The organism is Streptomyces termitum, assembly GCF_014650175.1.
GTDB lineage: Bacteria > Actinomycetota > Actinomycetes > Streptomycetales > Streptomycetaceae > Streptomyces > Streptomyces termitum.
Genome location: NZ_BMUL01000024.1, coordinates 1 through 57503 on the forward strand (window position 1 = coordinate 1; position 57503 = coordinate 57503).

A 57503-nucleotide genomic window follows, 5' to 3' on the forward strand; every position below is an offset into this window, starting at 1 on the left:
CGATTCCCCCATGTGGTGTACGAAGTCGTTCGAACGCGAGCGAGCCTATGAGGGTGATCGCGCTGTCGCTGTGCATCCCGCGCGGGTCCGGCGGGCCGCGCAGGACGCCGGCTTCCTGGTGAACTCGGCGGGACCCGCCGTCGTCCGGCTGGCCCCCGCCCTGACACTGGAGGAGGAAGAGGCCGCGGCCCTCGTGTCGGCCCTCCCCGAAATCCTCGACGCCTCCGCGGACGACGGCACCTGACGGCGACGCGCGCGGACGGGCCGTGACACCGCGGCCCGTCGGCACGGCCGGTGCCGCCGGCATGCCTGCGGAGCGGAGGAGCCGGGCCCGGCAGGGCCACAGGGCCGAGAGGTCGGGTCCGGTCGGTGGCCAGGCCGACGAGGTGCTACGCGCAGGGGCCGCCCGGGTAGTCGTCGGTCTCCGGGGCTCCGGCCGTCCGCATGCGGCGCAGGACTTCCGGGAGGAACCGGTCGTCGACGTCGACCGGGAAGTTGGAGCTCCGGTCGAAGACCATCGGCTCGTCGGCGCCCGTGTGCCAGATGACCCAGCGCGGCGGCACGGCCGGGGGCTCCCACAGTTCGGCGAAGCGCTCCGGGACGTTTCCGTCGCCGCTCACGGCCTGGCCTCCCCGGTGGCCTCGCGGCCGTCGACGAAGGTCGACACGACCTCGATCCCACCGATCCGGGAGGGGGCGACGCGCCGCGGGTCGTCTCCCAGTACGACGAGGTCGGCACGCTTCCCCGGGGCGAGGACGCCCGCGCTGTCGTCCCAGCGGCAGGCGTACGCGCCGGCGACGGTGTAGGCGCGCAGCGCCTCGTCCACGGTGACGGCCTCGTCGGGTCCGATGGGCCGGCCGGAGACGGAGGTGCGCTCGACCATGAACTGGACGGCGCGCAGCGGGGAGCCGTCCGTGACGGGCCGGTCGGAGCTGCCGACGAGGGTCACGCCGTGGTCGAGGAAGCCGCGGCCCCGGTACATCCAGGGGGCCCGCCGCTCCCCCATGACGTCGGCGTAGTCGTCGCCGAAGCAGCGCAGGAAGTTGGGCTGGACCACCGCGCTGACGCCGAGCCGGGCGAAGCGCGGGAGCTGGTCGGGGCGGATCAGCCCGGCGTGCTCGACGCGGTGCCGGGCGTCGGGGCGGGGGCGCGCCTTCTGTGCCTGCTCCAGGGCGTCGAGGGCGAGGTCGGCCGCGCGATCGCCGATCGCGTGCACGGCGAGCTGCCAGCCGGCGAGGTGGCCGTCCACGATGAGGTCGGTGAGCCGGTCGGGGTCGTCCTGGAGCTGTCCGGTGTGTTCCATCCCCTCGTACGGCTCCGTGAGGGCGGCCGTCCGGGCCATCATCCCGCCGTCGGTGTAGATCTTGAGCGCGCCGACGGAGAGCCAGTCGTCGCCGAAGCCGGTGCGCAGACCGAGGTCGAGCGCGCGGGGTATGCCGTCGTGCTCGTGGGTGCGGACCGGCTTCAGGGTGTCGCCGCCGGGCATGAGCTGGACCCGCAGGGGCAGCCGGCCCTCGTCGCGCAGGAGCTGGTAGGCGCCGAGTTCGACGGCGCTGTGCCCGAGCAGCCCTCCGCCGATACCGGCCTCGGCGCAGGCCGTGATGCCCTCCGCAAGGCAGGCGCGGCCGGCGTGCTCGATGGCGTCGGCGAGCTCGGCCTGGGAGTACGGCAGCCGCAGCTTCCGTACGGCGCCCATGGCGCCTTCCACGAGGAGGCCGTCCTCGTGGGGGACGTCGGCCGGGAGCAGGTCGAGCACCGCGGTGTTGACGACGCAGGCGTGGCCGGAGTCGTGCATGAGGAAGATCCGGCGCCCGTGGCCGACCCTGTCCAGTTCGGCGGCGGTCAGGTGCCGGCCGAGGACCCGCTGGTCGTAGCCGCCGACGCTGACCCAGGAGCCGGGTCCGCCGCCACGCGTGGCGGCCTCCTCCACGGCCCGGAGGACCTCCTCCACGCGGGTGAGCCCGGCGATGCTGGAGGTGCGCGCCTTGAGTCCGGCCCACGACAGGTGCACGTGGCTGTCGATGAACCCCGGCAGCACGGTGGCCCCCTGGAGGTCGACGACCTCCCGGGCGGGCAGCGAGGTCACGGCCTCGTCCACGCCGACGACGCGGCCCCGCCAGATGCCCAGGTCGCGGGCGACCGGGTGGTCCGGGTCCATGGTGAGGATGTTCGCGTTCGTCAGCCTCGTACAGAGCATCATGGGCTGTCCGTCCTAACGGGGTTCGGCCATCACGGATTCGGGCGACCGGCCGTGCCCTTCGCCGTCCTCGGGCGCGAACCGCCGGGGTGCGGCGGGGATCATGAGGGGGGTGCCGGTCTCGGGGTCGTCGATGATGCGGCAGGCCAGGCCGAAGACGTCCTCGACGAGTTCCGCGGTCATGACGTCGGCGGGGGCGCCTTCGGCGGCGACGGTGCCGCCGGGGCGCATGACGACGAGGTGGGTGGCGTAGCGGCAGGCCTGGTTGAGGTCGTGCAGCACGGCGACGACGGTGTGGCCCTTGCGGGCGTGGAGGTCGGCGCAGAGGTCGAGGACGTCCACCTGGTGGGCGATGTCGAGGAAGGTGGTGGGCTCGTCGAGGAGGAGCAGCGAGGTCTGCTGGGCAAGGACCATGGAGAGCCAGACGCGCTGGCGCTGGCCGCCGGAGAGGTCGTCGACGGGCCGGTCGGCGAGTTCGAGGACGCCGGTCTGCCGCATGGCGTCGACGACGGCCGTCTCGTCGTCGGCGGACCACTGCTTGAGGAGCCCCTGGTGGGGGTAGCGGCCGCGGGCGACGAGGTCGCCGACGGTGATGCCGCCGGGGGCGGTGGAGGTCTGCGGGAGGAGTCCGATGCGGCGGGCGACTTCGCGGGAGCGGTACGAGGCGATGGCGGCGCCGTCGAGGTGGACCTGCCCGTGGCGGGGCTTCAGCATCCGGGCGAGCGCCTTGAGGAGGGTGGACTTGCCGCAGGCGTTGGGGCCGATGATGACGGTGAAGGAGTGGTCCGGGATGTCGACGCCGAGGTGGGTGGCGACCGTCCGCTGGTCGTAGGAGAGCGTCAGGTCCTCGGCGCGCAGCCGGGGCGTGGGAGGGTGTGGTGCTGTCATGCGCGGCTCTTTCGCGACTCGGTGATCAGTAGCCAGATCAGGTACAGCCCGCCGATGGTGCCGGTGGCCGTACCGACGGGGAGAAGGGCCGGGGCGAACAGGCGCTGGGCGGCGAGGTCGCTGCCGGCGAGGAGCAGCGCGCCCGTGAGCGCGGCGGGCAGCAGGGCGGGGCCGGCGGTGCGGGTCAGGCGCCGGGCGAGCTGGGGCGCGGCCAGGGCGATGAACCAGATCGGGCCGGTCACGGCGGTGGCGAAGGCGGCCAGGGCGACGCTGACGACGAGGAGCGTCGCGCGGGTGCGGGTGACGTTCACGCCGAGGGCGGTGGCGGTGAGGTCGCCCATCTCGACCATGGAGAGCCTGCGGGAGAGGACGAAGGCGGGCGGGAGGAGGACCGCGCAGGCCAGGAGGATGGCCTGGGCGTGGATCCAGCCGCGGTTGCCGAGGCTGCCGATCAGCCACGCCTGGGCCTCCAGGGCCTCCTGGAAGGTCGCCCGGGTGATCAGGTAGGAGTTGACGGCGAGGAGGAGGGTGCTGACGCCGATGCCGGTGACGATCAGGCGGAAGCCGTGCAGTCCGCGGCCGAGCATGAGGAAGTGGACGGCGGCGGCGGTGGCGAGGCCTCCGACGAGGGCGCCGGCCGCGATCTGGGTCATGCTGCCGTGCACCAGGATGATGACGGTGAGCGCGCCGACGGCCGAGCCGTTGGTGAAGCCGATGATGTCCGGGCTGCCCAGCGCGTTGCCGGTCAGGCTCGTCAGGAGCGCGCCGCTGACGGCGAGGGCGGCGCCGACCGTGAGGGCGGTGAGCAGGCGGGGCAGGCGCAGGGTGTTGACGATGAAGTCGGCGCCTCCCGAGTCCTGTCCGGCCAGCGCCCGGACGACCTCGCCGACGGACAGTTCGTAGTCGCCGGTCGTGAGGCTGATGAGCGCGACCGCGACCAGGACGGCGAGGGTCGCGGCCGTCACGACGATGGCCCGGCCCCGTATCCGTACCGACAGTCCGCCGGCGCGCAGGACGGTTCCGGTGATCACGCGCGGCCGGTGGACCCACCGGCCCGTGGTGGTCGCGGGCGCCGGAGGGGCGGGGGGCGTGTCGTGTGCGGTGCTCACAGCATGACCAGCTTTCGGCGTCGGCACAGCGCGAGGAACACGGGCGCGCCCAGGAACGCGGTGACGATGCCGACCTGGACCTCGCCCGGCGCGCCCATCACCCGGCCCAGGACGTCCGCGCCGATGAGCAGGACGGGGGCGAGCAGCATCGAGTAGGCGAGCACCCAGCGCTGGTCCGGGCCGACGACGAAGCGCGCGATGTGCGGGACGACGAGGCCGACGAAGGCGATCGGTCCGGCGGCGGCGGTCGCGGCGCCGCAGAGCAGCATGACGCCGACGGCGCCGAGGATCCGGGTCCGGTGGACGTTCACGCCCAGCGCCCGCCCCATCTGGTCGCCCAGGGCGAGGGCGTTGAGCGAGGGGCCGAGCAGCAGGGCGATCACCAGTCCGGTCGCCACGAACGGCAGGACCACGTACACGATGTCGAGGTACCGGCCGGCGAGCGAGCCCACCGTCCAGAAGCGGAACTGGTCGAAGGCGCGCGGGTTCAGCAGAAGAACCGCCGAGTTGAAGGCGTACAGCACCGCCGTCACCGCGGCACCGGCGACCACCAGGCGGTCGGGGGTCGCGAGCTGGCGTCCGGCCGAGCCCAGCAGGTGGACGACCGCCGAGGCGAGGGCCGCGCCGAGGAAGGCGAACCACACGTACCCGAGGACGGACCCCACCCCCAGGAAGGCGATGGCGACGACGACGCCGGCGGAGGAACCGAGGCTGATGCCGAGCAGTCCCGGCTCCGCGAGCGGGTTGCGGGTCAGTGCCTGCATGAGCGCGCCCGACAGTCCCAGGGCCGCGCCGACGAGCAGTCCGAGCAGGGTCCTGGGGATGCGGTAGTCGTGGATGATGACCGAGGTCTCGGATCCGTCGGGGTTCCAGAGCGCGTTCCACGTGGCGGAGAACGCGATCCCCCGCGTGCCCGTCCACACGCTCAGCAGAGCCACCAGGACCAGCGCGGCCAGGACGACGAGCAGTCCGGTGCCCCGCAGCGCGGCGCCTCGGCGTGGTGCGGGCAGGACGGTGGGGGCGGCCTCCGCGTCGGACATCACCCGGATTTCGACCGGCAACGACTTTTCCCCCTGACGGCGGTGCGCGCGTGCCGCGGGCGTTCGCGCGCTGTAGGGATGAGGTGGCGGTTCGACGCACCTGAGGCTTGCAACTTAGGCGAGGCTAACCGAACGTGGTCGGTGGGTCAACGCGCCTGCGCACAGGGCGAGATGGCCCGTCAGGGCACTCACCCGCAGGGATGTTCGGCCGCACCACGCCTGCTCGACCTTCAGGATAGCCTTACCTAACTTTCCCATGACTCCGGATGGAGGGTCCCATGCCTGTTGGAGGACCGACCGGAGGACTCGTCCTCCGCGAGGCGATCAGAGGCCAGCGCCGAAGGATCGTCCCGGCGTCCGCGCTCGGCATGATCCACCAGGCGTGCGAGGCCCTGGTCCCCGTGGTCATCGGCGCCGCCATCGACTCGGCGTTCGCCACCGGCTCCGCCCAGGCCCTGTTGCGCTGGCTACTGCTCCTGGGCGTCCTCTTCCTCGTGCTGTCCACCTGCTACCGGACGAGCGCCAGGATCGCCGAGGGCGCCGGGGAACACGCCGCCCACCGGCTCCGCCTCGAACTCGGCGCCCGCGTCCTCGACCCGCGCGGCGGCGCCGACGCCGACCGCCTGCCCGGCGCGCTCACCAGCATCGCCACCAACGACGCCCGCCGCGTCGGCTCCGTCGCCACCGTGCTCCCCTACGGCTGCGCGGCGATCGCCGCGCTCGTGGTCAGCGCCGTCGCCCTGCTGAGGATCTCCGTCCCGCTCGGCCTGCTCGTCCTCCTCGGCATCCCGCCCCTGCTCTGGCTCGGCCACCGCATCAGCCGGCCCCTGGAACAGCGCAGCGAGACCGAGCAGGAGAGCGCCGCGCACGCCTCCGGCGTCGCCGCCGACCTGGTCTCCGGCCTCCGCGTCCTCAAGGGCATGGGCGCCGAGTCCGCGGCCGTGGACCGCTACCGCACCACCAGCCAGGAGTCGCTGGCCGCGGCGCTGCGGGCGGCCCGCAGCCGCGCCGGCCACGAAGGCGCGCTCCTCGCCCTGACCGGCGTCTTCATCGCGGTCATCGGCATCGTCGGCGCCTACCTGGCGATGAACGGCAGCATCAGCGTCGGCGACCTGGTCGCCGCGGTCGGACTCGCGCAGTTCCTCCTCGCCCCCTTCCAGCTCCTCGCCTACTCCAACGCCGAGTTCGCCCAGGCCCGGGCCTCCGCCCGCCGCATCGCCGACGTCCTCGCCTCCCCCACCGCCGTCACCGGCGGTGAGCGGGCCCCCGACGGCGCCACCGCCGGGCACGTCCGGCTGCGCAACGTCCACCTGGGCGACCTGCGCGGGGTCGACCTCGACTTCCCGGCCGGCAGCCTCACCGGCGTCGTGACCCGTGATCCGGCCGCCGCCCGGGACCTCCTCCTCGCCCTCGCCCGCGAGACGGACCCCGCCGACGGACACGTCGAACTCGACGGCGTACCGCTGACCGAGCTCGACCCGGATCTGCTGCGCCGCCGCGTGCTCGTCTCCCCCCACGACGCCGACCTGTTCGAGAGCAGCCTCCTGGACAACGTGCGGGCGGGGGCCGCCGGCCGGGAGTCGGTCGACGCCGCCCTGGCCGCCTCCACGGCGGACGAGGTGACCCGGCTGCTGCCGGACGGCGGGGACACGGTGCTCGCCGAGCGCGGCCGGTCCCTGTCCGGCGGGCAGCGTCAGCGCGTCGCGCTCGCCCGGGCCCTCGCCACCGACCGCCCTGTCCTCGTCCTGCACGACCCCACCACGGCCGTGGACACGGTCACCGAGTCCCGGATCGCCGCCCGCCTGCGGGAGAGCCGCTGGGGGCTGACCACCGTCCTGGTCACGACCAGTCCGGCGCTCCTCGCGGTGACGGACCGGGTGGTCGTCCTCGACGGGGGGACCGTGACGGCCGAGGGACCGCACGCCGCACTCGTCACCGCGAACGAGACCTACCGCAGGGCGGTGCTCGCATGACCGCCCTGCACGACGACCGCGCGGATGTCACGGAGATCACGCCCCCGACCGGCGACACGCAGACGGAGACCGACATGAGCGGAACCAGCACGGACCACCCGGGCCGCGCGCTCCTCCCGACGGCCGGCGGCGCGGAGAGCCTGGCGGCGCTGCGGGGGATCCTGAGCGGCCACCGGCTCCTGGCCGTCGCCGCCGCCCTCGTGCTCGTCGCCGGCACCGGGATCGGCCTGCTGACCGCCCCGCTGCTCGGTCACATCGTCGACCTCGTGGTGGAGCGCGAGGGGCCGCGGGCCCTGACGGTCCCGCTGGTCCTGCTCGTCGTGGTGGCCCTGGCGCGGGGCGCCGCGGCCGTGGCCGGCGGCGTGCTGGTGGCCCGGCTCGGCGAGACGGTGCTCGCCACCGTGCGCGAGCGGTTCATCGAACGGGCGCTGCGGCTGCCCCTCGAGCGCGTCGAGGCGGCCGGCTCCGGGGACCTGGTCTCCCGCGTCACCAGCGACGTCTCCATGATCGCCAAATCGGTGCGCCAGGCGCTCCCCGAGTTCACCCGCTCCGCGCTGACGATCGTCCTCACCCTGGCCGGCCTCGCCGTCCTGGACTGGCGGTTCCTGCTGGCCGCGCTCCTCGCGGTACCCGTCCAGATCCTGTCCGTCCGCTGGTACCTGCGCCGGGCCGCCCCCGTGTACGCGAAGCACCGCGTCGCCACCGGAGCGCTCCAGCACCAGCTGCTCGACAGCATCGGCGGGGTGCGTACCGTACGGGCCTTCCGGCTCAACGGCCCGCACGCCGCGCTCCTGGAGGACCGGTCGGGGGCCGCGCGCGACGTGGCGCTGCGCGGGCTGCACATCGTCACCGGGTTCTTCTCCCGGCTGAACCTGGCCGAGTTCATCGGCCTCGCCGCCATGCTCGGCACCGGCTTCCTCCTCGTCCGGAACGGGGCCGTGAGCATCGGCACCGCCACCGCCGCCGCCCTGTACTTCCACAGCCTCTTCAACCCGGTCAACGCCGCCCTCTACCTCATCGACGACGCCCAGTCCGCCGGCGCGAGCTTCGCCCGCCTCATCGGCGTGGCGAACCTGCCCGCCGAGCGGACCCCGGAGGGGGGGAAGGCGCCGGCCGACGGCGCCGTACGCGTGACCGGGCTCGGCCACGCGTACGCCGACGGACGCCCGGTGCTGTCCGGCATCACCCTCGACGTGCGCAGCGGGGAGCGGGTGGCGCTGGTCGGTGCGAGCGGGGCGGGCAAGACCACCCTGGCCAAGGTCATCGCCGGCATCCACACGCCGACCGGCGGATCGATCTCCCTCGGCGGGGTCGACGTGCGCGAGCTGGGCCCGGAGGGCGTCCGGCGCGCGGTGACCCTGATCAGCCAGGAGGTCCACGTCTTCGCCGGCCCGCTCGGCGCCGACCTGCGCCTGGCCCAGCCGGACGCCACCGACGAGGAGCTGCGGCGCGCTCTCGCCACGGTGGGCGCCCTCGACTGGGCGGAGGCCCTGCCCGAGGGCCTCGCCACCGTGGTGGGCGAGGGCGGTCACCGGCTGACAGTCGCGCAGGCCCAGCACGTGGCGCTGGCGCGGCTGGTGCTCGCGGATCCGCCGATCGCCATTCTGGACGAGGCGACCGCCGACGCGGGCAGCGCCGGTGCCCGGGTACTGGAGGAGGCGGCCGAGCGCGCCCTGGAAGGCCGTACCGGCGTGGTCGTCGCCCACCGCCTCCCTCAGGCGGCCGCCGCCGACCGGGTCGTCGTCCTCGACGGGGGCAGGGTCGTCGAGACCGGCACCCACACCGAACTGGTCGCGGCCGGCGGCCGGTACGCGGAGCTGTGGGCCGCGTGGTCGGACAGCCGGCAGGAGGCGGACGTCCCGTCGGCGGCGGGCGCGCGGGCGGCCGGTCACGCCACCGCGGACGTGCCCGCGCCCGGCCCTTCGGACCGCTCCGGGGCCGGTTCCGCGCTCGGCGGGGGCCGGTAGGCGGGCCGTCCGCACCGGCGGCCCCCATGCACGGCCGCGGCCCGCGGAGGTCTTCCCTCCGCGGGCCGCGGCCGTGCGTGTGTGGGACCGGTGCCGGCCGGTCAGTCCTGCCGGGCGGCCAGGCTCGCCGGACGCAGGTCGGTCCAGTGCTCCTCCACGTACCCGAGGCAGGCCTCGCGGGTGTCCGGCCCGGCGACCGTGCGCCAGCCGGCCGGGACGTCGGCGAAGGACGGCCACACCGAGTGCTGGTTCTCGTCGTTGACCAGGACCAGGAAGGTGCCCTGCGGGTCTTCGAACGGGTTGGTCGTCATGCGTGGTCCCTCCTCGGGGACGGTGCGGTGAACAGCTCGGACAGGGGCTGTTCCGGACGGGTCGCCACGGTGCGCAGCAGCCGCTGGAGTTCGTCGGCGAGTCGCCGGGCCCCGTCGGGGCCGAGCAGGCCGGTGGCGTGGGTCAGGGCGCAGTGCACGGGGCCGTCGCCGCGCGGTTCGTGGAAGCCGAGGGTCAGCTCGGCGCGGGACCAGCCGGTCGGTACCACGTCCAGCGTGCCCACGCCGCCCTCCAGCAGGGCCGTGTCGGCCTGCTCGTGGTGGACCACCATGACCTGCGGTCCCCCGACGGGCAGGCCCGTGGTGCGGGCGACCTCGTCGTAGGGGACCTCCTGCCGGTCGAGGGCGCGCAGCGTGGTCTCCCGGACCCGGGTCAGCAGCTCGGCGAAGGTCGGATCGCCCGCGGTGTCGGTGCGCAGCACGACCGTGTTGAGGAAGCTGCCGACGAGGTCGGCGAGCTGGTCGTCGGCACGGCCGGCGACCATCGTGCCGATGGGCAGGTCGGTGCCCGCGCCGTGCGCGGTGAGAAGGGCCGCGAAGGCCGAGTGCAGCACCATGAACATGCTGGTGCCGGTGGCCCGGGCCAGCTCGTCCACGGCCGTGTGCAGCTCCGCGTCGAGCACGAACCCGACCTGCTCCGCGGGCCGGTGCGCCGGGTCCGCGGCGGCCGGCCGGCCGCCTTCGGCCGGGAGGGCCAGCCGGGCCGGGACGTCCCGGAGCGTCTCCCGCCAGTGGGCGAGCTGGCGCCCGCCGCGGCTGTCGGGGTCCGCTGGGTCGCCGAGGACCTCGTGGGCCCAGCGGGTGTAGTCCGCGTACGAGACGGGCAGCGGCTCCCAGGCCGGGGCGAGGCCCCGGGTGCGGGCCGTGTAGGCCGTGGCGAGGTCGCGCAGGAGCGGGACCACGGACCACTCGTCGACCGCGAGGTAGTGCAGGGCGAGCAGCAGGGCCTGGGCGCCGTCGGGACCGGTCAGCAGGTGGACCCGCAGGGGGGCCTCCCGCGTCGGGTCGAACGTCCCGGCGGCCAGTTCGCGCAGGCGGGTCTCCGGGTCGGCGCAGGACTCGGTGGTCAGGTCCGGAGCCGGGGCGGGCCGCTGGAGCACGGCGCCGCCGCGCTCCTCGAAGGCCGTGCGCAGCGGCTCGTGACGGCCGGTCACGTCGTCGAGGGCGGCGGCGAGCGCCGCCTCGTCGAAGCCGTCCGGGGCGCGCAGGACCAGGGCGTGGTCGAAGCCGGGACGGCTCCGGTACGCCTGCCAGCGGGAGCGCTGGCCGGGTGCGAGGGGCAGCGGCTCGCCGCCGCGCGCGGCGGGGCGCAGCGGCGGGCGGGCGGCCGCGGCGCCGTCGAGCCTGGCCGCGAGGCGGGCGACGGTCAGCGCGTCGAAGACGTCCCGGATGCCGAGCTCGACGCCGAACCCGGCGCGGATGCGGCCGAGCAGCCGCATCGCGGCCATGGAATGGCCGCCGAGCGCGAAGAAGTCGTCGTGCACGCCGACGGAGTCCAGCCGGAGGATCTCGCGGAACATTCCGGCGAGGCGGGCCTGCGACGCGGTGGCCGGGTGGACGTCTCCGGTCATCGCCGACCAGTCCGGCGCGGGCAGCGCCTTGCGGTCCAGCTTGCCGTTGGGGGTCAGCGGCAGCGGGCCGTCGAGCGGCACCACCAGCGCGGGGACCATGTACTCGGGCAGCACTCCGGCGACGTGGGCGCGCAGCTCCTGCGGGTCCGCCTCCCCGGCGGCTCCCGGCTCCGGGACCGCGTAGCCGATCAGGCGGACGATGTCGCCGTCGCGGTCCGGCAGGACGGCGGCCTGGGCGACCGCGGGGTGTCCGGCGAGGGCCGCCTCGATCTCCCCGAGCTCGATCCGGAAGCCGCGGATCTTGACCTGGGTGTCGACCCGGCCGAGGAAGTCGAGGTTGCCGTCGCGGCGCCAGCGGGCCCGGTCGCCGGTGCGGTACATGCGGCTGCCGGGCGCTCCGTACGGGTCGGCGACGAACCGCTCCGAGGTCAGCCCCGGCTTGCCGAGGTAGCCACGGGCGAGGCCGCGTCCGGCGACGTACAGCTCGCCCACCACGCCGGGGGGCACGGGCCGCAGGTTCCCGTCGAGGACGTAGGCGCGGGTATTGGGGTCGGGGCGGCCGATGGGGACCCGTCCCGCCGGGGTGCCGCCGTACTCGCGGGCGGGCCACAGCGTGGAGTTGACCGTCGCCTCGGTGAGTCCGTAGGCGCAGATCAGGTCGGCCGTGGCACCGAACCGCTCGAACAGGTCCGGGGGGACGGTCTCGGTGCCGACGAGGACGGTCGAGCCCTCGGGGAGCTCGCAGCCGGGCGGCAGCGCCGAGACCAGCGACGGCGGCAGGATCATGTGGGTGATCCGCTGGTCCGCGAGGAAGTCGGTGAGCGCCGGTCCGGCGACCCTCGCCTCGTCGGTGATCAGGACGAGCCGGCCGCCGTGGCACAGTGCCATCGCCAGCTCGAACGCGAAGACGTCGAAGCCGATCGAGGCGAACTGGAGCACGCGGCTGTCGGGGCGCAGACCCATCCGGTCGACGGCGGTCGCGACCAGACTGGAGATGCCCTCGTGGGGCACGACCACGCCCTTGGGGCGGCCGGTGGAGCCGGAGGTGTAGATCACGTACGCGGCCTGGTCGAGGGCGACCCGGCCGTGCTCCGGGGGAAGGCCGGGGAGCGCGTCGAGCTCGGCGGCGGTGCCGGGGGCGTCGAGGAGCACGAGCGGGACGCCCGGTACGCCGGGGATCTTGCCCGCGGCCGGCTCGGTGGCGACCACGAGAGCGGCCCCCGAGTCCTCGATCATGTAGGCGAGCCGGTCGGCGGGGTGGGCGAGGTCGAGCGGCAGGAAGGCGGCGCCCAGCTTCAGGGCGGCCAGCACGGTGGCGACCATGTCGACGGACCGGGGCACCGCCACGCCGACGACGCTCTCGGCACCGACGCCGCGGGCGGCGAGCAGCCGGGCGAGCCGGTCGGAGCGGGCGTCGAGCTGCGCGTACGTGACGGAGCGGGCGCGGTCGACGACGGCGACGGCATCGGGCCGTTCGGCGAGGCGCCGGGCGAAGAGGCCGGGGAACGTCTCCTCGTCGACCGCGCGCGGTGCGCCGTTGAAGCTCTCCAGGACGAGCCGCCGCTCGTCGCCGGTGAGGACCTCCGCCTGCGACAGGGGCCGTTCGGGCGCCGCGACGACGGTGGCGACGAGCCGACGGAGCCGGGCTCCGAGTTCCTGCGCGGTCTCACGGTCGAAGAGCTCGGTGGCGTACTCCAGGCGGCAGGTCAGGGAGCCGGGGGCGCCGTCGGCGGGGGTGTGCTCGGTGAAGCTGAACACCAGGTCGAACTTGGCCGAGCGGACCCGGAAGGGCACGTACTCCACGGCGAGGCCGGGCAGGGTGAGCTCCTCTCCGGTCCGGGCGTGGTAGCCGACCATGACCTGGAAGAGCGGGTTGCGGGCGAGGGAACGGGTGGGATTGAGCGCCTCGACGACAGCCTCGAAGGGCACGTCCGCGTGGGAGAACGCGGCGAGGTCGGTCGCGCGGACCCGGGCCAGCAGTTCGGTGAAGCCGGGGTCGCCGCTCAGGTCGGTGCGGAGCACCAGGGTGTTGACGAAGAAGCCGACGAGGTCGTCGAGGGCTTCGTCGGTCCGTCCGGCGATCGGCGAGCCGAGCGGGATGTCGGTGCCCGCGCCCATGCGGTGCAGCAGGGCGGCCACGGCCGCGTGCACCACCATGAACATGCTGGCTCCGGTCTCCCGGGCGAGCCGCCGCAGGCCCTCGTGGGTCCCGGCGTCGAAGGCGATGTCCAGCTCGGCGCCGGTGAACGCCGGGCGGGCGGGCCGGGGCCGGTCGGTGGGGAGCTCCAGCTCCTCGGGGGCGCCGGCCAGCGCCGTCCGCCAGTGCTCCAGCTGCCGGGCGGCGAGGCTGTCGCCGGCCGTCGGGTCGCCGAGGAGCCGCTGCTGCCAGAGCGCGTAGTCGGCGTACTGCACCGGCAGCGGTTCCCACGCGGGGGCGTCGCCCCGGGCGCGTGCCGCGTAGGCGGCGGCGAGGTCCCGCAGGAAGGGGCGGTCCGACCACTCGTCGGTGGTGATGTGGTGCAGCAGTACGACCAGGACGTGGTCCTCGGGCGCCAGCTCCACGACGGTGGCCCGCAGCGGGAGTTCCGTGGCGAGGTCGAAGGGGCGGCCGACGGCCGCGGCGACGAGGCCGGGCAGCTCGTCCTCCGTGGCGCGCACGGTCTCCACCACGGGCCGCGCCTCGCCGGCGGGCAGCACCCGCTGCACGGCGTGGCCGTCGGGGGTGGTGAGGAAGAGGGTGCGCAGCGGTTCGTGGCGGCTCGTCACGTCGGTGAGAGCGGCGCGCCAGGCGTCGGGGTCGAGTGCGCCGCGTACGCGCATGACCAGCGGGAAGTTGTAGGCGGCGGAGGTGCACTCGATCTGCTGGATCATCCACAGCCGCTGCTGGGCGTGGGACAGCGGCAGCTCGTCGGGGCGGTCGGCGGCCGTGAGGGTCGGGCGGGCCGCGCCGCCGGAGCGGTCGGCGCGCTCGGCCAGTTCGGCGACGGTGGGAGCCTCGAAGAGGTCGCGGATGGCGAGTTCCGCGTCGAGCGCGGTCCGGGCGCGGCTGACGAGGCGGGTGGCGAGGAGCGAGTGGCCGCCGAGCTCGAAGAAGTCGCCGTCGATGCCGACGCTTCCCTCGGGCAGGCCCAGGACCTCGGCGAAGAGGCCGCACAGCGTCTCCTCGCGCGGGGTGCGCGGCGGGCGGCTGGCGGCGGTGCCGGCGAAGTCGGGTGTGGGCAGGGCCCGGACGTCGAGCTTGCCGTTGACGGTGAGAGGCAGGGTGGTGACGGTGACGAGCGCGGACGGGACCATGTAGTCCGGCAGGGCGGCCTTGAGGTGGTCGCGCAGTCGCTGGTGCAGCTCCTCTCCGGCGTCGGCCCCGGACTCGGGGACGACGTAGCCGGCCAGGCGCTTGACGCCGGTGGACTCGTCGACGACGACAGCGGCGTGCGCGACCGCCGGGTGGGCGGAGAGGGCGCCCGCGATCTCGCCCGGTTCGACGCGGTAGCCGCGGATCTTGACCTGGTCGTCGGTGCGGCCGAGGAAGTCGAGCAGTCCGTCGGGGCGCTGCCGGACGAGGTCCCCGGTGCGGTACATGCGCTCGCCGGGCTCGCCGAAGGGGTCGGCGACGAAGCGCTCGGCGGTCAGGCCGGGCCGGTCGTGGTAGCCGCGGGCGAGGCCGGTGCCCGCGATGTACAGCTCGCCGGGGGTGCCCGGCGGGACGGGCCGGAGCATGGCGTCCAGGACGTGGGCGCGGGTGTTGCGGATCGGCACGCCGACCGTGGACGTGGCGCTGTCCGCCGTCGACCCGCCGAGCGTGTTGATGGTGTACTCGGTCGGCCCGTACAGGTTGTAGCCGTAGGTGTCCTCGGTGCGGCGCAGCCGGTCCCAGACCGTGTCGGGGACGGCCTCGCCGCCGAGCAGGACCAGGGCGGGGCGGTGTGTGCCCGCCGTCTCGTCCCGGTCGAGCAGGCCCTCCTCGATGAGGAGCTGGGCGTAGGTGGGGGTCACGTTGACGACGTCGACGCGGTGGGCGTCGCAGTAGGCGACCAGGGCCTCGGCGTCCCTGCGGAGCTCTTCGTCGCAGACGTGGACCTCGTGGCCCTCGACGAGCCAGAGCAGCTCCTCCCAGGACATGTCGAAGGCGAAGGAGACGGTGTGCGCGATGCGCAGTCGGCGTCCGCCGGCCGAGGCGATCGCCGGGTCGAAAATCTCCTTCTGGTGGTTGAGCTGCATGTTCGTCAGGCCCCGGTAGGGTGTGACGACGCCCTTGGGGCGGCCGGTGGAGCCCGAGGTGTAGATGACGTACGCGGGGTGCTCCAGGCGGCCCGGTACGTCGTGCGCGAAGGCGGGCCGTTCGGCGTCGGTGATGTCCTCGCCGGACAGGGCGGCCAGCTCGGCGGCCACGGCCTCGTCGTCCAGGAGGACCTCGGGGGCGACGGGGCCCGTGGGGCCGCGCAGGGTCGGGGCGACGGCCGCGGTGGAGACGAGGCAGAGCGGTCCGGTGTCCTCGGCCATCATCCGCAGCCGGTCGGCGGGGTGGTCCAGGTCGAGCGGCAGGTAGGCGGCGCCGGTGCGCAGGACCGCGAAGAGCGCCGCCACCATGTCGAGGGAGCGGGGCAGCGCGAGCGCCACGGCCTTCTCCGGTCCGGCGCCGCGGGCGAGCAGCAGCCGGGCGATCCGGTTGACGCGCGTGTCCAGTTCGGCGTAGGTGAGGGCGTGCTCGCCGAAGACCAGCGCCACCTCGTCGGGGGTGCGGGCCACCTGGGCGGTCAGCATGTCGGCGATGGTCTCGTCCGGCACGTGGCCGCGGCTGCCGGACCGTCCGGCGGTCAGGGCGGCGTGCTCGGCGGGCAGCAGCAGGTCCACGCCCACGGTCCGGGCCGTGGCGGCGCCGGGGGCGTCGAGGAGCGCGGCGAGGCGTTCCAGGACGGTCGTGAACCGGCTCAGGACAGTGGCGGACGCCGCCTCGTCGAAGAGATCGGGCCGTGCCGCCAGGGTGACGCGCAGCCGGGTCCCGGGGGTGACGATCAGGGTGAGGGGGAAGTGGGTGCCGTCCACGTTCGACACCTTGGTGATGCCGTGCCGTCGGCGCAGTTCGGCGGCCCGGTCCTCGCCGTCGGCGGAGCGGAGCACGAACAGGGTGTCGAACAGGCGGCGGTGGCCGGTCTCCTGCTGGAGCGTGCCGAGGCCCACGTACTCGTACGGCATGACGGCGGCGCGCTCGGTCTGGGTCCGCCGCAGCAGGTCGAGCAGCGGCTCGTCCGGGGCGAAGGCGATCCGGGCGGGGACGGTGTTGAGGAACATGCCGATGATGCCGGCCGCGTTCGGCACGTCGGCGGGCCGTCCGGCGACCGCGGTGCCGAAGGCGACGTCGGCGCGGCCGGTCATCGCGGAGAGGACCAGCCCCCAGGCGGTGGTGAGCACGGTGTTGAGGGTGAGGCCGTGCCGGCGGGCGAGGACGCGCAGCCGGTCGCCGGTCTCCCGGGACAGGACGGCGTGGTGGTCGGCCGGGATGACGGGGCCGGCGTCGCGGCCGGTGGGGGCGACGAGCGTCGGCTCGTCGAAGCCCGCGAGGGAGTCGCGCCAGGCGGTGAGGGCTCGGCCGGTGTCCTGCCGGTCCAGCCAGGCCAGGTAGTCGCGGTACGAGCCGGGGGCGGTCAGGCCGGTGGTGTCGCCGCCCCGCTCGTAGAGGGTGAACAGCTCCTCCAGGAACAGCCAGGCGGACCAGCCGTCCCAGAGGATGAGGTGGTGGGTGACGACGAGCCGGTCTCGACCGTCGCCGAGGCGGATCAGCCGGAGGCGGCAGAGCGGCGGCGCGGACAGGTCGAAGCGCTGCCGGCGGTCGGCGGCGAGGAGCTCGCCGACCCGGGCGTTCCGCTCCTCGGGGTGCAGTGCGGCCAGGTCGGTCACGGTGAGCGGGATCTCGGCGCCGTCGGCGATGAACTGCACGGGGCGGGGCAGGCCGTCGCTGGTGAAGCCGGCGCGCAGGCTCGTGTTGCGGGCGAGCAGGGCGCGGCAGGCGGCGCGCAGCCGGTCGGCGTCCAGCTCGTGGTCGAAGTCCAGGGTCTCCTGGGAGAGGTAGACGTCGAGTGCGTCGCCGGAGTCGTAGGTGGCGTGGAAGTACATGCCCTCCTGGAGCGGGGAGAGCGGCCACACGTCGGCGACGGGGAGTCCGGCGGCGGCCCCGACGCGGGCGGTCTCCTCCGGGGTCAGTGCGAGGCCGCCCAGCGGGGCGGCGGCCGGGGGTTCGGCCGGGGAGGCCGCGGCCAGCTGGTCGAGGAGGGCCTTGAGCGCCGGGTCGACCGGCGCGCCGGAGAGGGTCTGGGCGGCGAGCACCGCCTGGAGGGCGGCGGCCGCCTGGCCGGCGTCAGCGGCGGAGACGGTCACGTCGGCGGCCGGCTCCTCGGGGGCCGGTGCGGCGGTGGGCTCGTCCGGCGCGTTCGCGGCGAGCGCGGCGGGCGTGCGGTGCTCGAAGACATCGCGCGGGCTGATGGCCAGTCCCCTTTCACGGGCCCGGGTGGCGACGGCGATCGAGGTGAGGCTGTCGCCGCCGAGCATGAAGAAGTCGTCGTCGGCCCCGATGGAATCGATGCCGAGGACCTCGGTGAAGATCCGGCAGAGCGCGCTCTCCCGCTCGTCGCGGGGCGCACGGCCGCCGGCCCTGGGGGCGAGCTCGGGCGACGGCAGGGCGTTCTGGTCGAGCTTCCCGCTGGGCGTCAGCGGCAGCTCGTCCAGGATCGTCACGGCGCCGGGCACCAGGGTGGCGGGCAGCACCCCGGCGAGCGCGGCGAGCAGGGCCGGGCCGGCGGGCGCGGCGCCGGGGGCCGGGACGGCGTATCCGAGGAGGGTGTCGTCGCGGACGATCACGGCGGCGCGGGCGACGCCCGGCAGGGCGGCCAGCGCGGCCTCGATCTCGCCGGGTTCGACGCGGTTCCCGCGGATCTTGACCTGCCGGTCGGTGCGGCCTAGGTACTCGACGGCTCCGTCGGGGCGGCGGCGCACCAGGTCGCCGGTGCGGTACATGCGCGTGCCGGGCGGGCCGGACGGGTCGGCGACGAACCGCTCGGAGGTCAGGGCGGCGCGGCCGTGGTAGCCGCGGGCCAGCTGGACTCCGGCGAGGTACAGCTCGCCGGGGACGCCGTCGGGCACCGGGCGCAGGAAGGGGTCGAGGACGTGCAGGCGGGTGTTCCAGACGGGCCGTCCGATGGGGACGGAGAGCTCGGTGCCGCCCTCGTAGGGGAAGTACGTGACGTCCACGGCGGCCTCGGTGGGGCCGTAGAGGTTGTGCAGCGGCACGGGTCCGTGCGCGGAGCCTCCGGTGAGTTCCCGCCAGCGTCCGGCGTCGGCGCCGGTGAGCGCCTCGCCGCTGCAGAAGACCCGCCGCAGACTCGCCGCCCAGTCGGGCCGGGCCGCGGCGCCCTCCATGGCCCGGGTGAAGGCGGCCAGCATGGAGGGGACGAAGTGGAGCGTCGTGATCCGTCGCGCGCGGATCAGCTCGGCGAGGTAGGCGGGGTCGCGGTGGCCGTCCGGGCGGGCGAGGACGACGGTGGCGCCGGTGGTCAGGGCCCAGAAGAACTCCCAGACGGACACGTCGAAGCTGGACGGCGTCTTCTGGAGCACCCGGTCGTCGGCGGCGAGCCCGTACGCGTCCTGCATCCAGGCGAGCCGGTTGACGACGGCCCGGTGGGTGACGGCGACGCCCTTGGGGCGTCCGGTGGAACCGGAGGTGTAGATGAGGTACGCGGGGTGGTCGGGTCCGGCGGCCGGTCCGGGAACGCCGGACGCAGCCTCGGCGTCGGTGGGGTCCGCCAGGTCGAGCACGAGGGGGTCGAGGCCGTCCGTGCGGGGCAGCCGGGCGGCCGCTCCGGCGGTGGTCACGACGGTGCGGGCGCCGGAGTCGGCGAGCATGAGGGCGACGCGGTCGGCCGGGTAGTCGAGGTCGACCGGCAGGTAGGCGGCGCCCGCTTTGAGGACGCCGAGGAGGGCGACCATCAGTTCGGCCGAGCGGGGCACGGCGACGGCGACGTACGTCTCCGGTCCGGTACCGCGGGCGCGCAGCCGGCCGGCCAGGGCCTCGGCGCGCCGGTCGAGTTCCGCGTAGCTGAGGGTGGTGTCGTCGAAGACGACGGCAGGGTGGTCCGGGGTGCGGGCGGTCTGCGCGGCGATCAGGGAGACGAGGGTGGCGTCGGGAACGGCGTGCCCGGTGGCGTGCGACGCGGCGAGGTGGCCGCGTTCCCGGTCGGAGAGCACGTCCGTGCGGGCGACCGTGCGTCCCGGGTCCGCCACCAGGGTGCGCAGCAGCGTGGTGAAGCGGGTGGCGAGGACGGCGACGGTGAGGCCGTCGAGCCGGGCGGCGTCGTGCTTGAACCGCAGCTGCAGGCCGTCGCCCGGTTCCACGACGAGGGCGAGCGGATAGTGCACGGCGTCGAGGACCTCGGTACCGGTGACGCGCAGCGCTCCCGGTGCACGTCCGGGGGCGGGGTCGCCCGCGGGAAAGTTCTCGACGACCACGAGCGTGTCGAAGAGCTCCCCGCCGCCGGCCAGCCGCTGGATGTCGGCGAGGCCGAGGTGGTGGTGGTCGAGGAGGGCGGCGTGCTCGTCCTGTACGCGACGCAGCAGGGCGCCCAGCGGCTCGTCGGGGCGCAGGGTCACGCGGACCGGAACGGTGTTGATGAACAGGCCGACGGCCGCGTCGACGCCGGGGACCTCGGTCGTCCGCCCGGACACGGTGGTGCCGAAGACGACGTCCCGGCGGCCGGTGAGCGCGCCGAGAAGCAGGGCCCAGGCTCCGTTCAGGACGGTGCCGAGGGTGACGCCGCCGGCACGGGCGAAGGCGTTCAGCCCGGTGGTGAGGTCCTCAGGCAGCCGGGTGTCGACGTGTCCGGGCCTGGCGGGGAACCGGTCGGGATCCGCAGCTCCGGCGGGCGCGGCAAGGCGGGTGGCCCCGTCCAGACCGGCCAGAGCGCCGCGCCAGGCGTCGCGGGCGGCGTCCCGGTCGCGGGCGGCCAGCCACTCCAGGTAAGGGCGGGGGTCGAAGGGCTCGGGAAGCGCGCCACCCTCGTAGGCGGTGGCCAGTTCGCGCAGGAGGAGGGCGACGGACCAGCCGTCGGCGACGATGTGGTGCAGCGTGAGGAGGAGGCGGTGGTGCCGGCCGTCGCGGATCAGGGTGGCCCGCATCAGCGGCGGTCGTGCCAGGTCGAAGCGGGTGGCCCGGTCGGCAGCGAGCAGTGTGGCGAGAGGGGTGTCGGTGGTGTCGGCCTGTCGCCACGGTAGCGTGACGTGGTCGGCGAGCCGCTGGACGACCTCGCCGCCGGGCAGTTGGCGGTAGGAGGCGCGGAGCAGGGGATGCCGGTCGAGCATCATCTGGAGGGCACGGCGCAGCCGGTCGGGGTCGACGGGGCCGTCGAGGTCGAGGAGTTCCTGCACGACGTAGAGGTCGGCGGCCTCCTCGTCGAAGGCGGCGTGGAAGTAGAAGCCCTCCTGGAGCGGGGAGACGGGCAGGGCCGTTCCGTCGAGCTCGACGGGGGCGGTGGCCGGGGCCGTCCGCTCCGGGACCCGGGCGAGCGCGGCGACCGTGCGGTGCCGGAAGACCTCGCGCGGGGTGAGGACGAGGCCCGCCTCGCGGGCCCGGTTGACGAGCTGGATGGCGATGATGCTGTCGCCGCCGAGCTCGAAGAAGCTGTCGTGGACGCCGACCGAGGGCAGGCCGAGGAGCTCCGCGAAGAGGCCGGCGAGCACGGTCTCCACCGGGCCCTCGGGCGCGTCCGTGCCGCTCACCGCGGTCCACCGGGGCTCGGGCAGGGCGCGCCGGTCGAGCTTGCCGTTGGGGGTGAGCGGCAGTGGTCCGTCGAGCACGACGACCGCGGACGGCGTCATGGAGTCGGGCAGGGTGTCGGCGACCCGGGCGCGGGCGGCGGAGACGGCGGACTCGGTGTCCGTTCCCTCGTCGCCGACCAGGTAGGCGACGAGGCGCTTGACGCCCCGGTGGTCCTCCCGGGCGAGGACGGCGGCCTGCGCGATGCCCGAGCAGGCCATGAAGGCGCTCTCGATCTCGCCCGGTTCGATCCGGTGACCGCGGATCTTGATCTGGCCGTCGGCCCGGCCGAGGAACTCCAGATGGCCGTCGGCGCCCCAGCGCACGCGGTCGCCCGTCCGGTACATGCGGCTGCCGGGTGCGCCGTAGGGATCGGCGACGAATCGTTCCGCCGTGAGTCCGTGCCGGCCGAGGTAGCCGCGGGCGAGGCCGCGTCCGGCGACGTACAGCTCGCCCTCGGCTCCGACGGGGACGGGGCGCAGGGCCGTGTCGAGGACGTAGGCGCGGGTGTTGGGGTCGGGGCGGCCGATCGGGGCGGCGCCGGGCCGGTCCGGGTCGGCGGGCCACAGGGTGGAGTTGACGCTCGCCTCGGTGAGTCCGTACGCGACGACCACCCGGACCCGTCCGGACCAGCGGGCGACGAGCTCGTTGGGCACGGCCTCGGTGCCCACGATCAGGACGGCGCCGTCGGGGAGTTCGCACTCCGGGGGCAGCGCGGAGACCAGCGACGGAGGCAGGATCATGTGCGTGGCCCGGTGCCGCGCGATGTACTCGGTGAGGGCGGGTCCGGCGACACGGCGTTCGGCGGGGACGACGATGATCCGGCCGCCGACGCACAGGGACATGATCAGGTCCCAGACGGTCACGTCGAAGCCGACGGAGGCGAACTGGACGACGCGGCTGCCGGCGGTGACGCCGATGCGGTCGGTGGCGGTGGCGATGAGGCTGCCGACCCCGTCGTGCGGGACGACGACGCCCTTGGGGCGGCCGGTGGAACCGGAGGTGTAGATGACGTACGCCGCCTGGTCCAGGGCGACCGGCACGCCGGGGCGGGTGTCGTCGAGGCGCGCGAGGGCGTGCTCGGTGGCCGGGGCGTCGAGCAGCAGGCGGGTGACGCGCGGCAGCTCGGGGAGCTCGTCGGCGAGCTCGCGCGCGGTGATGACGGTGCGGGCGCCGGCGTCGTCCAGCATGTAGGCGATGCGGTCCCGGGGGTGGTCGGCGTCCAGCGGCAGGTAGGCGGCGCCGGCCTTCATCACGGCGAGCAGGGCGACGACGAGTTCCGGGGAGCGCGGCAGGGCGACGGCGACGACGTCCTCGGTCCGCGTGCCGCGGTCCACGAGGTGGCGGGCGAGCCGGTTCGCGGCGGCGTCGAGTTCCGCGTACGTCAGCTCGCGCTCCTCGCAGACGAGGGCGACGGCGCCGGGCGAGCGGCGCACCTGCGCCTCGAAGGCGGCGGGCCAGGACAGCTCGGCCGTCTCGCGCGGCGCCACGCCGAACTCGTCGAGCAGGAGGTCCCGTTCGGTCTCCGAGGTGAGGTCCAGGCGGCCGACGGGCCGGTCCGGGTCCTCGGTGAAGGCGCGCAGCAGGGCGAGGAAGCGCCGCTCGTGCGCGCGCAGTGTCTCCTCGTCGCAGGCGGCGGCGTCGGCGTCCAGGTGCACGGAGGTCCCGGTCCCGCCCGGGTGCTCCCCGAAGCCGAAGGCCAGGTCGCTGACCGGGCCCAGCCACTCCGGCCGGAGTTCGGCGGCGAGGTCCGCGAAGCGCAGGTCGTCGGAGCGGGGCAGGACGTTGACGGTGGGGCCGACGAGTTCGGCGACTCCGTCGACGAGACCCAGGTCCCTGGCGAGGTCCTCGGCGCGGTGGCGGCCGTGCTCGACCGCCTCGGCGACGGCGTCGCGGACGTGGGCCACGAGGGCGGACGCGGTGGTAGCGGGCCGGACGGTCAGGCGCAGCGGGACGATGTTGGAGACCATGCCGGGGACACCGGCCGCGGCCTCGTCCTGCCGGGCGGCGACGGGCAGACCGAGGACGAGGTCCTGCTCTCCGGTCACCCGGTGCAGGTAGGCGGCCACGGCCGCGATCAGGACGCGCGAGGCGCGGGTGTCCGCGCGGCCGGCGGCCCGGTCCAGCCGTCCGGTCTCCTCGGCGGACAGCCGCACCGAGCGGCGCAGCCGACGGGTCGTGAGCGAGGAGGCCCGCTCGACCAGGCGGACGGGTTCGGCGCGGTCGGTCATGCGCTCCCGCCACCAGGCGCGGTCGGCCGCGTACCGTTCGGAGGCGCGGTGGGCTCGGTCGGCATCCACCAGCCGGGTCAGGGACCAGTCGGGGCCCGCCGGGGCCCGGTCGCCCAGGGTGTACAGCTCGCCCGCGCGCCGGGAGATCAGCGCGACGCCCATGCCGTCCACGAGGATGTGGTGGTAGCGCTGGTGCCACCACACGCGGTCGTCGGCGAGCCGGAGCAGGGCGTGGGCGAAGAGCGGCCCGTCGGCCTCCAGGTCGACGGGCCGGTCGCGGTCGGCGGTGATCCAGGCGGTGGCGGCCTCCTCCGGGACGGCGGCGCCGCGCAGATCGACGACCGGGACGTCGAAGGCGGCGGCGACGGGTGTCTGGCGGGGCGCGCCGTCCTTCCCCGGTGCGATGCGGACGTGGAGGCAGTCGGCCTCCACGACGGTCCGCCGCACCGCCGCGCCGAGGCGTTCCAGGTCGATGTCGCCGCGCAGGTCCAGGGCGAAGACGATGTTGTAGGCGGAGGTTCCCGGCTCTAGCTGCTGGGCCAGCCAGATGCCGTTCTGCCCGCCCGTCACGGGCGTTCCGGGTGTGGGCATCGGATCCGACTCGACGTCAAACATCGTGCGTGGTGGCCTTTCCCTGGGATGCGGCGGCGAGGGGCGGGGTGCAGGACCGGCCGCGGGGGAGGCCGCCCGCGGCCGGCACGCCGTACCGGACCTCGGCGCCCTCCCCCGCCCCGCCTCGGCGGTGGGGTGCTACTTGACGGCCGTCAGCAGCGGCTCGATCTCGTCGATCGCGTACGGGATCGACAGGACGGTGTTGAAGGAGAACGCGGCGCCGATGTCCGGGCCCTGGTAGGGCACGAACAGGTCGCGCTTCTCCTGGTTGACCTTGAGCTTCCTGTAGAGCGGCTCGGCCTTGATCCGGGTGTTGGCGTCGGTGCTGGAGGTCACCCAGACCAGGCGGTCGACGTCGAGGACGTTCAGCTTCTCCGCGCTCAGCTCGGCGACGTTCCAGCCGGGCTTGGCGAGCGTGTCGATCTCCGGCTTCAGCTGGAAGCCGAGCTCCTGGAAGAAGATCGACTTGGGGTCGGTCTTCGTGAACGCCGAGTACTTGCCCGCCTCGAAGCTGTCGGCGACCGCGAGGGTCTTCCGCGCCCACTCCGGGTGCTTGTCACGCACGGCCCTGAAGCGCGCGTCGATGCCCTCGATCAGCTTCTCGGTCTCGTCGGACTTGCCGAGGGACTTGCCGATCTGGCGGGTCATCACCTGCCACGAGGCGCCGTAGTCGGGCACCCCCTCGGGCTGGGCGACGACCTTGGTGAACTTCGAGAGCGTGTCGTACTGCTCCTTCTTCATGCCCGAGTACTGCGCGACGACGAGGTCGGGCTTGAGCGCCGCGATCTTCTCGATGTTGTACTCGTCGCGCTCACCGACGATCTCCGGCTTGTCGGACCCCCACTTTTCCTTCGTCCAGGGCCACTTGCCGTACGGGTCCTCCTTGAACCAGTCCACCGCCCCGACCGGCTTGACCCCCAGCGCCAGCACCGCGTCCTGGTCCGACAGGCCCAGCGTGACGATCCGCTTCGGCTCCTTGTCGATCGTGGTGCTGCCGTACTTGTGCTCGATGGTCACCGGAAAGGCGGACGACGCGGTCGTCGCGTCGGTGCTCTTCGGGGCGCCGGGCTTCGGCTCCGCCTTCTCCGTTCCGCCCCCGCAGGCCGACAGGGCGAGCACGGCGATCGCGGCGAGGGCCGCGCCCGGCAGGTGTCTGCCGGAGCTCCGCGGGGTGGGACGCGTACCAAGGGACACGGACGTTCCTTTCGAAGGTTCTCACGGTGCATGCCTCGCCCGCCGGGTGCGGCGGCTCCGCCCGGCGGGAGGGGTGGGTGGGGCCCGGCCAGGGTGTGGCCCCGGCGGCTCTAGCGCGGCGAGCCGATGCCGTCGGCGACCGGCCGGGGCTCGCCCGGCGCGGGCGTCCGCCCCTGGTCGAGGAGGGAGTCGAGGATCTCGCCGACCCTGATCGCGGTGTTGGAGAGCAGGGACGACGTGATGCCGTGGGTGTGCTCGGTGCCGCCCTGGAGGTAGACGCCGCAGCGCAGTTCGGCGTCGGTCGTCAGCCGGTAGTCGCGCTCGACGCGGACGCGGCCCTCCTCGTCACGCCGGCAGTGCTCGGCGACCGGGCCGAGCAGTCCGACAGGGTCGGCGGGGCTGTAGCCGGTGGCGTACACCACGATGTCGGCGTCCAGGAAGCTCTCCTCGCCGGTCACCAGGGAGGTGATGGAGGCGCGGACCTTCTCGCCGTCGTCCTCGACCCCGGTGAGCCGGGAAACGTTGATGAAGCGGAGGCGTTCGGTGCCGAGGACCTTCTCCTGGTACGCCTGGCGGTAGAGGTCGTCGATCAAGTCGATGTCGACGACCGAGTAGTTGGTGTTGCCGTGATAGTCCATCAGCTTCTGCTTCACGTCGTCGGGGGCCGTGAAGTACTCGTCGACGGCGGCCGGGTCGAAGATCCGGTTGGCGAAGCTGCTGTCGTCCGCGGGGCTGTAGCCGTAGCGGGAGAAGACGGCGCAGACCTCGGCCTCGGGGAAGCGGCGGTGGAGGTAGGCGACGTTCTCGGCCGCGCTCTGTCCGGCGCCGACGACGACGAAGCGCGTGGGGTTCGTGCCGTCCAGGGCGTCGACCTTGGCGAGGAGTTCGGAGTTGTGCCAGACGCGGTCCGTGCGCGCGACGCCTTCGGGCATCAGCGGGCGGAGTCCCGTGCCGATCACGAGGTTCCGGGCCCGGTGGACCACGGTCTCGGTGCCGGTCCTGGCGGTGACGTCGAGGTACTCGATGACGCCGTCCCGTACGACGGGTTCGATCGCGACGACCTCGTGACCGTAGGAGACCATGTCGTCGACCTTGGCCGCCGCCCACTCGAAGTAGTCGTGGAACTCGACGCGGAGCGGGAAGAGGTTCTTGTGGTTGACGAAGTCGATCAGCCGGCCCCTGCTCTGGAGGTAGCAGAGGAAGCTGTACTCGCTGGTCGGATTCCGCAGCGTCACGAGGTCCTTGAGGAAGGAGACCTGCATCGTGGCGTCGTCGATCAGCATCCCGCGGTGCCAGCCGAAGCCGGACTGCCGCTCGAAGAAGTGCGCGGTGACGGTCTCCTGCCTTCCTACGCCGGCGTTGTGCTCACTGAGCGCTATCGCCATGGCCACATTGGACGGCCCGAAGCCGATGCCTATGAGGTCGTGGACCAGAGGGGCGTCGCCAGGAAGGCCCTGAGACATGTCACTCCCATCATGCGGAACTGCCGCCTGTGAGGCGCGGGGCGAAAAGAGGCGCGACAGCGGACCGGTGCCATCCGCAAGCCAGCCGCAACTTAGGTAAAGCTAACCTGACCTGGACGGGACTGTCGACAGGGCAAAACGGGCACGCAGCGAACGAGCAAGGTCAACTGGCCGAAAATAAAGGACACTTGCAGATCTTAGGTAAGCCTTGCTTTACTTGGCGTGACCAGTCGTTCCACCGAGGAGGAAGTCCTTATGCGGGTCGTCATGTTCGGTTACCAGACGTGGGGTCACCGCACCCTGAAGGCACTCCTGGAGTCCGAACACGACGTCGTGATGGTCGTAACACACCCCAAGAGCGAGCACGCCTACGAGAAGATCTGGAGCGACTCGGTCGCCGACCTGGCCGAGGAGAACGGCGTGCCCGTCGCGATCCGCAACCGGCCCGACGACGACGAGCTGTTCGACCTCCTCAAGGCCGCCGATCCGGACATCATCGTGGCCAACAACTGGCGCACGTGGATCCCGCCGCACATCTACTCGCTGCCCCGCCACGGCACGCTCAACGTCCACGACTCGCTGCTGCCCAAGTACGCCGGCTTCTCACCGCTCATCTGGGCGCTCATCAACGGCGAGTCCGAAGTGGGCGTCACGGCCCACATGATGGACGAGGTGCTCGACGCCGGCGACATCGTGGACCAGCGCGCGGTCGCCGTGGGGCCGACCGACACGACCACCGACCTGTTCCACAAGACGGTCGACCTCATCGCCCCGGTGACGATCGGCGCACTCGCCCGGATCGCCGCCGGGGAGACCGAGTTCACCCGGCAGGACCGCTCGCAGGCCAGCTTCTTCCACAAGCGGGCGGAGGAGGACATCCGCATCGACTGGGGCTGGCCGGCCGATGTCCTGGAGCGCCTGGTCCGCGCGCAGTCCGCGCCGTACCCCAGCGCCTTCACCTTCCACCGGGGCAAGCGCCTGGAGATCCTTTCCGCCGTCGTGTCGGAGGGCCGCTACGGCGGCACCCCCGGGCGGATCTTCTACCGCGAGGAAGCCGGTGTCGTGATCGTCGCCGGCTCCGATGCCCGCACCGGCCGCAACCACGGACTCGCGGTCACCCGGGTCCGCACGGAGGACGGCCGCGAACTGCCCGCCACCGAGTACTTCACTTCCATGGGCGGCTACCTCACCGGCCGCCCCTGAGCGCAGGGGCTCGGCCCCCGCACCCCGTCGCCCCTCGGACGGCCCTGAGGGGCGACGGTTTCATGACGACACGAGCAGGTCGGGTACACCTGCTCACTCCGCGATCAAGGGACAGCCCCATGGAACGACCGGCCGTCTCCGGAATCGCGCACGACGCGTCCGGAGCCGCATTCGCCGTCGTCGGCATATCCAGTCTGCCGACGACCGACTGGGCCCAGATCTTCAGGACACTGGCCAACACCGACCTCACCGTCCAGGGCGCCGCCCTGCCCGGTGCGCCGCACCCGGCTCCCGCGCCGGAACCGGCACGCGACGCCGGAGGTCCCGGCGCCGGGACCTCCGGGCCGCCCCGCCTGAGCATGACGCCACCGAGCGTGCTCCAGCTCAACGCCTACCTCCTGTACGCGCTCGGCAAGGCCGCCCGCCGCCGGCTCACCGAGCGACTCGCCGCCCACAACCTGCGGTTATGGCATCTGACCGTGATGGCGCTCGTCGCCGATCTCGGCCCGCAGATGAAGACCGTCCTCGCCGCGCGGCTCGACATGAACCCCAGCGACCTGGTGAAGATCGTCAACGACCTGGTGCGGACCGGCCACGTCAACTGCGCCCGCGACCCGGCCAACCGGCGCCGGGTCCTCGTCCGGCTGACCCCCGAGGGACGGACCTGGCTGGCCCGCCTCAACGCGGAGATCGCCGCGACGGACGACGAGGTCCTCGCCCCGCTGAGCGAGGAGGAGCGCGTCGTGCTCGCCTCCCTGCTCCGCCGGGTCCACCGGCACCTCGAACCGAGCCCGGCGAGCGTGGTCCACGACCCGCCGCGGGACGTCGAGATCCTGGCCGGCGGCTCCCACGAGGACGGCCGCATCGACTGGACGCACCCCGCGGAGGCCGTCGCCCGCTTCGTCGAGACCCGGCGACCGCTGCACCCGGCCGCCTTCACCCACCACGACGGCCGACGGTTCGACGTCCTCACCGCGTCGGTCTCCCGCGGCCTCCACACCGGCGAGCCGGGCCTCATCCTGCGGACCGAGGACGAGGGCGTGGTCGTCGTCACCGGCACGGACCACGGCGGCGCCGGCCGGCCCGGACTCGTGCTGGGCCGGGTCCGCGCCGAAGGGGCCGTCGAGACGGACGCCGAGGAGCACTTCGGCACGGGGACCGGACATGACGGGGGCCGGACGTGACGGCCCCGTCCGGCGCTCAGGAGACGCGGCGGCCGAGGGTCCAGAGGCGGTGGTCCCAGCCGATGTCGGCGCGGGAGCGCACCACGAGCCCCGCGCGCCCGGCGAGGTCCTCGATCTCCTCCGCGCCGCGCACCCCGGAGCCGAAGGCGCACTTGAGGCGCAGGTGGTGCAGGACCGCCTCCCCGTCCTCGGGGTCACCGGTCGCGACCTGCTCGACCAGGAGCAGGGTGCCGTCCGCCGCCAGCGAGGCGGCGGCCCCGGAGAGGGTGTGCACCGCGTCCTCGTCGTCCTGCCACTCCAGCTGACGGCGCCGTCATGCCGCCGGAGGCGTGGCACCGGCAGCGCCTCGCCCGGTACTCCGCCCTGCCGCCGGAGACGTACGGCGACAGCGACCGGGACGTGCACGGGCGCCCGGTGGCGACCGTCGCCGACACGGGCTGCGCGGTCGACGGCTGCCGGAAGCCGGTCGTCCACGAGGACTGCCTCGGCGCCCGCCCGTGCTGCCCGCACGTCGTCTGCTGCCCGACGCCGCCGTGGTGGCGGAGGGCCGCCTGGATCCGCGCGGCATGGAAGGGGACCGACGGTGCCGGGTGAGCTCGGCCGCATCCTCAGCCCCGACGAGACGTGCGCCCCCACCGACGACCGCCGGTGCGCCGAGCCCGGCTCCCGCGTCCGCCGACACGACCACTGCGGGTTCCGGCGCCCGTGACGCCCTCGGAAGCCCCCGGCGATGGCACCGGTCTGCTGACTGCACCAAGTGGGTGATCCGCTGGTGTTCCAGCTGGTGGGTGCCGAGGATCTCGGCATGTCGTCGTTTCACGGAATGCCCTCCGTACATCGGGATCTGATGGATGGCCGCGGCCGGTTGCCGTCGGTCGGTGAGGTGGTGAAGGGGTTGAGACCTTCGCTGCCGTGGTTCGTGGTTGATGCGGCGGGCCGGGAGGTCGAGCCGGTGAGCCGGTACCTGCGGGATCCGGCGCTCGGTGACGCGAGCGCGCTGACGTGCCGGAGCTAGTTGACCGTGGTGCACGGCTCCTACGCCTTCCACCAGCACTACGGCCGGGGGCCGGTGATCAACCCGGTGCCCGGGAGCCGGGACCGCCGGGCCCGGCCGGCTCACCGCTCCCCGCTGGAGACGCCGGCGCCCACCAGGCGGGCCCGGCTGCGGCCGAAGGTGCGGGAGCGCCGGCTCCGGGCGATTCCGGATCGGCTGTGGGACGAGCTGTTCGCGCAGATGAGATGCGATCGGGACCGTGCCCTGCTGCCCTGCTGGCCTGCTGGCCTGCTGGCCTGCTGGCCTGCTGGCCTGCTGGCCTGCTGGCCTGCTGGCCTGCTACGTCGGCTCCGGTGCCCGCGCCAGCGAACTGCTCGGGGTGCGTCTGGAGGACGTGGACTGGTCGGTCGGCCGCTTGTGGGTGATCACCAAGGGCACCGGCCTGCGGAGACCCGGTGCCCGCGTCCCCGCAGGCGTTCGCCTACACGGCTGCCTACCTGGACCAGGCCGGGCTGCCCGAGCCGGGCGGGCCGCTCTGGCGGACCCGCCGGGGTGATCCCCGACAGCTGACCCACTGGGCGATGCGCCGCGTGCTCCAGCGGGCGAACGCCGTGCTCGGCTGGTCGCAGACCTACGATCCGGCCGACGTCGAGGCGGTGTTCGGTGCCCGGTAGTACCGCTGGTTACAACGCACGGGCGATGGGCCCGACGGCCGGACGCATCCAGCGCAACCCCCTGCGGGAGGCGCCGGCGGACCGGGTGAACACCAAGGCCGTCCAGCCCGCGCCGCCGCCCGAGCCGGAGAACCCGCCCCGGCCGGCCGGTGGCCTCTCCCGGGCCTCGCTGGCCAAGGCGGCCGACGCTGTCGTGACGGCCTGGGGCGACGAGGGCCTTGAGCGGCGCCGACTGCGCCGCCTCAGCACGGTGACGGTCCTCGAACACCTCCAGCGGTTCCCCGGCACGACCTGGCAGCAGCGATGGGTGGCGGCCGGGCCGGACGAGTACGGCACGAATCCCGGCGACCTGGGCGGCGAGGACAAGAAGCTGCGCAAGTTGCTCATCTCGGGCACCCGGCAGTTGTTCTGCCTGCGGGTGATCCGTCCGAGCCCGGACGCCTTCCGCGGCCACACCTATCCGAACTACGCGCTCGACTTCCGCCTGGTGGCCAAGGACCCGCTGCTGGACAAGTTCCACGCGGCGGCCGAGGCGTCCGACGCGACCCCGGCGGCCCGGCGCACCGCGCTGTGACCGGCAGCAGCCGCGCAACACCAACGTGCGGAACCTGCTGGTGGACTGCCTGCGTCGCCGCGCCGCCGACCTTGGCCACTCCTCGCTGCGGCAGCCGGCCCGGGTTCTGCCCGGCACGTTCTGGAGCAACGTCGAGAAGGTCAACCCCGACCAGGCCGACCTGCGGCTGAGCGAGGAGACCCACCAGCAGGGGAAGGAGACCATCTCCGTCCTGCCGGGCGGGCGGCCCCGCCTCGACATGGACGGCGTTTTGCTCAAGGTCCGCACCTTCTACCCGGACTTGCAGAGCTGGGCGGTCGCCGAACCCGAGCGCTGGGCGGTGTGGTCGGTGCCCTGCCCCGTCCGGGATGCCGACCTGCGCTGGTTCAACGTCCGCCGCCGCGAGATCCACGCACGGATGGCCGAACGCACCCGTGTCCGCCAGCCCCTGCTGCCTCTGCTGGTCGACCACGTCACCGATACCGGCGTCCCAATGGCGAGGTCGTCGCGCTCCTGGTCGTCGCTCCCTCCAGGACGGACCGCGAGCGCGTGATCCCCGTGTCCGCCGAGTTGTTCCACGTCATCTCTCAGGTCATCCGCCGGCACCGCGGCACCTACGGCACGGTGCCGATCGCGACCCGGTACGACGTCCACGACTTCCGCAGGCCCTTCGCCACCGACCTGGTCGACTCGGGGCTGCCCATCCACATCGGTGCCGCCCTGCTCGGCCACCTGAATATCCAGACCACTCGTGGCTGCGTCGCGGTCTTCGACGACGACATCGTGCGGCACTACCAGCAGTTCCTCGACCAGCGCCGTCAGCTGCGGCCGGAGGAGGAGTACCGGGACCCCGCATCGGAGGAGCGGTCAAAGTCAGGGAGTCATGAGCCAGAAGACGTGGCCGTCGTCTTCGCCCCAGCTCGTGTCACCGACGAGCCATCCAGGAGATCTGCAAACGGGACAGGGCTGCCCTGAGCCACGAGGGGCGACCACGACCACGTGGCCGCCCCTGTTTCATCGGCTGTCGGCGGGCGCCTGGCAGGCGATGTCCTTCTCCGGCAGCCTGCCCGTGGTCAGGTAGACCGTGGCGGGCTCGTCCGCGCAGGATCCGGTGCCGTAGACGCCGTGCCCCTCTCCGCCGAGCACGGTGACCATTCGGGAGCCATGCAGGGACCGGTGCATCTGCCGGGCGGCCGTCAGGGGCGTCTGCGGGTCCCACTCGTTCTGCAAGATCAACGCGACAACGTTGTTGTCCACCGTGGTCGGGGCCTCGGCGGCGGGCTTCCAGAAGGCGCACGGCTTGATGTTGGACGCGAAGTCGCCGTACAGCGGGTATCGGGCCTTGTCGCGGACGGCGTCGCGCCGGTACTGCTGGGGGACGCGCGGCCACGAAGCGGCGGTGTCGCCGCACAGGACCGCCCACAGCCCCGCGACCTCGTTCTCCGGGGGGAGTTCGGGGTCGGGCGCCGGCGTGGTGGGCCTCTCGCCCTCGGCGGCCTTCTTCAGCCCGGCGACCCACTCGGCGGCGTGCCGTTCTCGGAAGAAAACGTCGCGCACAGAGCGGATGTCGTCGCCGGTGAGGCGCCCCTCGTCGGTGTCGAGGGGCTTGCGGTCGGCCTGGGCGACGATGTCCCAGAAGGTCGCGCGCACTTCGGCCGCCGTGGTACCCAGGTGGTACGTGGCGTCCTGCCCGGCGGTCCACTCGCTCCACCGGGTGAAGGCGGGCTCGGTCGCCTCCGCCATCTCCTGGAAGGTGCCCCGCCCGTACCGTGTGGGGTCGACCGCACTGTCCAGCACGAACCGGTCGGCCCGCCGGGGGAACATCTGCATGTAGACGGCGCCGAGGTAGGTACCGTACGAGCCTCCGTAGTAGGAGATCTTCCGCTCTCCCATGACGGCACGCAGGAGGTCCATGTCGCGCGCGGTGTCGCGGGTGGTGATGTGCCGCAGCGTGTCTCCTTCCCCGGCCTCGCACTTGCCGGCCACCGTGCGTGCCCAGCGCACGTCCTTCGCGAAGGTCTTGGCGTGGTAGGGGCGGTCGAAGTTCAGCTCGTCGGGGGTCAGCCCACAGCTGAGGGGGGAACTTCGGCCTATGCCCCTCGGGTCGAACCCGACGAGGTCGTACTGCTTCTTCACCTCCCGGGGGAGGTACGGCTCCATGGCGGCCGGGAGGCCGAGGCCCGGCGCGCCGGGGCCGCCAGGATTGAACAGCAGCACGCCGCGGCGTTTCTTCGTGCTGCCCGCCGGCATCCGGTTCACGGCGATGTCGAGGCTCTTGCCGCCCGGGGCACTGTAGTCCAGGGGGACCTCAAGCGTCGCGCACTGGAAGGCGGCGGGTGTCTTCGCGTCGCAGGGCCCCCAGTGGAGCTTCTGCTGTGTGTACGGCCGCAGGGGGTTCGTGGCGGGGGGCCCCGAGGCGGTGAAGGCGGTCGCGGGGGTCAGCGTCGTGGCCAGGGTCACTGCCACGCCGGCGGCCAGAAGAGAGGCTATGCGTGTGTTGCGCACGGTGATGCGGGTCCTTGTCGGGTGATGAGGGGTGATCGCGTGGTCGGACCGGTCAGCTCTTTGCGAGGTGCCGGCTGACGCACTGCGCGTACTGCCGCAGGGTGTCGGGCTGGTAGCACGCCTGGGTCCGGTTCGCGTACCAGGCCAGGAAGAAGGCGGCCAGGACGGCGACCACCATTGCGAGGAGCGACGTCACCACGCCGGTGACGGCCTTGCCACGGCCGGTGCCGGTTGGACCGGCCGTCTTCAGGCCGACGGCGCCCAGGACCACGCCCATGAGGCCGAGTGCTCCGCCGACGAGGACGACCGAGGTGAACAGGCCGGTGATGCCCAGCACCATGGCCGCGGTGGCCGGCCCGTCCTTGCCGACCGCAGGCCGTGTGTCGGGGCTTGCCGTTCCTTGCGTGTTCATCCGCCGTCCTCCTGTGTCGACAACCGAGCAGGAAAGGATCATGAGCGGCGGGGGCACGGGCGCACATCGCGAGAAGGCGGGAAAAGTTCCTCCCCCGATCGAGGGAGGTCTCCCGCGCGCCGAGAAGCGATACTTACCGACTATGACCAGGGGTTTTTCGCCGTTTCTGCGCGGCTCCACCTATTCGGGCGTGCTATTCGCCTCCCTCGGCGCGATGGCGAGCGCTCCGCTGCTGCCGCTCGCCGCGCTTCCAGCACTGGCGTGGCTCTCTGCCCCGTACGAGGTGCAGGCCGCGCTGACCGTGGTGGTCTGGGCGGCCCTGGTCGCCGCGGCCGGACTCGCCCCCGTCACCCGGCGCGTGCTGATCGCGTCCGCGCGTCGCCTGTTGAAGGTGCCGCTGCCCCAGACGCCCCTACGAGAGCCTGCGAGCGCACCCGCCGACGGCCCGGCCCCTGCCGCGTCGTCCCCTGCCGACCGCTGGCGGACCCCGCTGTGGCTGCTGCTGCACGTGGCACTGGGGTGGGCGGGAACGCTGACCGCGCTGGTGCTGCTCCTCACTGGACTGGCCCTGCCGGAGCACTGGCTCGACGACCGGCCGGAGATCGTCCTGTTCGACTGGACGCTGCGGCCCGGGCGCGGCTGGCAGAGCTGGGTGGCGGCGCTCGTCTGCCTGCTGCTGGCGGCGCTCGTCTGCGCGGCGGTGACGAGGGCTCTGCGGTGGCTGGCACCCCGCCTGCTGGGGCCGTCGGCGGCCGAACGGCTCGCGCTGGCTGCCGAACGCGAGCAGCGGCTGGCCGAACGCAACCGGCTGGCCCACGAATTGCACGACTCGATCGGGCACACGCTGACGGCGACCACGATCCAGGCGGCGGTGGCGGGCGAGGTGCTCACCGCCGACCCCGAGGCGGCTCGGGCCGCCCTGCGGGGCATCGAGGAGTCGGCCCGAGCCGCGCTGGAGGACTTGGACTACGTGCTGGGCGTGCTGCGCGCGGAGAAGGCCGGGACGACACCGGCCCGAACCCTGGCCGATCTGCCCGAACTGATCGACCGCCTGCGGCACACGGGCGCAGTAGTCGAGGCGGACCTCACGGGCGACCTGGCACAGGTGCAGGGGACGCTCTCCCGAGCAGCGTACCGGATCCTGCAGGAGGGGCTGACGAACGCGCTACGGCACGGGGCGGGCGGCCCGGTCCAGATCGGCGTGGCGGCCACGCGGGACAGGCTGGAGCTCAGCGTGGTCAACCGGACCGGACGGGAGAAGGACACGGACACGGCTGCGGGCCGGGGCGACTTCCCGACGTCCGGGCACGGCCTGCCCGGCCTCGCCGAGCGCGTGCGGCTGCTGCACGGCGAGTTCCGGTCGGGCCCCGACGGGACGGAGCACTGGCGGCTGGCGGTCCGCCTGCCGGCCAGGGCAACGGCATGACGGTCGCCACCACCGCCGTCACCCTCCTGATCGCGGACGACGACGAAGTCACCCGCAGCGGTCTGCGCACACTGCTCGCGGCACAGCCGGGAATCACGGTGGTCGGGGAGGCCGCGGACGGCATCGAGGCGGTCGAGCAGGCGCAGCGGCTGCGGCCGGACGTGGTCCTGATGGATGTGCGCATGCCCCGCCGCAACGGGATCGAGGCCACCCGACTGCTTCTCGCCGAGGCGTCCGACCCGCCGAAGATCGTGGTGATCACCACCTTCGAGAACGACGACTACGTCACAGCCGCGCTCAGCGCGGGGGCCGGCGGGTTTGTCCTCAAGCGGCTTCCGGTCCGACAGATAGCGGAGGCGGTGCGGGTGGTGGCACAGGGGGAGGCGATTCTCTTCCCGGCGGCACTGCGCCAGATGGTCACCGCACGCCCGCTGGATTCCTCCCGCGCGTTGCCGAGGGCGGCGCTGACGGGCCGTGAGGAGGCGGTTCTGCGGCTGATGGCCACCGGCCGGTCCAACCCGGAAATCGCGCAGACGCTCACGGTGAGCCTGGAGACCGTGAAGACCCACGTCGGAAATGTGCTGACCAAGCTCGACGCACAGAACCGGACCCACGCGGTGGTGATCGCATACGAATCCGGCCTGGTGGTGCCGGGATCCGCTGGCTGACGCCGCGTCATGGCGGGAAAGGGCCGGGGTCGGGTCTGTGGCCGCCGTGTCGGGGCCGGCCTTCACGGCACCAGGACGTGCAGCATGCGGACGTTCGCGCCCTGCCCCTTCTCGTTGGTGGTCGCGACCAGCTTCGGCGCGCTCCAGCGCAGCTTCGTGCCGCACACCGGAGCGTCAGGGGCGACGTCCAGGCGCCCGGTGTCCGCGTCAAACTTCATCGCCTGGACCTGCCCGGCGAGCTCGGGCGCGGCTGCGGCGAGGATGTCGTCGGCTCTCGTCGTTGGTGCAGAGAAGGCAAACGGCTGCTCGCCGTCGTGCGCCACCGCCGGCTGCCCCGGCGGGGCGGCGGGGCAGCCGTCGTGGTGGCGGCGGCCGTTCCGGCGGTGACGTCCCGCCTCCGCCCGTCAGAAGGGACCGCCCGTGCCGGGAGGTAGGTCCCGGCACGGGCGGTGGTCATACCCGGCGTCGGCCGGGCAGGGTCGACCGCGATCCGGTACTTCTCCCAGAGCAGGTCGCGTCTGGAGGATCTCGTCGTCGACCAGCACGGACGTCACGCCGTGGAGGGTCAGGATCTCGAAGGCGACCCCGCCGACCCGGGCGGCACCCGTGGCGGACTCGGCCACGGGCCCACGGGGGAGTTCGCCGGCTTCCCGGCGGCCAGCGCGTCGTGCAGGCAGCGGCAGCCCTCCGGTTCGACGACGACGGCACGGCCGGCGATCACCAGCACCGTACCGGCCACGAGACCGCCACCGCCCACGGCCGCGACGACCGTGTCGACGGCCGGCTCGTCGGCCACAATCTCGGCGCCCGCGTCGCCCTGGCCCACGACGACTGCCGGATCGCCGTACGGGTGCACGAACCGGTGATCCGGCCGCGCCGCCGCGTCCACCGCCACCGACGCCGCCTCAGCGAAGGCCGCGCCGTGCCGGACGAGCCGCGCCCCGGCGGCGAACGCCCTCGACGTCTCCAGCGGAACCGCCGCAGCTCCCGTCCCCGGGCAGGCCGAAACCCGCAACCCGGCCAACCCGAGCGCGGCACCGGCCTGCGCCAACGGGCACCTGTGCATCAGGGACGGCTGCGGCGCCGACCACGACCACTACGGCTCCAACGGTGCCGGTGACGGCACCTTCAACGACAACCAGACCTCCAGCACCCGCACCCATTGCTACAACGTCGAGCAAGGACCCTCAGCCGGGGACGACTTCCGATGCCGGTCCACTCCTCGATCGCTCTCGGGGCTCCGGGGTCTACGCGGGCCCCGCAGTGCGGGCCGTCACCGAGCGGCACCGCGCGTCGTCCGCCTTTCGAAACGGCCTGGCGTGCATCACGCCGACGATCCCACCCCTCCACCGGCCCGGAAGGCCGCCCGGGACGCCGGCCGCGACCCCGACGCCCTCACCATCTGCGTCGCCGCCCCCGCCTACGTGGGGGACGACCCGGCGCACGCCCGGGACCAGTGCCGGTGGTTCGGCGGCACGGTCGGCAACCACGTCGCCGACCTGGTCGCCAAGTACGGCGAGCACTCGGACATGGTGCCGGAGGAGCTGACCGCGTACATCAAGGGCCGCCGCCTCAAGGCCCTCGGCGTCGACCAGTTCTCCGTCTACGCCATGCACGACGACCGCGAGGGCACCATCGACGTCTACGGCACCCACGTCATCCCGTCGTTTCACTGACGAAGCCGTCCGGGCCTGGCCCGGCAGGGCGCTTCAGCACGCCGCGGGCGATCAGTTCCAGCGTGATGGCCGTGGCGACGGCTTGGACGAGGAGGAGTGCGATCAGGACGAAAAGTTGTACCGCGCCTGCTTGGAGCGGTGAGGCGCCGCCCAGGAGCATACCGACGAAGGCGCCGGGCAGGGTGACGAGTCCGACCGTGCGGGTCTGGTCCATGCCGGGCAGCAGAGCGTCGGCGGCGGCCGGACGGGCGACTTCCATGCGTGCCTCGCGGTCGGTGAGGCCGAGCGCGAGGCCGGCTTCCACTTCGCCGTGACGGGTGGCGAGTTCGTCCAGGGTGCGGCGTCCGGCGAGCACGGTGGCGGTGAGGGCGCCGCCGATGAGGATGCCGGTGACCGGGATGAGTGCGATGCCCCGGGGCGGAAGCACTCCGGTGAGGAGCAGGGTGACGACGACCGGCAGAACGCCTGCGGCGATGGGGAGTGCCGCCCAGGGCCAGGAGCTGCCGGGGGCGGGAACGATGCGCCGACCTGCCGTGCGGACGGCGACGGCGTACATCAGCAGGAGGAAGCAGAGCAGGAGGGGGAGTGCCTGGACGACGGAGCCGATGAGGAACGAGACGGCGACGAGTTGCAGGGCCGCGCGGGCTCCGGCGAACAGGGGGTGACGGGCGGAGGTGAGCTTGGCAATCGCGACCACCGCGGCCGCGAGGCCGAGGAAGACCGCCAGGAGCACCGCGAAGGTGGTGTTCACGTGGAGGAGCACGGGTCAACCCTATGGGTGACTCGTTTCGGCCGGGGGTGTCCCGGAAGGGGAGCAGGTGCGGGCCGGTGAGGTGAGCCGGCGCAGGAGCCGGGCTCCCCACGCGGTCCGGAGAAGGGCGAGGAGCCGGCCGGCCACGACGTCGCTCGCCCAGTGCGCGCCGAGACAGACACGGCCGATGCCCACGGTCGCGGCCCAGCACAGGACCGGGCCGGTGGCCCTTCTCGGCCGCCGGGCCGGGTGGGTGGAGAGAGCGAGGACGAGAAGACCCGCGGCCATGGCGAAGGTCGTGGCGTGACCGGAGGGGAAGTCCCGGCGTGACGCGCCGGTCAGCCACATCTCGGCCGGGGCCGCAGACGCGCTATGACGGCCATCGTCGTCAGACGGATGGCCCGTCCCAGCGCCGGCCACCCGAGTGCGCCCCGACATCGCCCTGGGCGCGGTCACCGGCGCCGCAGCCGCGCCGGCTGTGGGCGCGGTCGCCTGCCCGGTCATGCCGCTGCTCCCGCTCCTGCCGCGTCTTCCGGCGCCGGCCGCTCTCGCGCACCTGCTCAAGCCGGTCCAGGCGGGTCCGGCCGCCTTCGTCTTCGGGGCCTCCGCCCTGGCGGCCGGTGCGCTGGCCATGGTCGTGGCAGCCGCGGTAGGGGGCGCTGCGGCAGAGGCTCTGCGACTGCGCGCCGCCGTGGGCCGCGCGGACACCGCCCCGCAAGCCGGCGGGCTGTGCGTCCTCGACGAGGAGAGGCCGGATGCTTTCGCCCTGCCCGGCCGCCCGGGACGGGTGGGCAGGATCGTGGTGACCGCGGGCATGTTCAGGGCCCTGGACCCGCACGAGCGCGATGTGCTCCTCGGGCACGAGCGCGCTCACCTGGATTCGCGCCACCACTTGTTCCTGGCGGTCGCGCAGTTGGCCGGCTGGTGTCACCCCGCCTCGGCGACGGTCGTCCCGCAGGTCTCCTTCGCCGCCGAACGAGCGGCAGACGAAACCCCGGCCGCCGCCTGCGGGGACCGGCGGCCGACGGCGCGGGCCGTGGGGAAGGCCGCCCTGGCGGCCCTCTTCCTACCGGCCAGGACCGCGGCCGGAGGGACCACCGGCCCCGTGCCCGCACGGGTCAAAGCCCTCCTCCTCAAGGCTCCGGCCCATCGCCCCCACCTCGATGGCCAACGGCGCCGAGGAGCTCCTCGATGAGATCGTCACCGGCGAGGTCACCGGCGAGGAGGAGCGCTGCTCCCACACCGACCTCGCCGGCTTCAAGGCCAACGTCGAGGGCGCCCAGATGTCCTTCGACCTGCTCAAGCCGGTCGCCGCCAAGAACGACGCGGCGCTCGTCGCCGAACTCGACAAGCAGTTCGGCGCCCTGAACACGCTCCTCGACCAGTACCGCGCCGACAAGGCCGGCTACGGCTTCACCCCCTACGACAAGGTCGGCAAGGAGCAGCGCAAGGAGCTCTCCGACGCCGTCAACGCGCTGGCCGAGCCGCTCTCCGAGCTCGCCGCGGCGGTCGTGAAGTGACCACCGAAATCAGCAGCCCGGCCTGCCGCCCCGTCCGAGCCGCCCTAAAGAGCCTGCCTCGTCGTCTGCATCCTCATCGTCCACCTGGCCAAGACCGGCACCTCAAGAGCGAACCGCACGGCCGGCTCGACGCCGCCCTCGCCCTCGGTACCGGCGCGCTCGTCGCCATCTCGTTCCTCGCCGTCGGCCGCGAGGCCTGGAGACGTCCCTGTTCATCTGGACCGCGGTCCAGGCCACCGGTGACGGCGCCCGGCCCCTCGTCGGAGCCCTCCTGGGCCTGGCTCTGTTCACGTCGTAGAGCAGCGTTTCGACAGCAGCTCGGGAGACGGGCAAGCGGCTCTCTCGTGGTCCGGGGGCAGGCGTTGTGAACCTGGCCGGATCCGGATGACGGGAGGGAGAGGGGCTGGTGGTTCGGGTTCTTGTGAGGGGGCGTGGGAAGGGTCAGGCGTTGAAGCCCACGGAGGAGACGTAGGCGTAGGCGTTGTAGTCGGAGTCCAGGTCGGAGATGACGTCGTCCCAGATTTCGTCGACCATGTTGGCGTTCTTGTTCGCCCAGGCGGTGACGAGGTCGGACCAGATGTAGCGGACGGTGATGGTGCGGGAGTTCAGGTCGCGGCGGTATTTGGATTCGACTCGGGTCTGGTCGACGGGGTGGATTTCCATGCGGCGGCCCCGGCCGTCGTTGTCGAGGTGTTTCACGAGCCAGCCGGAGCGGATCAGGTTTTCGCGGCGGCGGTGCCAGTAGGCGGTGTCGATCTTCTCTCGGCTCGCGGGGGTCGGGGACGTCTTGTTCTTCGCCTTCATCCAGGTGCGGATGGTGCGGGGGGAGATGCCCTGGGCCGCGAGTTCGGCGCGGCCGGCGGGGCTGTCGAGGTAGCGGAGGCGGGCGGTGAGGCCGCGGCGGGTGGTGACGGGTGAGGTGATGCCGGAGGTGTGGACGATCCGGTTCAGTTCGCGGATGAGGGCTTCGCCGCCCTTGATGCCCGCCGCGTCGGACTTCTGCCACTGGCCCCAGCGGGACCAGAGATCGGGTGATCCGGCCATCAGCGTTCGCCTCCGAGGGTGTAGACGTCTTTCTGCTTGACCTGGTTCAGGTCACGGCCTTCCGTGAAGGCCGTGCGCCAGTCGCCGATGACGTGGAGTTCGTCGGTGCCGGAGATCTCCACGACCTTCAGGCCGGCGGTGCGGGCCTTGTGGGCCTTCATCCAGAGGTTCGCGAACGCCTTGGCGCGGATGAGGTGCATCCAGTCCGGGCGGCGGATCTCGCGGTTCGCGCTCGATTCTCCGATGGTGGAGACGAACTTCGAGTACATCGCCTTGACGTAGGCGACGGTCAGTTCGTCGCCCTCGGCCAGGGCGGTCTTGCGGGTCTCGGTCAGTGCGCGGCGCAGTTTCTCCAGGAGGGCCTCGGAGGCGCCGGAGACGAGGGAGCGGTGGATGACGGGGGCGTCGGAGAGGTCTTTGCGGGCGCAGTCCAGGAGGAGGCGGAGGGTCGACTCCGTCACCCACAGTTCGCCGGGCTCCATGCGGTTGCCCAGTGGGTTGGGGAGGTCCGGGTGGTCCCAGGCGGGTGGGGTGATGAGGTGGACGCCGGCCTTCTTCGGGTCGTGGACGCCGGTGGTGTCCTCGCGGAGCTGGCCGATGGGAAGGTGGCACTTGAGGGCGGAGAGGTAGGCGGCGTTCATGTCGAGCGCGGTGACCTCGAACCGTTCGCCCTGCCTCGCCGCCTTGAGGAGGGGGGTGTTGCGCCACTTCGGGCGGCCTTCCCAGATCTCGTCCGCGCCCTTCTGTGACTTCTTGCGGAGGATCTCGGCGGTCGGGGGGAACTCGGAGTGCTCGTAGCGGCCGCCGACCCGGGAGGCCCTCATCAGCGTCATGACGTCCGGGATCGCCGTCTTGAGGAGTGCCGCCTGCGCGGTCTCCAGGTCGCCGCCGTGCTCCGCCAGGACGTCGCGGACCCGGTCGGTGATCTGCTCGATCAGCGTGCCGGAGGCGTAGTGGGGGGTGCCGCGGTGGGACGGCGGCGGTGGGGGCGACGCCGGGGCTGGGGCGGGGGCAGATTGTTGCTGGTCGGTGTCGGTGGGCTCGTCGTCGAGGGTCGTGTCGGCGGGGGCGGGTGCTGGTGTGGGGGGAGCCGTGGGGGCCGGCTGTTCCCGGGCGGTGAGGGTGGAAGGCCGGTCGAGGGCCGTGTCCTGGGGGGTGTGGACGGTCGGGCGGCGGGTGGCGGCGATGGCGGCCGCGCAGTCCTCGGCCGTCAGGTGCTGGGGGAAGCCGTCGACCTCGTCGGGGGCGGGCTGCCCGCACAGTACGCAGGGTTCGACCGGCACCGGCGGCGCCTGTGCGGGTTCGGGCGGTGCGGGTTCCGGTGCGGGTGCGGGTGCGGCCGGGGTGGTGGTCCACGGGCTGACGGGTTTCAGGGCGGGCAGGTCGCCGCGCGCGACGCCGAGGGCGTGGGTGGGGCCGGCCAGGAGGTCGAGGGTGTGGAGGCGGTAGTGGGCGGCGAGGAGGTCGACGTCCTCCAGGGACCAGTGGGCACGGCCGGTGAGCTTGCGGGAGATCTGGGCCTGCGCCTGGCCCAGGCCGACGGCTAGATCGGTCTGCCGCTCGCCCCGGTTCGCCATGAGGGCCGCGACGGTCACTCTCAGGTCGTCTTCGATGCCGGGCATGACGTGACCTTATCGAATCCGATGATCGAACCTGATGCAGGATGCGTATATGGATTGCCGGATGGGGATGAGTGGTTCTCCCTTCTTCCTTCTCCCCTGCCGTACAGCCGTCCGCCTGGGTCAGCTGAGTCGGGGTGGGAGCCAGGTGTGGTGTCGGAGGAGCATGCGTGCCGCGGTGCGGGAGGGGGTCAGTCGCATCGCCGTGTTGCGGAGGGAGACGGCCAGGGGGCGGTGAACCGCGTACGGGCGGGGAGGCTGAGGGCGGCGTGTCATTCGGCCCGGCCGTCAGGGAAGGTGATGCGGAGGATGCCCATGATCGGCGCGCCCGCCGCCGCTCTGCGGTAGGGCGGGGCAGGACCGGGAGGGGCTTGTCTGCGGTTCCCGGTCCGTGCCCCGCGAACGGCTCTTGGGGCCGATTCCCTGTGTCTACAGTGGGCGGCGGAAAGACAGGGGGCGGGTGGGGTGGACGGTGGGTCTGTTCTGGTGTCCGCGGTACGGGCCGGGGACGCGGACCTGGTGAGGGTTCTGCTTCATGAGGACAGCGATCCCGGTCATCTGGACGCCGCGTTCCGTCTGGCGGTGCGGATGCGGGCCGGGCACGTGGCCCAGTTGCTGCTCCAGTACGGGGCGGACCCCGGTCCGAGCGGGGTGAGGGACCTCCTCTCCCTGGAGGAGGCGGCCGACTCGGGTTCGCCCGCTCTGGTCGAGGCGCTGCTGGACGACAGGGTCCGGGGGCGGTCTCGCGTGGCCGAGCTGCTGGAGGCGCGGGAGCTCACGCGCCGCTGGCACGGGGCGGGGGTCGAGGCCGAGCTGCGGCGCCGTACGGGGTCCCGGGAGCCCGTCGTCCGTACGCCGGTTCGGGACGACGAGTACCACGGTGCCGACGAGTTCGCCCTCGGCGGCACGACCGTGCGGGACGGTCACGGGGCGATCCTCACGCGCATCGAGGAACTGCTCGGGTTCCGGGCCTCGTTCGGGGAATTGAGGGACCGTGCGCTGGCCCATGCCGGACGGCAGGACCACACGACGTGGAGCAGCGCCACGATCCTGCTGGCCGGGCGGCGTGACCGGGAGACCTGGGACGACGCCGTGGCGCTGCGGACGGACCCGGATCAGTACCGTCGGCTGTTCGGTGCCGAGGTGCTGCGGTTGACCCACCTGTTCGACGAGAGCGACGAGGACCCGTTCGCAGGTCCCGCCCTGGATGTGTTCGCTGGCTGGTCGGCCGGGGAGACGGACTCCGCCGTGCTCGCCGAGGTGCTGATCGGGCTCGGAGAGCACGCCGGTCCCCGCGCGGAGGCGGCCCTCGTTCCCCATGCGGGCCATCCGGAAGCGCCGGTGCGGTGTGCGGTGGCGCGGGGGCTCCACGCGTGGTCCTCGCCGCCCGCCTTCTCCGGCGGCGCGCGTACGGCGCTGTTGCGGCTGATGGCCGATCCGGACGCGACGGTACGGAGCGCCGCCTGCCACACGGTCGCCTTCGGCGGGGGCGCCGATCCCGGCCTCCTGGACGCCATGGCCGTGCTGCTGGACGACGCGGACCGGCTGGTCGGGGTGACCGCCGTCTCCGGGCTCGCCCTCCACGACGACGAACGGTGCGTGGCGGCGGCACGGCTCCTCGGGCCGCCGCAGCGCGGTTCGCTGGAGGAGGAGCGGTGCCTCGACGAGGTGCGGCGCTACGAGTACCGCCGCGACCGGCCCTGACCTACCCCCCTTTCGGCCTGCTCCGTCCTCGGGCGGTCTATGTCGTCGGCCAGTACGGGCTCGGCAGGCCGTCGTCGCCCATGTGGGCCCGCCGCCAGATCCCGTGCCAGTGGGACGGGGTCTCCGGTACGGGCCGGTGCCACCGGCCGCACGGGCACGGCGCCAGCACCCACGCGCACCCCCGGCACAGCTCCGTCCGGCCGTGACCGGTCGGGATCGGCACGGGTGGCCCCTCGTCCCCGCAGGCCGGGCAGCCGGGCGGCTCGGCGCCGTCCAGGAGCGCGTTCTGCCGACGGACGTACGCGGGCAGCCGCAGCGGCGGGTGCCGGAACGGGTCCTCGAACCACGCGCGTGCCGGGCTCTCCCATCCTCGCCGCAGCCACCACGGCCGGGGCTCCGGTACGGCCCGCCGCCCGGCCCGCTTCTGTGCCCGGCGCCGTACGTCGTACTCCCCCGCCCGCGCGAGCCACAGCACCCGCGCCTCGTGCAGTTCCTCCACCGCCCGCCCCGGCGCGTCCGGGTCCGCCTCCAGGTGCCGGGGGATGCCGGCGCTGAGCGTGAGGTGGTGGTACGTCGCCCGCAGGCCGTACGGGGCGAAGACGGTGAGGCAGGTGCGCAGCGCGCTGTGCCGCCGGTGGGGCGGGAGCCGGGTGTCGTGCACGCGCGCCCGGTGGGTGAGGAAACTGCTCATCGTGCCGGGGAGCCAGTCGGGTACGGCGCGGGCTCCTCCCCCGGCTCGCGTACGGCAGGGGTCTCCGGAACGGGTCGTATCGCGATCACACGGGGATGATGCCGGACCCGCTCCGGCACTGCCACGGGCTTTCGACGGGGCGGCTCGCGTGCGCGGCCTTCGCCTGGCGCGGCGGCGGCGTTTCACGGTCCATGCGGTGGCCAGTGCTCCGAGCGGGGCGGCTGCCGTGCCGGTCGCGGCGAGTGCCGGGGGGCGACTCCGTCCCGGTCGCTGTGGCGGGTGAGGGCGTCTGCGTCGGCTGAGGTGTAGGGGGGCGGGGCCGTTGTGCCGGGTCGGTCTCTGGGCGGCCGGGAAGTGGCTGACCTGCGACGACACCATGGCGTACGTTCCCCGGTTCCGCCGCGGCGTGCGGGAAACGGCCGCCTGGCTGTGGTCCGGTGGGGGCTCTCCCCCGCCCCTGTCGTGCGCCGGTCTGTCCCCCGGGGCCGTACACCGTCGTCTCGTGCGGTGCGCGGAGGACGGAGCCGGGGCAGGGGCAGGGGCAGAGACGGGGGAACGGTTTCGGTTTCTGCTGTGGGGACCCACCACCGACAACGTGCTCGCCTGTCTGTTCCGTGAGAAGGACCGCCTGGTGGTCACGTTCGAGTTCTGGCGTGAGGAGCACCTGCGCGATCACCCCGAGGACGCCGGTGTCGTCTTCGTGGCCGCGGTCCCGGTACGGGAGTTCGGCGGAATCCTCGACGGCATCACGGCCGCGCTGGACGCCGGAGATAATCCTTGATCGAGCACGGTCGCCTCGTGGGCGGCCGGCCATCTCGGTGGCACCCGTACGAGTGAGCGGGTGGTCGGCCGGAGGACGAGAGAGAAGAGTTCGCGTGGACTCCCGGATCGCCCACATCCGGCGCAAGTTGGCCAAGGTGCCCTACGCCGCGCTGCGAAGCCACTCCTTCGGCGAGGAGAAGCACGGGTTCCGCCTCGAACCCCCCTTGCCGGTCGCGAGGATCGCCGAGTTCGAGGCCGAGTACCGCATCGAACTGCCCGTCTCCTACCGTTCCTTCCTGACCACGCTGGGCGGGAGCGGAGCGTCGCCTTTCTACGGTCTGATGCCGTTGCGGGCGTGTCGGCTGTTCACGATGGATGCCCAAGGCGAACTTGGCCGGCCTCGGGGCTTCACGTTCGCCGCCGGCCCGGCCCACCGGGGCGACCTCTTCCTGCACATCATCGAGGCAGGCTGCACCGACCTGGTGCTCCTCGGCATCACCGGCCCCCTGACCGGCCGCGTCGTCACCGGCAACTCCGACGGCTTCTGGGGCCCCGACGTCTCGTCGGCCACCGATTTCCTGGCCTGGTACGAGCGCTGGCTCGACCACATGCTCGACGGCCGCGACAACCGCGCCCTGGAACTGACCTCGCCCGCCCTGCGAGCGCCTGTCGACCGTCTGCTGAGGGAGAAGGCCCGGCCGGCAGCGCCCTGACGGCACCCTGTGGACGGTCCGGGACGCCGCCATGCCGGCCGGCTGCCCGCGTGCGGGTCAGCGGGCGATCGAGAGTGCGAACGGTGCGAATCCGCTCGTCCGGATCACGTGCGGTACGAAAAGTATCGCGGCCTCGGTGGCGCGGGCGGTCCGGATTCCGCCGAGGTCGGTGATCCACTCCTCACGCCGGCCGAGGTCGGCGAGCAGTTCGCGGACGGTCTGCTTGGCCTGGGGGTCGTCGCCGGAGAGGAAGGCGTCGGGTGCTTGTGCCAGGGCGGCGGGCGCGGTCATCACCGGGAAGAGCATCGTGTTGAGCGTCTTGACGACGTGTGTGTCGGGGAGCGCTTCCTGGAGTCGCTCGGCCAGGCTGGAGCCGGGGTGGATCAGGTCGCCGGGCAGGCCGTCGGGCCCGTCGGCGGTGGCGTTGGAGACGTCGACGAGGATCTTGCCGCGCAGTTCCTCGCGCAGGGCGGTGAGCCGGTCCAGCGAGCCGGCCCCCGGGGTGGCGTTGATGACGATCCGGGCCGTCCGCGCCGCTGCCGCGGCGGCGCCCGGCGTGCGGCCCGCTGTCGTCACCTCGTGTCCTGCCCGGGTGAGGGCGGTGGCCAGGTTGCCGCCGACGCGGCCTTTTCCGAGAACGGCGATGGTGGTCATGTCGATCAGGTCCTTCGTGTGGGTGCGGAGGGTGGTGTGCGGTCAGCGGGAGAGCGTGTCGACGGCCTGGGCGTGAACACCGGGCGCGGCGGCCAGGAAGCTCTCGCTCCGGGGCGGCCCTCGGCGTCGGAGATCCGTCCGCCGGCCTCGGCGACGAGCAGGGCTCCGGGCAGCAGGTCCGCGCGGGCTCCGGCGAACTGCCAGAAGGCGTCGATCCGGCCGGCGGCCACGTTCAGCAGGTGCAGGGTCGCGGGGACGGCGGTGCGGACGACGAGGGCGTCGAAGAGCATCGCGGTGATCGAGGAGCCGACGCGCCGCACGACCTCCTCGTCCTCGTCCGGCCGGGCCTGGCTGGTGGCCACGAGGCCGAGGCCGAGGTCCGTGGTCGGGGAGACGCGCAGCGGGCGGCCGTCGAGGTGGCTCCCCCGCCCGCGAGCGCGGTGTAGGTCTCGCCGGTCAGCGGCACGTGGACCGCGGTGAGCACCGGGCGGTTCTCGCGTACGAGGGTGGCGGTCACCGCCCACTCCGGCAGGGCGTGCAGGTGGTTGACGTTGCCCTCGGCCGGATCCACGACCCCCCATTCGCCGGGCGGCAGCGCTCCGCCGTCCAGTTCGTCCTCCACCCGGCCGGCGTCCGGGCGCAGACGGGTGAGGGCGGGGCGCAGGGTGCCGAGGGCCGTGTCGTCGTTGTCGGCGAGCGCGCTCATGAGCTCCTCCCGGGTCCGGTAGGGGACCACGTCGCCGAAACGCTCGCGCAGCGCCGAGGCGGCCTCGCGCACGGCGATCACGGTCCGGGCGAGCAGGTCGGCGTCGGAGGCGGTGGCGCCGGTGGTCCGGAGGGCTTCGGGCATGGCTGTACTCCTGTGCGGGGAAGGCGGGTTGAGGCGTCCGGGTCGGGCTGCGCGCCTGCACGTCACCGCGCCCGCGATGAGCCGGAGTCTGGGGCGGATCCGTCGTACGACGGGGGATCAGATCCTGGTGCGCACCGGCCGGACGATGACCCCGACGCCGTACGCGATCGCCGTGCGCGAGCAGGTGCACGCGTTGTTGCAGCAGGTCCAGGGGGTGCTGGCACCGAGCCGCGCACTCGATCTGGACACCCTGGAACGCACCTTCACCCTCCGCTGGCACGACTCCCTCGTCGCGCTGTGCGGCCCCGCGCTGCTCTCCGCCGTACGCGAGGAGGCACCCGGCGTGCGCCTGCGCTTCCTCGCGGAAGCGAGCGTCGACACACCCGGGCTGCGGCGCGGCGAGGTCGACCTGGAGGCGAACGCCACCCGGCCGAGCGCCCCGGACATCCGTGCCGAGAACGTGGGCGGGACCCGCCTCGTCATCGTCATGAGACAGGGACACCCGCTCACTCGCGGCCGGGCCGTCACCGCGGAACAGTACGCCGCTGCCGAGCACGTCACCGTCTCGCGCCGCGGAAACCTCCACGACGTCGTCGACGAGGCCCTCGCACCACTCGGCCTCACCCGCCGCGTGGTGGCGGCCGCGCCCACCGAAGCGGCCGCGCTGGAGTTCGCGCGCGGCTCCGACCTGCTGATCTGCGTCCCCGAGGCCACCACGCACACAGCGGTCAGCGACCTCGGCCTGACCACTCTCCCCCTCCCCCTCGACCTGCCGCCGGCCCCGATCTACCTCTCCTGGCATCAGCGCTACGACACCGACCAGGCCCACACCTGGCTGCGCGACCTGGCCCGGGCAGCGCCGGCCCGGCACGGAGCGGCGTCGTAACGGCACTCGCACCGGCCGTACCGTTCCGGCTTCTCCGCTGGAGAGGGGTCACCCGGTCGCGGTGGGGCGATCAGTGGTGGACCGGGAGGGAGCGCGGGGGGTCCTGGCTGACGGTGATGGTGGTGATCGTCTCGCCGTCGGAGGCGTGGACGTGGATCCAGCCCTGGGTGAAGTCCCGGAGGTCGTCGCGGTCGCCGGTGTGGGTCGGTACGCCGAAGGGGAGGTCGGTGCGGATGGGGGCGGGCGGCATGCCGTCGGCGAAGGCCGCGAGGCGTTCGGGGCGGTGGCCGCGGTCGCCGATGGTGACCGCGGTGACGGTGCCGGCGTGGGTCCGTACGCGCGTTCCGGCGAGGCCGCGTACGTGCCGGGCGAGGGGGTGGTCGGCGTCGAGGCCCAGGACGTCGAGGAACAGGGTGAACTCGCCGGAGCGCCAGCGGTGGATCCGGTGCGAGACGCCGACCTCGCCGAGGACCGTCGTGATCTCCTCCGGTGCCTCGCCGTCGGGCCCGTACCGGACGACCAGGTCGCGGGGGCCGTACCGGTGGAGTTCGGCGCGGCCGCTGACGGCCGCCGGGGTGCCGAGGGCCCGGTGGACGTCGGCGCGCGCGAGGGGGCGGACCGCCCCGGGGAACAGGGTGTCCGCGTCGAACGTGTCGAGCCTGATCCGGGTGCTCAGGACCCGGCCGTCCTGGACCTGCACCTCCACTCCCCCGTCGCACACGATCAGCCGCCGGGTGACGCCGGACGAGACCGCCCAGCGCCGGGTGGTGCCGCCGGCCCGCCGTACCGCCTCCTGGAACTCCGTCCCCGCTTCGGGGCGGCCGAGCGGGGCGAGGAAGGCGCGGATCGGGCCGGACGGCAGAGGGGCCGGGGCGGGGCGTTCCAGGGTGATCCTCGTGAGGCCGCCGTCGGTGTGGTGGAGCCGTACGCGGTCCCCTTCCATCGGGTACGTGTCCGGGGCGCCCTCCAGCGGGTCGCCCAGGACCGCCCGGGCGCGCTCGCGGTCGCTTCCCGCGTCCAGACCGGCGATCAGCGCGGCGGGGCGCGGATAGGCGCCGTCGCCGGTGAGGGCGAACGTCAGGGTGTGCCCGCCGTCGGGGCCGGGCACAGCGTCGGGCCCGTGCTCGCCGCCGGGCGCGGGGACGCTGTCGGGTTCGTGCGCGCCGTCCGGTCCGGGCCCGCTGCCGGGTCCGGGCCGGGCGTGGGCGGGGCCGGCGGCCAGTGCGCGGGAGAGGGCCGTCCGCTCTCCGTCCGGGGTGTCGGCGAGGGCGTCGGCGTGGTGCCAGAGCTCGCCGGCGAAGCGGGGCGGGATCACGCGCGGGCGGCTGGGGAACCAGCGGCCGGGGATCCACGCCCCGCCCCTGGGGTCGAACAGGCGCAGGTCGTCGTGCTCGCCCCGCCAGCACGCCGCCATGAACGGCCTGATCTCCCAGGCGTCGGCGAGCGCCGTCGCGTACTGCTCCCGCGTCAGGGCGAACAGCGCGTCGGCCGAGCCGTGCCCGACCTGCTGGTCGACGCCGACCCAGGGCCGTCCCGTCGACACCTCCACCCCGATGCTCGGCTCGCGTGCGACCTGCACGAAGCACGTCGTGTCGGGCTTGCGCCGGGTCGCCTTCTTGTCGCGCTTCGCCACCGTCGTCCCGTCCCTCCGTCTGTTCGTCGGCAGGGTACGGGACCCGTCCTGCGGCAGGCCTGTGGGGACGCGACGTCCCTAAGGGGTGTCGTTCAGGAGGGCGCGGCCCAGGGGGGTCAGGGTGTGGCGGACTCCGGTGCCGTCGCGGTCCGAGGTGAGCAGGCCGGCCGTGCGCAGCACGGTGGCGTGGTGGCTCGCGGTCGCCGGGGAGGTGCCGGTGCGCCGTCCCAGTTCCGCCGTGCCGGCGGGGGTCTCGGCGGCGCGCAGGACGCGGGCGCGGGTGGTGCCGAGCAGGGCGGCGAGGGCTCCGTCGGTGTGGTGCGGGGCGGCGGGGGTCCAGACGCGGGCGTAGTCGGGCAGGTCGCGGGCGACCGGGTAGCGCAGGACCAGGGGCCGGTCGGGGTCGGCGTTGTCGGTCAGGGCCAGCGGACCGGGCCGGAAGAAGGTCGGTACGAGCAGCAGCCCGCGTCCGGCCAGCCGCAGTTCCGCGTCGGTCTCGCACGGGACGTGGAGGACGGGCGGGGTCCAGTGGATGCCGGGGTGCAGGCCGGTGAGGAGTCCTTCGACGCCGAGGTCGGCCAGGGCCAGGGCGCGCCGGGTGCGGTCGGTGTGCGCCATCGCGGTGATCTGTGCCCAGTAGGGGGCGACGGCGACGGCGTGGTAGGCCGACAGGGCGTGACGGACGGTCGCGCCCCAGCGCGGGTCGCCGTGGTGCAGTGCGTGGATCCAGCGCGGCGCGCGGGGGCGCTGGTGGGCGACGGCGTCGAAGTCCGCCGTCCACTGCGGGCGGGGCAGGGACCAGGTGTGGTCGAGGCTGTCGGCGAGGGTGGGGGTGGTCGCGTGGGTGAAGACCTCCGGGACGTACTCCCCGATGCCGGCGGGGGCCAGCTCGAACAGCGGGCGCATCGCCGCCTTCAGGCGGGTACGGGTGCGCTCCCGCCAGCCCGCGAACGCGACGCTTCCCGGCCCGCCGTCCTGGAGCACGGGCAGGCTCAGCACGGTCTCGGCGAGCGGGTCGGGGAACCGGGCGACGCGGACGCGGGCGAGGTCCTGCGGGGTGAGGTGGACGTGCAGCACCGGTGGTTCTCCGGAAGGTGGGGGCGGCCGGGGCGACCCGTTCACGGCACGCTAACCGGCGCGGTACGGGCCCGGGGCCGAGGAGCGCGGAACTGGCCGGGAGGCGCCGCGCGGCGCGCGCCGGATGTCCGGATTCGAGGGTGCTCGAAGGGCGTTGTCCGCCGTTCGGGGGCGTGGGGAGACTGGGGACCGGCCGGGGGATACGGGGAGGGAGGCGGGAGTGCGGCGGGGGTGCGGGGAGGCGGCGCGGGCCGCCGCTGCGGCGGGCGGTTGTCGTACCGAGGTGTCCGCCGTACCGAAGTGCCGGTCGCGCCAAGGTGTCCGCCGTGTCCATGGATACGCCGTACCCGTGGATAAGCCCTACCCGTGGACACGTCGTACCGAGATCCGCCGCACCGGGCATTCCCCGTGCCGAGGCATCCGCCGCATCGGGCATTCGCCGTACCGAGGAGCTGATCTGTGATGAGACTTACGCGCCATCCGTTCGCCGCGCACACCGCCGTCGCCGTCGGCGCGGCCCTCGCGGTCGCCGGCCTGCTGGCCGGGCCCGCGGCCGCCGCGCCCGCCGCCGCGCCCGCGTCCACCGCCACGGTGGCGGCCGCGAGCGCCGGGGACACGATCATCCGGGGCACCAGCATGCTGGCGCGGGGCGAGGCCTGGTACTCGCCGGACGGCCGGACCATGCTCGCGATGCAGGGCGACGGGCACGCCGTGCTCTACCACGACGGGGTCGCGATCTGGACCGCGCGCGGAAGCTACGGCGTCGGCAACCAGCTCTACATGCAGGCGGACGGCAACCTGGTGGTCTACGACGCCGGCATGCGCGCCGTGTGGAACAGCCAGACGCACTCCCACACGGGCGCCTACCTGGCCGTCCAGAACGCCGGGAACCTGGTGGTGTACTACGGCTCCACCCCGCTGTGGTGGTCGAACTTCCGTCCCGGCGGCCCCGGAGACCCGGAAGACCCGGGCTGCCTGCCGCGCCCGGGGCGGCTGTGTCCCTGAACCTGCCGTCCCTGTCGGGCCGTTGCGACGCCCCTGATCCAGGGGCTTTCCCCGGCGTTTGAACTCCCTCTCCCCACCCGCGCACGCGGGTGGGGAGGGAGCCGTAGGGCGCCCGCCGGGAGCGGGTCCCGGCGGGCGCCGTACGGGGGCGGGGTGGGGTCAGTTCCAGACCATGCCGTAGAAGTAACCGCCGGTGCCGCGCTCGTAGTAGTGCTGGCCGTACAGGCCGCCGACACAGCGCCACTTGTCGTCGAAGGGGTTGGTGGCGTAGGAGCCGACCATCACGCCGGTGTCGGCGTCCCACAGCTCGGCGCGGCCCCAGTAGGACAGGGCCTTGTGCTTGCCGGAGAAGCAGACCTCGTGGTTGCCGTTGGCCGCGACCGTGCCGCTGGTGCACACCCCGCCCCAGCTCTCGCAGACGGCCGAGGCCGCGCTGGCGGGGGCGGCGGTGATGAGGCCGAAGCTGAGCATCGCGGCCGCCGTCACGGCCACCTGCGCGATTCTCTTCTTCATACTGTTTCCTCCCGTTTTCTGTGGAACTGGTGTGGACGACGCCCAGACTAGGAAGCGGATGATCACGGGAGTGTGCGCCGGGTGCGGGTTTCCTTGACGCTCAGCGCGCGGAACTCGGTGGGGGTCATTCCGTACTCCTCCCTGAAGGAGCGGCTGAAGACGGCCGGGCCGCTGAAGCCCCAGCGGGCGGCGACGACGGCGACCGGGTAGGCGCGGGAGCCGGTACGGGCGAGGTCCTCGCGGGAGCGTTGCAGGCGGCGGTGGCGGATGCGGGCCGCGACGGTCTGGCCCGTGCCGCGGAACGCCTCGTGGAGGGTGCGCACCGAGACGGCGAGGGCGGCGGCGATCGCGGCGGGGGTCAGGTCCGGGTCGCCGAGGTGGGCGTCGACGAAGGCGTGGGCACGGCGCAGCAGCGCCTGGGTGCGGACCTCGGCGGGGAGGCGGTCCTCGGCTCCGAGTCGCTGGGCGAGGCCGGCGGCCAGCAGGTCGACGGCGATCGTGCCGAGCCGGTCGCGTTCGTCCGGTGCGCAGCGGGCCGCGTGGCCTTCGAGGGAGTGCAGGAAGGCGGCGAGGACGGCGGTCGTGCCGTGGTCGCCGGGGAGGCGGCCGGCGAGGAGCCGGTCGGTATGGCGGTCCCTCAGTGGCAGCATGTGGCGCGGCAGTTGGAGCATGAGGAGCCGTACCGGCCCGGTCTCGGCCGGGATCTGCGCCTCGTAGGGGCGCGAGGTGTCCCAGAGGACGAGGTCGCCGGGGGCGACGCGGCAGTCGCCGTGGTGCTGGGTGAAGGCGGCGGTGCCCGCCTGGATGAGTCCCAGCTGGTACTGCTCGGGATCGCCCCGCCGGATCAGGGCCGGGGTGCGGCGCGAGCGCAGGGGCGAGAAGGCGAAGGCCGCCATCCTGACGTCGCCCAGCGGCAGGACGGCGGCCTCGGCCTCGAAGTCGGCGGGGGTGTCGGTGCGCAGGTCGGTGGGGGTCACCTCGCGCGAGACGAGTTCCTCGAACCAGTCGAACCGCTCCCCCATCGGCAAGGTCTTCGACGACACCTGCGACCACATCCGCACCCCCCCCCCGGCTTTCCGCGTTCATGTCTCCGACCGGCGCGTCGGCCGGCCGGTCCGTGCTTACGATGCGCCGCCGAAGGGGCGTCCGCCGCATGGTTCGCCCCGGCGTGCCGCACACAGCCGTCCCGACCTGACCCGGCCCGGCCCGATCCGGATCGGCCCGAATCGGCCCGGATCGGCGAGGAGGTCGAGCGGGCCGCGCGGTCGGGCCTCCGGCCGGGGAAGCGGCCGGCGCTCAGGCGGAGGTCGGCCACGGCGTCTTCGGCCTTGGCCTTGGTCCTTCTGGGAAGGTCGGCGGGTTTCCGCGTCGGCGGTCCCAGGAGTGCCTTCGCTACCGCCCGTGGCCTTCGGTGTCGGCGGGGGCGGCGGCCTCTCCCTCGGCGAAGACGATGACGGTGTCCGTCGGGCCGAAGGTGAGGGGGGTCGTGCGGGGCGGGTTGAGGAAGATGCCGTAGGAGGGGGGCCTTTCGCCGTGGTCGGCCAGGCGGTAGCCGATGGCGGTCTCGCCCCGGCGGCGGGCGGCTTCGATGACGGTGGCGAAGTCGGCCCCGGCGCCGCGGGCCACGTAGTCGGAGGCGGGTTTGAGGTAGATCTCCGAGCCCTCGGGGGTGAAGAGGTCGGTGAACACGGCGTGCAGGTGGGGGTTCTCGGTCAACTGGGTGAGCAGCAGGCTGATCATCTTGGTGCTGACGATGAAGTCGTCGGCCTTGGTGACCTGGGCGACCTCGCGGTTGGCGTCGTCGTTCATCTCCGTGACGATCGAGTACGGGTTTCCGAGGGAGTCCTCGATGTCCCGCAGGTGCAGGAGGGTCACCAGGGTCCGGTCGTCGGCGGGGCCGGCGGCGACGGTGTCGTCCGAGAGCACGACGACGTGCTGGTAGTCGCCGAGGTCCAGGGCCTCCAGGGAGGACCGCCGGGTGGGCGCGCAGGTCTTGAATCCGACGGTGAGGTTGACCAGGGGGTCGCGGAGGACGGCTTCCGGGCGGTGCGGTGCGGCGATGTCGAGGGTCGATCCGGGCTGGACGAAGCTGTCGAGGAGGGTGACCAGCTTCGCCGTACGGGAGTTCTCGCCGATCAGGAGGGTGCGGTCGGGTGTCGGCGGCTGGGCCGGGGCGGAGGTGATCGCCGACTCGGTGATCGCCGGGCGGGTCCGGCCCAGCCGGATGAGCAGGTCGTCCTCGGCCAGCAGGAGTATCTGGTCGCCGGGGCCTATGACGGTGTCCATGGGCGGGTTGACCAGGGCGTCTCCCGTCGCGGTGCGCAGGCCGACCGGGATGCCGAGGTCGAAGGCGTTCAGCGCGTGCCCGTACGTCGAGCCCTCCAGGGCGGGGGCGTCGTAGAAGTAGAACTCGTTGCCGACGAAGCTCAGCAGTTCGTTGAAGACGGTCGAGAGGCCCGTCTGCCGGTGCGCCTGTGCGATGAGGCGGACCGCGATGTCCTCGGCGTCGATCACGAGGGCGCTCCGGCCGGCGGCCAGCCGGGCCGCCGCCAGGTTCTCCGAGTCGTGGACGGCGGCGACGACCTGCGGCCTGTCCCCGGTCCAGGGCCGGCTGTGCAGCAGGAGCAGGACCTTGATGACGTCGACGTCGCGGTCGTCGCCCACCGGCGGCAGCACCATGATCGACTTTGCCGTGTCCGGGCTGACCAGTTCCAGGTCCGCCCGTACGAGCGGGTTCCCGGAGCGGCAGATGACGCGGGTCCTGCCGGGGTCGGGGATGCGGGCGCGGATCGCGTCCTCCATGGAGACCTTGTCCCGGTCGGCGAGGATCACGACGCACGAGCGGCGTTCGCTCTGGTTCGCCTCGACGAGTTCGGCGACCACGGTGAAGACCTGGTCCGACCAGCCCAGGACGATGGTGTGCCCGCGCTCGACGAGCCGCGACCGGCCCGTGCGCAGCTTCTGGAGCTTCTGGTTCAGACCGGCGGTCAGGACGCCGATGAGCGCGCTGACGATGAAGATCCCGCCGAGCGTCACCGCCAGCATCAGGACGAGGAACACCGGGCTGCCCGTGTCCCCGCCCATGGTGCCGGGGTCGAGCGTGCGCAGCAGGCTCATCCACGCGACGCCCGGCCAGCCGCCGTTGTCCTCCGCGTCGGTGTCCGTGAACAGCACGACCAAGGTCGAGGCCAGCCCGATGAGCACGAGCGAGGCGAGCGCCAGCCAGCTGATCAGGGCCGGTGTCCCCCGGTCCATCGTGCCGTCGAACCAGTACCGGAACCGGGTCCGTACGCTCTCCCTCATCCCCGACCTCATCCCCGACCTCATCCCCGTCCTCTCCCCGCCCTCTCCCTGTCGCCCGCGCCCTCCGGCCGGGCCGTGCGCTCCGTCGGCGCCGCCGCGACGATGCGCAGTTGATCATTCTCCCCGCCCTGCCGGGTGCGTGTCGCCAAGGGGGCCCGGACCGGGGCCGGTTCGGGTCTTCGACGGGCCGCTCCCCCGCCCTCCCCGTCGGTCCGAGCGGGTTCTCCCCGCCCCTGCGACCCTGATACTTTCTACACTGTTGTAGAAAGTCGGGCGGTCGGTTCCAGCCGTCGTGCGCCTCCCGGGGAACCGAAGCGTCCGCGGGTCCGCGGACCGCGTCGGGCCCTGCCCGGCGGCGACTTCGACGGGGGCGGGCGACCCGCCCCCGCACGCATGCGACCTGTAGACGCCGCGCCCGGCGCGGGAAAGGGGATCGAGATGGAGATCTCGGGCATCATCAGCGCGATCGTGATCGGCATCGTCGTCGGCACGCTGGGGCGGCTCGTCCTGCCGGGGCGGCAGCGCATCGGGGTGCTGTGGACGATCGCCGTCGGCATCGTCGCGGCCTTCGTCGGCACGGGGATCGCGGCGGTGCTGGGAGTGGCGGACACGAAGGGCATCGACTGGATCGAATGGCTCATCCAGATCGGTCTCGCCGCCGCGGGCGTGGCCGCCCTCGAACGGTACAGGGCCCGCGACTGACCCGGGTCCGTGAGGTGAGGGGCCCGCACCGGCCGGTGCGGGCCCCTCACCTCACGGACCGGACGGCCCGGAGGGCCCCGGCGCGTCCGGCGCCGGGGCCCTCCCCTCCGCTACGGAATCGTCAGCACCTGGCCCACGCCGACCACATCGGGGTCGTCGATGCCGTTGGCCGCGGCGATGTCCTGGTAGCGGGTGCCGTCGCCGTAGAAGCGCTCGGCGATGCCCCACAGCGTGTCGCCGGGTTCGACGGTGTAGGTGCGCGGCTCGACGGGCATGGGCACGACCTCGTGGGCGACCTGCTCCTCGGTCGGCTCCTCGGTCGGCTCCTCGACGACGATCGGGTGGTCCGTGGGGGTGTTCGACGCCCACAGCGCGCCGCCGTCCCCGGCGTACAGCACCACGTTCCTG

At 73.5% G+C, this 57503-nt stretch carries 48 protein-coding genes and 4 pseudogenes (1 of these 52 running past the window's edge); 23 read left to right on the forward strand and 29 right to left on the reverse strand.

Annotation, left to right across the window (positions count from 1 at the left end; all coding sequences use genetic code 11):
- Window positions 1-70 precede the first annotated feature (70 nt).
- The gene (locus IE219_RS29415; RefSeq protein ID WP_189983025.1) at window positions 71-244 is read left to right on the forward strand and encodes a hypothetical protein; all 174 of its coding nucleotides are present in this window, start codon (window positions 71-73) and stop codon (window positions 242-244) included.
- Between the two features lie 145 nt (window positions 245-389).
- Here the strand turns inward: IE219_RS29415 and IE219_RS29420 are convergent, their stop codons facing one another.
- From IE219_RS29420 to IE219_RS29440, 5 genes are all read right to left on the reverse strand, one after another.
- Window positions 390-620, reverse strand: coding sequence for a hypothetical protein (locus IE219_RS29420; RefSeq protein WP_189983027.1), 231 nt, complete (start codon window positions 618-620; stop codon window positions 390-392).
- Window positions 617-2197 carry an amidohydrolase gene (locus IE219_RS29425; protein WP_189983123.1) on the reverse strand — a complete coding sequence of 527 codons (1581 nt, stop codon included), beginning with the start codon at window positions 2195-2197 and terminating at the stop codon, window positions 617-619. Before IE219_RS29425 ends, IE219_RS29420 begins: the two co-directional genes overlap by 4 nt.
- A 15-nt stretch (window positions 2198-2212) precedes the next feature.
- Window positions 2213-3085 carry an ABC transporter ATP-binding protein gene (locus IE219_RS29430; RefSeq protein ID WP_189983029.1) on the reverse strand — a complete coding sequence of 291 codons (873 nt, stop codon included), beginning with the start codon at window positions 3083-3085 and terminating at the stop codon, window positions 2213-2215.
- Window positions 3082-4116, reverse strand: a complete 1035-nt coding sequence (locus IE219_RS29435; RefSeq protein ID WP_189983032.1) for a FecCD family ABC transporter permease — start codon at window positions 4114-4116, stop codon at window positions 3082-3084. Before IE219_RS29435 ends, IE219_RS29430 begins: the two co-directional genes overlap by 4 nt.
- Window positions 4117-4190: 74 nt before the next feature.
- On the reverse strand, window positions 4191-5234 hold the full coding sequence (locus tag IE219_RS29440; RefSeq protein ID WP_189983125.1) for a FecCD family ABC transporter permease: 1044 nt from the start codon (window positions 5232-5234) through the stop codon (window positions 4191-4193).
- A gap of 278 nt (window positions 5235-5512) precedes the next feature.
- Between IE219_RS29440 and IE219_RS29445 the strand changes: the two genes are divergently transcribed.
- Both IE219_RS29445 and IE219_RS29450 read left to right on the forward strand, forming a co-directional pair.
- Window positions 5513-7207, forward strand: coding sequence for an ABC transporter ATP-binding protein (locus tag IE219_RS29445; RefSeq protein ID WP_189983033.1), 1695 nt, complete (start codon window positions 5513-5515; stop codon window positions 7205-7207).
- On the forward strand, window positions 7204-9174 hold the full coding sequence (locus tag IE219_RS29450; RefSeq protein ID WP_229850178.1) for an ABC transporter ATP-binding protein: 1971 nt from the start codon (window positions 7204-7206) through the stop codon (window positions 9172-9174). The genes IE219_RS29445 and IE219_RS29450 overlap by 4 nt, the downstream gene beginning before the upstream one ends.
- Before the next feature lie 101 nt (window positions 9175-9275).
- On the opposite strand, the gene IE219_RS29455 is transcribed toward IE219_RS29450, so the two are convergent.
- The 4 genes from IE219_RS29455 to IE219_RS29470 form a co-directional block, all read right to left on the reverse strand.
- Window positions 9276-9485: an MbtH family protein gene (locus IE219_RS29455; protein ID WP_189983035.1), complete on the reverse strand. Its 210-nt coding sequence runs from the start codon at window positions 9483-9485 to the stop codon at window positions 9276-9278.
- Window positions 9482-23719: a non-ribosomal peptide synthetase gene (locus IE219_RS29460; RefSeq protein WP_189983037.1), complete on the reverse strand. Its 14238-nt coding sequence runs from the start codon at window positions 23717-23719 to the stop codon at window positions 9482-9484. The genes IE219_RS29455 and IE219_RS29460 overlap by 4 nt, the downstream gene beginning before the upstream one ends.
- Before the next feature lie 135 nt (window positions 23720-23854).
- Window positions 23855-24910 (reverse strand): iron-siderophore ABC transporter substrate-binding protein, encoded by a 1056-nt coding sequence (locus IE219_RS29465; protein ID WP_189983039.1) that lies wholly within the window; start codon window positions 24908-24910, stop codon window positions 23855-23857.
- 110 nt (window positions 24911-25020) lie between these two features.
- Entirely contained in the window at window positions 25021-26373 is a 1353-nt protein-coding gene (locus IE219_RS29470) for a lysine N(6)-hydroxylase/L-ornithine N(5)-oxygenase family protein (protein ID WP_189983041.1), read from the reverse strand.
- A 255-nt stretch (window positions 26374-26628) separates the two neighbouring features.
- Between IE219_RS29470 and IE219_RS29475 the strand changes: the two genes are divergently transcribed.
- Window positions 26629-27576 (forward strand): methionyl-tRNA formyltransferase, encoded by a 948-nt coding sequence (locus IE219_RS29475; protein ID WP_189983128.1) that lies wholly within the window; start codon window positions 26629-26631, stop codon window positions 27574-27576.
- Between the two features lie 119 nt (window positions 27577-27695).
- Window positions 27696-28760 (forward strand): winged helix DNA-binding protein, encoded by a 1065-nt coding sequence (locus tag IE219_RS29480; protein WP_189983043.1) that lies wholly within the window; start codon window positions 27696-27698, stop codon window positions 28758-28760.
- A gap of 16 nt (window positions 28761-28776) precedes the next feature.
- Here IE219_RS29480 and IE219_RS29485 read toward each other — a convergent pair whose 3' ends face one another.
- On the reverse strand, window positions 28777-29034 hold the full coding sequence (locus tag IE219_RS29485; protein ID WP_189983045.1) for a hypothetical protein: 258 nt from the start codon (window positions 29032-29034) through the stop codon (window positions 28777-28779).
- Window positions 29035-29075: 41 nt separating this feature from the next.
- On the opposite strand from IE219_RS29485, the gene IE219_RS29490 reads away from it, so the two are divergent.
- From IE219_RS29490 to IE219_RS29515, 6 genes are all read left to right on the forward strand, one after another.
- Window positions 29076-29354 carry a hypothetical protein gene (locus IE219_RS29490; protein WP_189983047.1) on the forward strand — a complete coding sequence of 93 codons (279 nt, stop codon included), beginning with the start codon at window positions 29076-29078 and terminating at the stop codon, window positions 29352-29354.
- 163 nt (window positions 29355-29517) lie between these two features.
- The gene (locus IE219_RS29495) at window positions 29518-29775 is read left to right on the forward strand and encodes a hypothetical protein (RefSeq protein ID WP_189983048.1); all 258 of its coding nucleotides are present in this window, start codon (window positions 29518-29520) and stop codon (window positions 29773-29775) included.
- Window positions 29776-30209: 434 nt separating this feature from the next.
- A complete protein-coding gene (locus IE219_RS29500; RefSeq protein WP_189983050.1) occupies window positions 30210-30428 on the forward strand; it encodes a site-specific integrase in 219 nt (72 codons plus the stop codon).
- Window positions 30418-31002 (forward strand): hypothetical protein, encoded by a 585-nt coding sequence (locus IE219_RS29505; protein ID WP_189983052.1) that lies wholly within the window; start codon window positions 30418-30420, stop codon window positions 31000-31002. The genes IE219_RS29500 and IE219_RS29505 overlap by 11 nt, the downstream gene beginning before the upstream one ends.
- Window positions 31003-31042: 40 nt before the next feature.
- Window positions 31043-31534 (forward strand): hypothetical protein, encoded by a 492-nt coding sequence (locus tag IE219_RS29510; RefSeq protein WP_189983054.1) that lies wholly within the window; start codon window positions 31043-31045, stop codon window positions 31532-31534.
- Window positions 31535-31539: 5 nt separating this feature from the next.
- Complete coding sequence (locus tag IE219_RS29515) at window positions 31540-31956, forward strand: tyrosine-type recombinase/integrase (protein WP_189983056.1); 417 nt, start codon at window positions 31540-31542, stop codon at window positions 31954-31956.
- Between the two features lie 39 nt (window positions 31957-31995).
- On the opposite strand, the gene IE219_RS29520 is transcribed toward IE219_RS29515, so the two are convergent.
- Both IE219_RS29520 and IE219_RS29525 read right to left on the reverse strand, forming a co-directional pair.
- Window positions 31996-33486 (reverse strand): alpha/beta hydrolase, encoded by a 1491-nt coding sequence (locus IE219_RS29520; RefSeq protein ID WP_189983058.1) that lies wholly within the window; start codon window positions 33484-33486, stop codon window positions 31996-31998.
- A 52-nt stretch (window positions 33487-33538) separates the two neighbouring features.
- Window positions 33539-33898 carry a DUF4190 domain-containing protein gene (locus IE219_RS29525; RefSeq protein ID WP_229850183.1) on the reverse strand — a complete coding sequence of 120 codons (360 nt, stop codon included), beginning with the start codon at window positions 33896-33898 and terminating at the stop codon, window positions 33539-33541.
- Between the two features lie 190 nt (window positions 33899-34088).
- On the opposite strand from IE219_RS29525, the gene IE219_RS29530 reads away from it, so the two are divergent.
- Window positions 34089-35324, forward strand: coding sequence for a sensor histidine kinase (locus tag IE219_RS29530; protein WP_308434056.1), 1236 nt, complete (start codon window positions 34089-34091; stop codon window positions 35322-35324).
- Complete coding sequence (locus IE219_RS29535; RefSeq protein WP_189983062.1) at window positions 35321-35992, forward strand: response regulator transcription factor; 672 nt, start codon at window positions 35321-35323, stop codon at window positions 35990-35992. Before IE219_RS29530 ends, IE219_RS29535 begins: the two co-directional genes overlap by 4 nt.
- 62 nt (window positions 35993-36054) lie before the next feature.
- Here the strand turns inward: IE219_RS29535 and IE219_RS29540 are convergent, their stop codons facing one another.
- The 3 genes from IE219_RS29540 to IE219_RS32060 form a co-directional block, all read right to left on the reverse strand.
- Window positions 36055-36315, reverse strand: a complete 261-nt coding sequence (locus tag IE219_RS29540) for a hypothetical protein (RefSeq protein WP_189983064.1) — start codon at window positions 36313-36315, stop codon at window positions 36055-36057.
- A gap of 242 nt (window positions 36316-36557) precedes the next feature.
- On the reverse strand, window positions 36558-37043 hold the full coding sequence (locus IE219_RS29545) for a pyridoxal-phosphate dependent enzyme (protein ID WP_189983066.1): 486 nt from the start codon (window positions 37041-37043) through the stop codon (window positions 36558-36560).
- A gap of 77 nt (window positions 37044-37120) precedes the next feature.
- A complete protein-coding gene (locus IE219_RS32060; protein ID WP_229850185.1) occupies window positions 37121-37342 on the reverse strand; it encodes a DUF6087 family protein in 222 nt (73 codons plus the stop codon).
- A 5-nt stretch (window positions 37343-37347) separates the two neighbouring features.
- Here IE219_RS32060 and IE219_RS29550 point away from each other — a divergent pair.
- Window positions 37348-37668: pseudogene (locus IE219_RS29550) on the forward strand (TIGR03842 family LLM class F420-dependent oxidoreductase); the annotation flags it as partial.
- Here the strand turns inward: IE219_RS29550 and IE219_RS29555 are convergent.
- Genes IE219_RS29555 through IE219_RS32065 form a run of 3 tightly spaced genes read right to left on the reverse strand, consistent with a single transcriptional unit; the run spans window position 37649 to window position 39308 of the window.
- A complete protein-coding gene (locus tag IE219_RS29555; RefSeq protein WP_189983068.1) occupies window positions 37649-38431 on the reverse strand; it encodes an ABC transporter permease in 783 nt (260 codons plus the stop codon). The pseudogene IE219_RS29550 and the gene IE219_RS29555 overlap by 20 nt on opposite strands.
- Before the next feature lie 9 nt (window positions 38432-38440).
- Entirely contained in the window at window positions 38441-38923 is a 483-nt protein-coding gene (locus IE219_RS32610; protein ID WP_373298912.1) for a phosphatase PAP2 family protein, read from the reverse strand.
- Window positions 38808-39308 carry a hypothetical protein gene (locus IE219_RS32065; protein WP_229850197.1) on the reverse strand — a complete coding sequence of 167 codons (501 nt, stop codon included), beginning with the start codon at window positions 39306-39308 and terminating at the stop codon, window positions 38808-38810. The genes IE219_RS32610 and IE219_RS32065 overlap by 116 nt, the downstream gene beginning before the upstream one ends.
- On the opposite strand from IE219_RS32065, the gene IE219_RS32615 reads away from it, so the two are divergent.
- The 3 genes and pseudogenes from IE219_RS32615 to IE219_RS32070 form a co-directional block, all read left to right on the forward strand.
- Complete coding sequence (locus IE219_RS32615) at window positions 39207-39614, forward strand: M48 family metalloprotease (protein ID WP_373298913.1); 408 nt, start codon at window positions 39207-39209, stop codon at window positions 39612-39614. The genes IE219_RS32065 and IE219_RS32615 overlap by 102 nt on opposite strands.
- A pseudogene (locus tag IE219_RS29570) lies at window positions 39568-39939 on the forward strand (imelysin family protein); the annotation flags it as partial. The gene IE219_RS32615 and the pseudogene IE219_RS29570, both read left to right, overlap by 47 nt.
- A 95-nt stretch (window positions 39940-40034) precedes the next feature.
- Window positions 40035-40222 (forward strand): annotated as a pseudogene (locus IE219_RS32070) (FTR1 family protein); the annotation flags it as partial.
- Between the two features lie 158 nt (window positions 40223-40380).
- Here IE219_RS32070 and IE219_RS29575 read toward each other — a convergent pair.
- On the reverse strand, window positions 40381-40983 hold the full coding sequence (locus IE219_RS29575; RefSeq protein ID WP_189983072.1) for a hypothetical protein: 603 nt from the start codon (window positions 40981-40983) through the stop codon (window positions 40381-40383).
- Complete coding sequence (locus tag IE219_RS32365; RefSeq protein WP_268256869.1) at window positions 40983-42605, reverse strand: acyltransferase; 1623 nt, start codon at window positions 42603-42605, stop codon at window positions 40983-40985. The genes IE219_RS29575 and IE219_RS32365 overlap by 1 nt, the downstream gene beginning before the upstream one ends.
- 516 nt (window positions 42606-43121) lie before the next feature.
- Here IE219_RS32365 and IE219_RS29585 point away from each other — a divergent pair.
- Entirely contained in the window at window positions 43122-44306 is a 1185-nt protein-coding gene (locus tag IE219_RS29585; RefSeq protein WP_189983075.1) for a HEAT repeat domain-containing protein, read from the forward strand.
- 37 nt (window positions 44307-44343) lie between these two features.
- Here the strand turns inward: IE219_RS29585 and IE219_RS29590 are convergent, their stop codons facing one another.
- Window positions 44344-44997: a hypothetical protein gene (locus IE219_RS29590; RefSeq protein ID WP_189983077.1), complete on the reverse strand. Its 654-nt coding sequence runs from the start codon at window positions 44995-44997 to the stop codon at window positions 44344-44346.
- A 595-nt stretch (window positions 44998-45592) separates the two neighbouring features.
- On the opposite strand from IE219_RS29590, the gene IE219_RS32080 reads away from it, so the two are divergent.
- Both IE219_RS32080 and IE219_RS29600 read left to right on the forward strand, forming a co-directional pair.
- Window positions 45593-45778: a hypothetical protein gene (locus IE219_RS32080; RefSeq protein WP_229850187.1), complete on the forward strand. Its 186-nt coding sequence runs from the start codon at window positions 45593-45595 to the stop codon at window positions 45776-45778.
- Window positions 45779-45872: 94 nt separating this feature from the next.
- A complete protein-coding gene (locus tag IE219_RS29600; protein WP_189983079.1) occupies window positions 45873-46472 on the forward strand; it encodes an SMI1/KNR4 family protein in 600 nt (199 codons plus the stop codon).
- 57 nt (window positions 46473-46529) lie between these two features.
- Here the strand turns inward: IE219_RS29600 and IE219_RS29605 are convergent, their stop codons facing one another.
- Together IE219_RS29605 and IE219_RS29610 are read right to left on the reverse strand one after the other, a co-directional pair.
- A complete protein-coding gene (locus IE219_RS29605) occupies window positions 46530-47126 on the reverse strand; it encodes an NADPH-dependent F420 reductase (RefSeq protein ID WP_189983081.1) in 597 nt (198 codons plus the stop codon).
- Between the two features lie 42 nt (window positions 47127-47168).
- A pseudogene (locus tag IE219_RS29610) lies at window positions 47169-47976 on the reverse strand (inositol monophosphatase family protein).
- Here IE219_RS29610 and IE219_RS29615 point away from each other — a divergent pair.
- Window positions 47975-48862, forward strand: coding sequence for a LysR family transcriptional regulator (locus IE219_RS29615; protein ID WP_189983083.1), 888 nt, complete (start codon window positions 47975-47977; stop codon window positions 48860-48862). The pseudogene IE219_RS29610 and the gene IE219_RS29615 sit on opposite strands and share 2 nt — an antisense overlap.
- A 70-nt stretch (window positions 48863-48932) precedes the next feature.
- Here IE219_RS29615 and IE219_RS29620 read toward each other — a convergent pair whose 3' ends face one another.
- Together IE219_RS29620 and IE219_RS29625 are read right to left on the reverse strand one after the other, a co-directional pair.
- A complete protein-coding gene (locus tag IE219_RS29620) occupies window positions 48933-50495 on the reverse strand; it encodes a hypothetical protein (protein WP_229850188.1) in 1563 nt (520 codons plus the stop codon).
- A 78-nt stretch (window positions 50496-50573) separates the two neighbouring features.
- Window positions 50574-51572, reverse strand: coding sequence for an ArsR/SmtB family transcription factor (locus tag IE219_RS29625; protein ID WP_189983085.1), 999 nt, complete (start codon window positions 51570-51572; stop codon window positions 50574-50576).
- A gap of 462 nt (window positions 51573-52034) precedes the next feature.
- On the opposite strand from IE219_RS29625, the gene IE219_RS29630 reads away from it, so the two are divergent.
- The gene (locus tag IE219_RS29630) at window positions 52035-52577 is read left to right on the forward strand and encodes a hypothetical protein (protein WP_189983087.1); all 543 of its coding nucleotides are present in this window, start codon (window positions 52035-52037) and stop codon (window positions 52575-52577) included.
- A gap of 159 nt (window positions 52578-52736) precedes the next feature.
- On the opposite strand, the gene IE219_RS29635 is transcribed toward IE219_RS29630, so the two are convergent.
- The 3 genes from IE219_RS29635 to IE219_RS29645 form a co-directional block, all read right to left on the reverse strand.
- Window positions 52737-53090 carry a hypothetical protein gene (locus IE219_RS29635; protein ID WP_189983089.1) on the reverse strand — a complete coding sequence of 118 codons (354 nt, stop codon included), beginning with the start codon at window positions 53088-53090 and terminating at the stop codon, window positions 52737-52739.
- A 62-nt stretch (window positions 53091-53152) separates the two neighbouring features.
- Window positions 53153-54133, reverse strand: a complete 981-nt coding sequence (locus IE219_RS29640; protein WP_229850189.1) for an AraC-like ligand-binding domain-containing protein — start codon at window positions 54131-54133, stop codon at window positions 53153-53155.
- A gap of 349 nt (window positions 54134-54482) precedes the next feature.
- Window positions 54483-56393 (reverse strand): CASTOR/POLLUX-related putative ion channel, encoded by a 1911-nt coding sequence (locus tag IE219_RS29645; RefSeq protein WP_189983093.1) that lies wholly within the window; start codon window positions 56391-56393, stop codon window positions 54483-54485.
- A 438-nt stretch (window positions 56394-56831) separates the two neighbouring features.
- On the opposite strand from IE219_RS29645, the gene IE219_RS29650 reads away from it, so the two are divergent.
- Window positions 56832-57095, forward strand: coding sequence for a GlsB/YeaQ/YmgE family stress response membrane protein (locus tag IE219_RS29650; RefSeq protein WP_189983095.1), 264 nt, complete (start codon window positions 56832-56834; stop codon window positions 57093-57095).
- 110 nt (window positions 57096-57205) lie between these two features.
- Here the strand turns inward: IE219_RS29650 and IE219_RS29655 are convergent, their stop codons facing one another.
- Window positions 57206-57503 carry the 3' portion of a LysM peptidoglycan-binding domain-containing protein gene (locus IE219_RS29655; RefSeq protein WP_189983097.1) on the reverse strand. Its footprint extends 266 nt past the window's final position, so only the last 298 of its 564 coding nucleotides appear in the window; the start codon falls outside the window, past its right edge; the stop codon is at window positions 57206-57208.

Bases quoted from the DNA above. Each gene is read 5' to 3' on its own strand.
- IE219_RS29425 (WP_189983123.1), bottom strand. From the start codon at position 2,197: ATGCTCTGTACGAGGCTGACGAACGCGAACATCCTCACCATGGACCCG.
- IE219_RS29430 (WP_189983029.1), bottom strand. From the start codon at position 3,085: ATGACAGCACCACACCCTCCCACGCCCCGGCTGCGCGCCGAGGACCTG.
- IE219_RS29440 (WP_189983125.1), bottom strand. From the start codon at position 5,234: ATGTCCGACGCGGAGGCCGCCCCCACCGTCCTGCCCGCACCACGCCGA.
- IE219_RS29445 (WP_189983033.1), top strand. From the start codon at position 5,513: ATGCCTGTTGGAGGACCGACCGGAGGACTCGTCCTCCGCGAGGCGATC.
- IE219_RS29450 (WP_229850178.1), top strand. From the start codon at position 7,204: ATGACCGCCCTGCACGACGACCGCGCGGATGTCACGGAGATCACGCCC.
- IE219_RS29455 (WP_189983035.1), bottom strand. From the start codon at position 9,485: ATGACGACCAACCCGTTCGAAGACCCGCAGGGCACCTTCCTGGTCCTG.
- IE219_RS29460 (WP_189983037.1), bottom strand. From the start codon at position 23,719: ATGTTTGACGTCGAGTCGGATCCGATGCCCACACCCGGAACGCCCGTG.
- IE219_RS29470 (WP_189983041.1), bottom strand. From the start codon at position 26,373: ATGTCTCAGGGCCTTCCTGGCGACGCCCCTCTGGTCCACGACCTCATA.
- IE219_RS29475 (WP_189983128.1), top strand. From the start codon at position 26,629: ATGCGGGTCGTCATGTTCGGTTACCAGACGTGGGGTCACCGCACCCTG.
- IE219_RS29480 (WP_189983043.1), top strand. From the start codon at position 27,696: ATGGAACGACCGGCCGTCTCCGGAATCGCGCACGACGCGTCCGGAGCC.
- IE219_RS29490 (WP_189983047.1), top strand. From the start codon at position 29,076: ATGCCGCCGGAGGCGTGGCACCGGCAGCGCCTCGCCCGGTACTCCGCC.
- IE219_RS29525 (WP_229850183.1), bottom strand. From the start codon at position 33,898: ATGAACACGCAAGGAACGGCAAGCCCCGACACACGGCCTGCGGTCGGC.
- IE219_RS29535 (WP_189983062.1), top strand. From the start codon at position 35,321: ATGACGGTCGCCACCACCGCCGTCACCCTCCTGATCGCGGACGACGAC.
- IE219_RS32610 (WP_373298912.1), bottom strand. From the start codon at position 38,923: ATGACCGGGCAGGCGACCGCGCCCACAGCCGGCGCGGCTGCGGCGCCG.
- IE219_RS29575 (WP_189983072.1), bottom strand. From the start codon at position 40,983: ATGGCCGGATCACCCGATCTCTGGTCCCGCTGGGGCCAGTGGCAGAAG.
- IE219_RS32365 (WP_268256869.1), bottom strand. From the start codon at position 42,605: ATGCCCGGCATCGAAGACGACCTGAGAGTGACCGTCGCGGCCCTCATG.
- IE219_RS29590 (WP_189983077.1), bottom strand. From the start codon at position 44,997: ATGAGCAGTTTCCTCACCCACCGGGCGCGCGTGCACGACACCCGGCTC.
- IE219_RS29605 (WP_189983081.1), bottom strand. From the start codon at position 47,126: ATGACCACCATCGCCGTTCTCGGAAAAGGCCGCGTCGGCGGCAACCTG.
- IE219_RS29615 (WP_189983083.1), top strand. From the start codon at position 47,975: ATGGCTGTACTCCTGTGCGGGGAAGGCGGGTTGAGGCGTCCGGGTCGG.
- IE219_RS29630 (WP_189983087.1), top strand. From the start codon at position 52,035: ATGAGACTTACGCGCCATCCGTTCGCCGCGCACACCGCCGTCGCCGTC.
- IE219_RS29635 (WP_189983089.1), bottom strand. From the start codon at position 53,090: ATGAAGAAGAGAATCGCGCAGGTGGCCGTGACGGCGGCCGCGATGCTC.
- IE219_RS29645 (WP_189983093.1), bottom strand. From the start codon at position 56,393: ATGAGGGAGAGCGTACGGACCCGGTTCCGGTACTGGTTCGACGGCACG.
- IE219_RS29650 (WP_189983095.1), top strand. From the start codon at position 56,832: ATGGAGATCTCGGGCATCATCAGCGCGATCGTGATCGGCATCGTCGTC.